The organism is Buchnera aphidicola (Cinara splendens), from assembly GCF_900698975.1.
GTDB lineage: Bacteria > Pseudomonadota > Gammaproteobacteria > Enterobacterales > Enterobacteriaceae > Buchnera_F > Buchnera_F aphidicola_AI.
Genome location: NZ_LR217722.1, coordinates 57,672 through 115,342 on the forward strand (window position 1 = coordinate 57,672; position 57,671 = coordinate 115,342).

The window sequence follows — 57,671 nt, forward strand, 5'->3', positions numbered from 1 at the left end:
TTTTAAATATTTGTAAAAAATTATTTAATAAAAATTTATAAAATTGTTATTAAGGATATCATAATGCAAGATGGTTTTGAAAAATTGAAAAATAATGACATAACACAAAAAATAAATTTTCTTGATACTAAAGATAAGATATCTACAACTGATACTGTAGATATTAATGGCAAAAACTTTAATCTGACAGATAATAAAAAAAAAATAATTGATGATCTTACATCATATAATTTATCTTTTATGTCGATTCCCGTTAATATTACTATAGAATTGAGTAAAAAAAAAATTACTATTAAAGATTTATTAAGATTATCTAGTGGATCCGTATTAGAGTTAGAAGATAAAGTAGATGAACCATTAAATATTTATGCTAATAAGTGTTTAATTGCTGTAGGAGAACTAGTAGTTCATAATGATAAATATGGTGTTCGTATAATCAAATTATTACAAAATTAATTATAACATAAACTTTTTAATCAAGTGGATAATTTATGAAATTATATAGTTATATTCAATCAAGTTTAACTGATGATATACTTCATGGAACAATAAATTATCTTTCTTACACAGATAAAATTGGTAATTTATGTATTTTTTTTTTCCTTTTCATGTTAGGTGTTTTTTTGTTAAAAAAAATTAAATTATTTTATTTTGCAAATACTTGTAGAAATAGAATGTATATAACGGATAAAATCTATTTGAGTCCTTCTCAATATCTTTGTATACTTCATGTTGAAAAATTTAGATTTTTATTAAGTATTACAGTAAACTCTATTCGTGTTATTCAGATATTACCAGATAGTAAAGAAATTGTTTTAAAAAAAAATAAACCTTGTTTAGGGTATATAAAACTGTTAAATATATTAAAATCTACATTCTTTTGGTTTAGGTGAGGTTATTATGTTATATAAAAATATAGTTTCTTTCTTATCTATTGCCCCAATTTTTTTAACTAAAGGTATTTTGAATAATACAATAAATAATATAATTAACTCTGGAGTTGATATATTGAACTTTTCTATTCAGTCTTCTATGATATTAACACTATTAAGTTTTATTCCAGCATGTCTATTAATGATGACCTGTTTTACGCGTATTATCCTTGTTTTTGGTTTTTTAAGAACTGCATTAGGAACTCCTTATTCTCCACCAAATCAAATATTAATTGGCTTGTCTTTATTTTTAACTTTATTTGTAATGTCTCCAGTACTAGATAAAATATATAAAAAAGCGATTATACCGTTTTATAAAAATGAGATTAATATAAGTGTAGCATTAACTAAAGCGATAAGACCATTACAACGTTTTATGATGAAACAAACGAGAAAATCTGATGTTGCTGTTTTTTTACGTTTAGCTAAAATTTCGCCAACAAAAAATATAGAAAATATACCTATACGAGTACTATTACCTGCTTTTGTTATTAGCGAGTTAAAAACAGCTTTTCTAATTGGCTTTACAGTTTTTTTGCCTTTCGTGATTATTGACTTGGTTGTAGCTAGTATTCTGATGTCTTTAGGTATGATGATGGTTCCACCATCTACAATTTCTTTACCTTTGAAACTAATATTATTTGTTTTATCAGATGGTTGGAAATTATTGATTATTTCGCTTTCAAAAAGTTTTTTTATTTAAAAATTTGTTCTTTTTTTTATTTATATGGATGTTATTATGGATCAAGAATTTTTAAGTACTTTGTTTCAAGATTCTATTAAATTTGCAGTATTATTATCTGCTCCATGTTTGCTATCTGCTTTATTTAGTGGCATATTAATTAACATTTTTCAAACATCTGTACAAATAAACGAACAAACACTGTCATTTATACCTAAAATAATTTCAGTTATTATTTCTTGCATATTTTTTGGACCTTGGATGTTACAACTAACTTTAACGTATATAAAAAATATTTTTCATATAATATCAAGTGTTAATTAATTATTATGATAAATCAATTACTTAATCATCATGTTTTTTATATGAGTAGTACACTATTACTAATAATGATTCGTATTTTTTTTATACTTATTTATTCTAATGTATTTCATTACACTGATACACATTTATCTATAAAAATTTTATTGATTTATTTGATAAGTTATTTATTAATGCCTTTTGTATCTACAAATAATATCAGTAATATACATCATATAGATTTTTTTATAGTAATATGTAATCAAATATTAATAGGAATGATAATAGGATGGTTGTTTCAGTGTGTATTTTCTTGTATAATTTTTATAGGAGAAATTATTAGTGCTCAAGTTGGTTTATCGTTTTCTGTTTTTTTTAATTTTGGGCACCACATTTATTCTTTAATTTTTTCACAATTATTAAGTATTTTTTTTTTATTTCTATTTTTTATAAATAATGGACATTTAAGGTTTATTGTTTTTATAATTAATAGTTTTAGTGTATTTCCGTTAAACGGTATTTCTATATATAGAAATATTTGTTTATCTATTATTAATTTTTCTAATTTAATTTTTATAAATGGAGTATATTGTGTTTTACCAATTTTGTTTTTTTTTTTGATTTTATATATAGCATGTATGCTATTGAATAGAATTTTACCTAATATATCATTATTTTCTTCTTTTTCGGTTATTGTTTTTATTTTTGGTTTAATTTTGTTTAAATATTTTATTTTTCGATTTTATTGGATTAGTACGATTTTAGTAAAAAATTTTTTTTATTATTTAAAAATATATATAATAGGATTATTACATCGTCGATGATTTTTATCATTAATATATATTTTTATTTTAAGTATTTTAATTATTATATATAAATTATTTTTATATTTTTTAAAAGTAAATATGAAAATATTAATATAATATAGTTTATTGGAGATCTGCAGTAGATCTCCGGTAAATACGTATAACATGTATTTTTATTACAAATATTTTAAAATTTTAGTTGATTTTTTTTTCTTCGTACATAACATGTTTTCCATAAATAGGATCATATTTTTTTAATTTCAATCTACTCGTTGTATTTCTTTTGTTTTTAGTCGTCGTGTAAAAGTGTTTACTTTTACTAGTAGACATTAGTTTTATTTTAATTCTATTAGATTTAGCCATATTTTTACCTATATAATATATTTTTTGTATATTTTTTCAATTCCAAATTTATTTATCATTCTTAATCCTTTTGCAGATATTCGTATTTTTATCTTTTTTTTTTCTTTTGGTAACCAAAATTTATGGTATTGTATATTAAGCGAAAATTTTCTTTTAGTTGCATTCATGGCATGAGAACGATTTTGTCCTAACATGGATTTTTTTTTAGTCACTTGGCATATTTTTGACATAATGGTTATTCCAAATAGTTACAATAATTATTGTTATGTGTTCAAATCAATATTTTATTTAAAATAAAAATATTAAAATTTTTATATATTGTATATTTTAATTTATTTTTTATGGTATCTTGCAACTGAACTATTAATTTCTTGATAAGCAAATTCAACATTTTTCCACCCTTGAATTTGCACAGATTTGTTTTTTTCTAGATTTTTGTAGTTATTAAAAAAATGAATGATTTGTTTTTTTAATAATTTTGATAGTTGATTAATATTATTAATTTCAATGTATTCTTGTGTAGTTTTTTTATGTGGAACTGCTAAGATTTTTGTATCTATTCCTTGCTCATCTTCCATACTTAATAATCCAATAGGTCTACAACGGATGATGGATTTTGGTTGTAGAGGATATGGAGTAGGAATTAAAATATCTAATGGATCACCATCTAACGATAAAGTTTGATTTATAAATCCATAATTACACGGATAAAACATAGCTGTAGGTATAAATCTGTCTACATATAGTGCGTTAAAAGATTTATGTAATTCATATTTTACAGGATTAGAATAAGCAGGAATCTCTATAATTCCATATATATCGTAAGGTATATTTTTTCCTGCTGGAATTTGAGAAAAATTTTTCATATTTTTACCATAATTATAAGAATAAATAATTATTTATATTAATTAAGAGATTAATAGAATGACTTTTTTATCAATTAAGCCTGTAAATAAATATATTTAGAAATTTTAATGTAATTAATGTTTTTTAAAGATATGTTAATATATATTGAATATTTTCAATATTTTTATTATTAAATTATTTTGTAAAATATATAGAGTAGATTTTAGTTTTGCAATAAAAATTATTGATATAATATATATCATGTAGATAATATATGAATTTTTATTAAGGATATATTAATGTTATTTTTTCATAATTTACAAAAAGATTTAAAATTTTTAATGCATAATATGCAACATGTTTTATTATTTTTAAAAAAAAAGTCTACTTTTGGTATTATTGAGATAAAAAAAACATACTGTATTTCTATATCTAGTAGATATGGTACTATAGATGATATTGAATCATCTAATTGTACGAATCATGTAGTTACAGTTTATAATAATTGTCGTCGGTCTTCTGTTTTTTCTAATGATATATCTATTTCAGGAATTTGTAAATCTATTGATAAATCAGTTGTTATGTCTAAATATATAGATGTTGATAAATATCTAATATTTCCAGATATAAATTTATTATATAAGAATAATAAAACAATCAGTACATTTTTTCCCAAGTTATTCAGTCTAAAGGAAATTAAGAATTTAGTCAATATTACTGATTTTTATGCTTTAAATTTTGATTCTAAAATTACTAGTACTGAAGGATCTGTTTTTGAATATTTTGTTGATTTAAAAATTTTAGGTAATAGTTGTGATTGGATTGGAACAAAAATGTCTACACGATATTACTTATCTAGTTGTGTTGTTGCCAGTAGTCAAGGTTGTATGGAAAGAGATTTTAGTTACACCACTGCAAGAGATTTTAAGGATTTAGACAAACCAGAGCAGATTGGAAAGAGTAGTGCTCAAAAAAGTATTGCAAAATTAAATTCAAAAAAAATTGCAACACAAATTTCTCCTATTATTATTAAATCAGATATTTCATATGAGTTATTTATTGATTTGAAGCGTGCTATTAATGGATATGCAGTATATAAAAAATCAACATTTTTATTAAATTATATGGATAAACAAATTTTTCCTACCTGGTTAAACGTCTTTGAAAATCCATTTTTAGATAAGGGTTTAGCATCTAATTTGTTTGATAATGAAGGTATAGCTACTATTTCTAGAAAAATTATTGATAATGGAGTGTTAAAAACTTGGTTATTAGATACATATTCAGCTAATCGTTTAAATATGCTAACTACTGGACATTCTGGAGGAATATATAATTGGTTGATATCAACTAAAAGAAAGGTTATTCAATCATTCAATCAAATTCTAGATTTAATGCATACAGGTTTTTTGGTAACAGAGTTATTTGGAGATGGTGTAAATATAGTAACTGGAGATTATTCTAGAGGTGCGTGTGGTTTTTGGATAGATCATGGAAAAATAAAATATCCAGTGCATGGTGTTACTATTTCTGGTAATTTGTTAAATATGTGGAATAACATGATAACTTTAGCAAATGATATTAATTCAAATAACTCAATTCAGTGTGCATCAATATTAATTGATAAAGTACAAATTTCAGGTTTTTGAGAAACAAATATGTATTTTTGCATGAAGTTGATTTATAAGCCGGGTTCTGTTAAAAACAGTCATTTATCTAGATTAATAATTTCTTATTAATTCAAAAGCAGTCTACCCGAAGTAATGTGCGGGTCGCACTCTTCTACTTGACCTTGCTCCTGGTGGAAGTTTACCGAGCCAAAATTGTTACCAATTTTGCGGTGCGCTTTTACCGCACCATTTCACCTGTACCTATTTTAAATATTTTAAAAATATTTAATATTTATATAATATTTTTATATTTGGTAGTTTTTTTTCTGTTGCACTGGTCGTAAGATCACTCTTCCCAGGTGTTACCTGGCACCATACCCTAAGGAGCCCGGACTTTCCTCTGTTAATTATGTAAGCTTAAACAGCGACTGTTCAATCAACTTCATGTAATTTTTTTTTGATAATAGTATTATATAAAATATTTTTATTAAATCCACATATTTTTGCAGTAATTTTTATTGCCGTACTTTTCTGCATGATTTTTTCTAGAATGTAAAATGTTTTAAATACTCTTTTTGATATAATATTAGATATTATAGGATTTGATCCATTAATAATAATAGTAATCTCTCCCTTTTTCCAATTTATTTCATTTTTAATTTTAGGTAACAATTTTTTAACAGTACCACGTTGAATATTTTCCCATGTTTTTGTCATTTCTTTAGCAATTGTAATTTTTCGATGTTCACCCATGATTTTTTTTATTAATTTCATAGTTTTTATTAATCTTTTTGGAGATTCGTATAAAATAATTGTTCTTTTTTCATGACATAAAGAAGATAATTTTTTTTTACACGCAATTTTTGTGTTAGGTAAAAAACCTTCATAACAAAATTGATGAGTTTTAAATCCTGATGCACTAAGAGCTGTAATAGCTGCACAGGCTCCAGGTAATGGTACTACACGAATTTTTTGATGATAAGATTCTTTTATTAACAAATATCCAGGATCATTAATAACAGGGGTTCCTGCTTTAGATACTAGTGCAACGTTATTACCAGATTTTAACATGCTTATATATTTTTTAGTTTTTTCGTTTTCGTTGCATGTATTTAATGATAATAAAATTTTTATGATTGAAAATTTTTTTAATAATATTGATGTATGTTTTATATTTTCTGTAATAATATAATCTACTTTTTTTAATATATTAATAGAACGATATGTAATATCTAGCAAATTTCCAATAGGTGTCGGTACAATGTACAATAAACCTGTTTTGTTTTTTTTTTATACATATTGGTATTTTTCTCTTGTTATATGTTTTTGATTTTTTTACATGCAACTGAGTATTATTTTTAAATAAAAATAAATATTATTTTTAGATTATAATTATTTATATTATAATTGTAATTTATTAATTATATTTTTATTATATAATAATATCATGATTTATTACAAATAAAAATTTTATTAATTGAATTATATATATTTTAATATTTTAAATAATTTATTTGAATAGTTAATTATACCTGTATTTTATATCATAATGATATAGATAGTTTTTTAATTTTTATTAAGTATATTTAAGGGTTTAACTATTGAAAAGAACAGTTATTACAGGTTTTGGAATTATTTCAAGTATTGGTACTACAGAACAAGATATTGTGAAATCTTTAAAAAATGGTATTTCTGGTATAGTTTTTTCTCAAAAAATGAAACAATTTGGTTTACACAGCACAGTTTGGGGTAATCTCTCTCTAGAGAGAATAAAAGAAATACCTTCTAGGTGGTTACGATTTATGAATCCTGCGACCATGTATTCTTATTTATCTTTTAAAGATGCTATTGAGGATAGTAATTTATATCCTGAAATATACATGAAAAATCCTAGAGTAGGTATTATTATAGGATCTGGAAGTGGACCTGCTCAATGTTATACACCTTTATTGAATAAACAAAAAAATAAAACTAGTAAAGTTAGTCCATATTTTGCTATTAAAAATATGCCATCTTCTATTTCTGCTTGTTTAGGAGCTCTTTTTAAAATTCACGGTGTTAGTTATTCTGTTAGTTCAGCATGTTCTACTTCCTCTCATTGTATTGGTCATGCATACGAATTGATTTCTTCTGGTAAACAAGATATGATTTTTGCGGGTGGAGGAGAAGAATTAAGTGTTGAATTAGCATGTCAATTTGATTCCATGAGAACTTTATCTACACATTTTAATAACACGCCTGAACGTTCTTCTAGAGCATTTGACAAAAATCGCGATGGATTTGTTATTTCGGGAGGTAGCGGTATTCTTGTTTTAGAGGAATTAAGTATTGCTTTATCAAGAAATGCTAAAATATATGCTGAAGTAGTCGGATATGGAGCTACTAGTGACGGTTATAGTATAGTACTTCCTTCAGGAGAAGGTTTTGTGCGTTGCATGGAATATGCTACACGAGATATTATTAATTCTGTTGATTATATTAATGCTCACGGTACTTCTACTAAAATTGGTGATAGTACAGAATTACATGCTATAAAAAAAGTTTTTAATATTTCAAAGGTAGATCCATATATATCATCAACTAAGTCTATTACAGGTCATTCTTTAGGTGCTTCAGGAGTTCAAGAAATTATTTATACTATATTAATGTTAAAACATAATTTTATTGCTCCTAGTATCAATATAGATGAGTTAGATTTATCTGCTAACGGCATGAATATAGTAAAAAATGTTATCAATGCTGTTATTAATGTTGCTATGTCTAATAGTTTTGGATTTGGTGGCACTAATGCTAGTTTAGTGATAAAAAAATATTGTTAAAATTTATTTTTTGTTTTATTTAAAAGTTTATTTTAATATTTCTTTATTTTATAATACTATTTTATAGTTTTAGTAAATTAAGACATTATTATGATATTATATAATTAATATATTTATATTACTTTTATGCACTATAAATTTTATTAAACTTTTATAATAATTATATTATTACTTATACTTGTATATATATTATTATTTTTATATGTTTATATTATGAGATTTTATATATGAATCAATTAGAATGTTTAAAAAGATACTCCACTGTAGTTGTAGATAGCGGAGATATTGAATGTATTGCTCAATATAGACCGCAAGATGCAACTACTAATCCAACATTAATTTTAAAAAGTGTTTTATCAAAAAAATATGAATCTATCGTTAATAAAGCGGTTCAATATGCTAAAGAGATAGGAGGATCACAATCACACCAATTAAAGAATGCTAGTGACATGGTTTCCGTAGGATTTGGTAAAGAAATTTTAAAATATATTCCAGGATATATATCTACAGAAATTGATGCAAGATTATCATTTAATACTAGTAAATGTGTTACAAGAGCTATTAAATTAATCGATTTATATCGAGAACAAAACATTGATACCTCGCGAGTTTTAATTAAACTAGCGGCTACATGGGAATGTATTCAGGCTGCTTATAAATTAAAAAAATTAGGTATTTTGTGTAATTTGACTCTTTTATTTTCTTTTGCGCAAGCTCGTGCGTGTGCTGATGCTGATGTTTTTTTGATTTCTCCTTTTGTTGGTAGAATTTATGATTGGTATCAAAAGAACAACATAGATAATCCATATTTTTCTGATTCTGATCCAGGAGTTTTAGCTGTAAAAAAAATTTTTTTTTACTATAAAAAATATATGTATAAAACTATTATTATGAGTGCTAGTTTCAGAAAAGTAGAACAGATTTTAGAATTATCAGGATGTGATCGTATTACGATATCTCCTGATTTGTTGAATGTGTTAAAAAATCAAACATGTAAATTTAATAGAAAATTAGATATTAATAAAATTTCTACTATTTCATCTAAGCCAATACCTTTATCAGAGTCTGAATTTAGATTCTTACATAATCAAGATGCCATGGCTGTAGAAAAATTATCTGAAGGCATTCGACAATTTAGTTATGATCAAATAGCATTAGAGAAATTTTTGTTAAGTGTTTTTTAATTTTCTTGTTTTTTATTAAAAAAATGATTTTTTGATATTTTTATATTTTAAAAAATATATCTTAAAAGGAATATACATGTTATCACGAAAAGAATTATCGAATGCAATACGAATTTTGAGTATTGATGCTATTCAAAAAGCACAATCTGGTCATCCTGGAGCTCCTATGGGAATGGCAGACATTGCTGAAGTTTTATGGCGTGATTTTTTAAAACACAATCCTAATAATCCCTTGTGGGAAAATAGAGATAGATTTGTGTTATCCAATGGTCATGCTTCTATGTTATTATATAGTTTATTACATTTATCAGGATATAATATTTCTATAGATGATTTAAAAAATTTTAGACAATGTTTTTCTAAAACACCTGGTCATCCAGAAATATATTGTACTCCAGGAGTAGAAGTTACTACTGGTCCTCTAGGACAAGGATTAGCTATGGGTATTGGTATGGCCCTTGCTGAAAAATTATTAGCACAATATTTTAATAGAGAAACATTTAATATTGTAGATCATTTTACATGGATTTTTGTTGGAGATGGGTGTCTTATGGAGGGTATTTCTCATGAGGCATGTTCATTAGCAGGTACTTTAAAGTTAGGTAAATTAATTGTATTTTATGATAAAAATGGTATCTCTATTGATGGTGAAACATCTGAATGGTTCACGGATAATACAAAAAAACGTTTTTTGTCATATAACTGGCATGTTATAGAAATAAACGGTCATGATTCAGAAGAAATTATTTACTCAATAAAAAATGCTAAAAAAAATACTATTCAGCCATCATTAATTATTTGTAATACAATTATTGGATTTGGCTCTCCTAATAAATCTGGCAAGTCAAGTGTACATGGAGCCCCTTTGGGAGATGAAGAGACTTCTTTAACTCGTACATATTTAAATTGGTCTTATGATCCTTTCTATATTCCTCAGCATATATATTCTGCTTGGAATGCTGTCAAATCAGGAAATTTGGCTGAAAAATCATGGAAAAATATATTAAAAAATTATTCCATAAAGTATCCAGAATTATATATAGAGTATAAACGTCGTATAAAACAAAAATTACCATATGATTTAAATGTTTTTTTGCAAAAATTTTTGTTAAAAATGAATAGTTTACCTAAAGATATTTCTACTCGTGAAGCTTCGCAAAAAACTCTAGAATATTTCGGTCCTTTTTTACCTGAATTAATAGGCGGTTCTGCTGATTTAGCTCCTAGTAATTTAACTATTTGGTCAGGATCTAGGTCTGTAAATAAAAATAATACTGGTAATTATATTCATTATGGTGTCAGAGAATTTGGTATGACAGCAATAGCTAACGGAATTTATCATCATGGTGGTTTTATTCCATATACGGGTACTTTTTTAGTTTTTGCAGATTATGCGCGTAGTGCAGTTCGCATGGCAGCTTTAATGAAAACACGACAAATTTTTGTTTATACTCATGATTCTATTGGTTTAGGAGAAGACGGACCAACCCATCAACCTATTGAACATATCGCTATGTTAAGAGGAATACCTAATTTAAGTGTGTGGAGACCTTGTGATTCTCTAGAAACAGCAACTGCTTGGTTTTATGGTTTAAATAGAAAAGAAGGTCCTACTGCTTTAATATTATCGCGTCAAAATATAACACAATTTACAAGAACAAAGAATCAAATAAAAAATATATTTAAAGGTGGATATATTTTAAGAGAATTTGGTGATAAAATTAGTATCATTATTATTTCTACTGGTTCAGAGATACCTTTGTCTATTGGTGTTGCTAAAAAAATGTATACTTTAGGTTATCATGTTAGGGTAGTATCTATGGTTTCTACGGATTGTTTTGATAATCAAGATACAATGTATCGTGAATCAGTATTACCTAAAAAAATTATACATCGAGTATCTATTGAGGCAGGAATTAGTACTTATTGGTATAAATATGTAGGAATAGAAGGTTTAAAAATAGGTATTGATAAGTTTGGAGAATCAGGACCAGGTACCCATGTATTTGATATATTTGGTTTTACAGTCAATAAAATAGTAGATCGAATTAAAGAGAATTTTTTTGTTTCATAAGATTAATTTTTTTATTTATTTTTGATACTTTTATATTGTTATGTTAATGATAATTTTTTTTTGAGAATTTTAAAATGTTTTATTATATAAAATCATATTAGGATATGGTATGTGTACCAAAGTACTTAATCTTGCTCAACAATTAATAAATATACCTTCGATTAGTCCGCGGGATCTTGGCTGTCAAGAAATATTAATACAGAGATTACAATCATATGGTTTTTTTATTGAAAAAATGAACTTTAATGATACGAATAATTTTTGGGCATGGAAAGGTTTTGGAAAATCTATTACCTTCTTGGGACATACAGATGTTGTACCTGCTGGAAATTTATTGAATTGGACAACTCCTCCTTTTGTGTCTACCATAAAAAATGGTGTGTTGTTTGGTAGAGGATCAGTAGATATGAAAGGTTCAATTGCCGCTATGTTAATAGCAGTAGAAAATTTCTTAAATAAGAATCCTAATCATAATGGTCGTATATCTTTTTTAATCACTTCTGATGAAGAATCAACAGGTAAAAATGGAATTAAGAAAGTTGCTGCAATATTAAAACAAAGAAATGAAAGAATTAATTATTGTTTAGTTGGAGAACCTACGAGCGAAAAAGTTTTAGGAGATTGTATAAAAAATGGTCGTCGAGGTTCTTTATCAGCTGAATTAAAAATATATGGTAAGCAAGGTCATGTAGCTTATCCTAATTTAGCCTATAACCCTATCCACTACTCTGCTTTGTTTTTAGCAGAACTATCTACTTTATCCTTTGACAAAGGAAATGATTTTTTTGAACCGACTAAACTTCAAATTTCAAAAATATTTTCAGGAAAAAATTATACTACTAACATGATACCAGGAGAATTGAACGTATTTTTTAACATACGGTTTAGTCCTTTAGTAGACGAAAAAACAATCATAAACATAATTAATAAATTACTTATTAAACATTCACTGCAACATTCTATTTCTTGGAAATGTTATGCTAAACCTTTTCTTTCTGTACCCAATAATTTATGCCGTATTTTAATGACTAGTATATACAATAATACTGGGATTACTCCTGTTATTAAAACAAATGGGGGCACTTCAGATGGTAGATTTCTTTTTGATTTATCTGATGAAATAGTAGAATTTGGTTTATTAAGTTCTACCATCCATCAAATAAATGAATGTGTAAATATTTTGGATTTATTACAATTACAAAATATTTATTATGATGTTTTAAATGCTTTGTTTTTATAATTTTTTATATTAAAACAATATATACATTATATATATTTTTGTAATTAAAGATTGTTATTTATTTTTACAAAATAATTTTATATAATTTATGCAATGATAAATATGAATTTTATCATTGCATAAATGCACATACAATATATTTTATATATAATAGTATTCTTTTATATGTTTATTGATATTTTAGTATCATATGTCATTTAAATTAAGTAAGATTTTTGTGGTATCAGTTTAATGATTTTGATATATTTTTTATGTTTATAAAAGTATTGATTGAATAGCTTTTTTTAAAATTTTTTTATTTTCCTGTAACAAGGTTGTCATAGGTAATCTTAATGAATTATATTCTATTAAACCAATATATTTAGCGGCCCATTTTATGGGTATAGGGTTTGTTTCTTGAAATAATAAATGATGTAAAATATTTAATCTAGAATTTATTTTTCTAGCATTTGTAAAATCGCCTTGTAAAGCTAGTTTGCACATCTTATACATATATTCTGCTGCAATATTAGCGGTTACAGAAATTACTCCTATTCCTCCTAATTGAATAAAATCTAATGCAGTTGCATCGTCTCCACTAATTAAAAGAAAATCATTTTTAACTAGTTGTTTAATCATACTGACTCTAGATAAATCTCCCGAAGCATCTTTTAATCCAATTATGTTTTTTAATTTCGATAATTGAGCAATTGTTTGTGGTAATAAGTCGCATCCTGTACGATTTGGTACATTATATAATATTTGAGGTAAATAGGTACTTTCTGAAATTGCTTTAAAGTGAAGGTATAATCCTTGCTGTGTAGGTCGATTATAATAAGGCGTAACATTTAAACATCCAGAAATACCTGATTTTTCAAGTTTTTTAGTTAATATGATGCTTTCTGCGGTAGCATTTGATCCTGTTCCGGCTATTATAGGTATTTTTTCATCTGCAAATTCTAAAGTATTCATAATAACATTTGTATGCTCATTTTTATTCAGTGTAGCCGATTCTCCTGTTGTGCCCACTGAAACTATTGCATTAGTTTTATTTTTAATATGATACTGAATTAATTTTTTTAAACTTTTTTTACAGATATTTCCTTTATCATCCATAGGTGTAATAAGAGCAACAATACTTCCTTTAAACATGTTATGATTCCTTGTTAAAACAAGAATATGTGTATTTTAATACGGTTATGATGATTGATTAACGTGAATAATATTTTTATATTTTAATTGTTAAAGAAAATAATATTTTAAAGTAATATATGGTACGAAAATATAAGTATTTTATACAAATAAGAATATTAAATATTTTTTATGATTTTTTTTGAGTTATTATTCATAATATCTTTTTAGACAAAAGTAGTAACAAAAATTGTAGTATTTTTGTATATATTAAATGATATATTTTGTCTAACTTTAATGTATATATTTTTTATCTGTTTTAAACATCATGCAATTATATAATTTTAATCAATAAAAGTATAATTTTATTATGGATAATTAGTATTTTTCTATTTTTTTATATCAATAAATCTTATTTACCACATTGAGCACGAAAGCGTAAAACATGATCCATTAATGTAATAGCAAGCATAGCTTCTGCAATAGGAACAGCTCGTATACCTACACAAGGATCATGTCTGCCTTTTGTTATAATAGAAGTTTCTTTTCCTTGGATATTAATAGTTTTTCCAGGTATTCTAATGCTTGATGTTGGCTTGAATGCTGCTTGAATTATGATTTTATCTCCGTTGCTAATTCCTCCTAAAATTCCTCCTGAATGGTTACTAGTAAATCCATTTGGTAAAATTTCGTCTCGATGCATATCTCCTGTTTGTTCAACTACTTGAATACCATCTCCTATTTCAACTGATTTAGCCGCATTGATACTCATGATAGCATGCGCAATGTCTGCATCTAATCGATCAAAAACAGGTTCTCCTAAACCAATGGGAACATTTTCGGCAATAATCATAATTTTAGCTCCAATAGAATTTCCAGATTTTTTTAATTCTTTCATATACTGGATTAGTTCATTTGTTTTTCGAGAATTACTACAAAAAAAAGAATTATTTTCTACTTCTTTCCATGAATCAAAAGGGCAATGAATAGGTCCTAATTGAGATAAATATCCTCGAATAATTATATTATACTTTAGTTTTAAATATTTTTTTGCAATTGCTCCTGCTGCTACACGAATAACTGTTTCTCGTGCAGATGATCTACCTCCTCCTCTATAATCTCTAATTCCGTATTTTTTATCATATGTAAAATCGGCATGGTTAGGACGATATATGTTCTTAATATCAGAATAATCTTGTGATCGAGTATCTGTATTTTTTATTGCTATTCCAATACTAGTTCCAGTTGTTTTTCCTTGGAAAATACCTGAAAAAATTTCAATTATGTCATTTTCTCGACGTTGTGTAGTAAAAGGAGAGAAACCCGGTCTTCTTCTATTTAGTTCGTACTGTATATCACTATTTTTTAAAGAAAATCCTGGAGGAACGCCGTCAATAATTCCAGCTAACATCGGTCCATGTGATTCTCCGCAAGTTGTAACTGTAAATAATTTTCCGATTGTGTTTCCAGCCATGTAAACCTCGTATTTTATAAAAGAAAATGGATTTTTTAATGTATATAATTGTTTTATAAAAATATTTTTTTAAAATAAATATATAACTAGTAATATTATGTATTGTGCGAGATAGTTAAATGATTTTTTTTAGGATTAATAATTATTAAAAGAAATTAATGTATAAACTATCATTTTTAAAAAACTATATATTTTATTTAATTATTATTAAATGATATCATTATTTTATATAATTATATAGATTTCAGTATCTATTAGTATAATTAAATATTATAGAAGGTATGGTTATGAAAAAAAATAATATAACTAATGTAAACGAAAAAGAAACTTTTTTATATTACATGAAAGGCGTAAAAAAAATTATACAAGATAAAATCTATCACGTAAATGTACAAGATGATAATAAATACAATTTATATATTAAAGATATTGTAACACAAGATGCACATAGTTATTATTTTAGACATGTAGTTGATGATGAAAATTCATGTTGTTCTGTAACCAATGATCCTATTTGTTTTGTTCGCAATATCAGCTATAATTTGGATCTTAAAAAATTAAAAAGAGGAGAATATCGACCTGAAATTACTTTGGATTTGCATGGTATGAATTTATATCAAGCGAAAAAAGAATTAGGAGTATTAATTGCAATTTGTCATCAAAAAAAATTTTTTTGCGCCAGTATACTTCACGGATATGGTAAAAAAATATTAAAAAAGAATATACCTTTTTGGTTATCAAAACATCCTGACGTACTGGCTTTTCATCAAGCTCCTAGATTTTTTGGACATGATGCTGCTATCTTAATTTTTATCAAGAATGATTGTGAATAGTAAATATGGAATTTATATTATGATTATTATATAATTATAAATATAAGTAAAATTATAAAACTTTTATGTTATATAATTTTATATATATTTTTATAAATTTGAAATTATATATTATATTTTTGATAATTTTATTTTTGCATAGACATTAAAACAATTATTTTTTATATGATAAAATACTTTTATAAATAAATGTAGTGGATTTTATAAATTTGTTAAGATTTGATTTTTATACAAAAAATTAACTTGTAAGTACAAGTACATATTTTGGATGTTAATTATATTATACCAAAATTAATAAATATTTTTTATATAAATAGATTTTTCTTTTTATTATAAATAATATTAATAACAAATAAGGTAATAAAATTGAATAAAAATCGTGTACGTTTAGCTATACAAAAATCTGGTAGATTAAGTTATGATTCGCATAAATTGCTAAAAAGTTGCGGTATAAAAATTAATTTACAAAAATCTAGCTTACTTGCTTTTGCTGAAAATATGCCAATTGATATTCTTCTGGTACGAGATGATGATATTCCAGGTTTAATTATGGATGGAGTAGTAGAATTAGGTATTATTGGTTCTAATGTTTTAGAAGAACAATCTTTAACTAGATTACTAGTTAAAGAATCTGTTCCATATACTATATTACATAAGTTAGATTTTGGTGTTTGTCGTCTTTCTGTATCAGTTCCATTAGACATGAAATATTCAGGAATATCTTGTTTACAGAATCTTCGTATTGCCACATCATATCCCAATTTATTAAAAAGGTATTTTGATAAACAAAATGTTTCTTTTAAGCCGTTTATTTTAAATGGTTCGGTAGAAGTAGCATATAATTCGGGATTAGCAGATGTAATATGTGATTTAGTATCTACTGGAGCTACTTTAGATGCAAATGGATTAAGAGAAGTAGAAACCGTTTATCATTCTTGCGCTTGTTTAATTTCTCAAAAAATAAAATCTTTAGTTCCGGAAAAAAAAATATTTATTAAAAAGCTTTTAAATCGCATTAAAGGGGTAATTAAAGCACGAGAATCTAAATATATTATGTTACATATTGAAAAAAATAAATTAAATGCAGTTACAAATTTATTACGGGGAGCAGAACGCCCTACTATTTTAGAATTGTTTGGGAACAAAAATAAAGTAGCTTTGCATATGGTAAGTAGTGAAAATATTTTTTGGGAAACTATGGAACAATTGAAGTTATTAGGAGCGAGTTCTATCCTAGTTCTTCCTATAGAAAAAATGATGGAATGAAATAATTATGTTAAATATAAGTAAAAATATTTTTTATTGGGATAATTTATCTGAAAAAGAGAAAAGTTCTTTGCTATTAAGACCTAAATTGCAAGTTAACAATAGTTTAAAATCCTCTGTTTCAGAGATTCTTGAAAATGTAAAAAAAAATGGTGATACTGCTTTACATACTTATAATCTACAGTTTGATAAAATTAAATTAGATTTTTTTTATGTTAAGAAAAAACAAATAAATACTGCTTCTTCTTTGGTTTCTAAATCATTTAAGGAAGCTGTATTAATAGCAGAAAAAAATATTAGAAAGTTTCATTCTAAACAAATTTTTGCTGATTTAGATGTATGTACGTATCCAGGAGTTCGATGTCAACATATTAGTAGACCAATAAATTCAGTAGGTTTGTATGTTCCGAAAGGTCTGTATCCATTAGTTTCTACTGTTTTAATGTTATCAATACCTGCTAAGTTAGCAGGATGTCCAAATATAGTTTTGTGTTCTCCTCCTCCTGTTAGTAATGAAATATTATATATTGCAAAGATATGTGGAATTAAACGAGTAATTCAATTAGGTGGAGCGCATGCAATTGCAGCCCTAGCTTTTGGGACTAAAAGTATACAAAAAGTTGATAAAATTTTTGGACCGGGAAATATTTTTGTAACAGAAGCTAAATTACAAGTTAGTCAATTAATAGATCCTTGTGTTTCGATTGATATGTTAGCGGGTCCTTCTGAAATGCTAATTATTGCTGATAAGTATTCTAATCCTGAATTTATTGCTTCTGATTTATTGGCTCAATTAGAACATGATAATAATTCTCAGGTAATGCTAGTTAGCACTAGTGAGAATTTAGCTAACCATGTAGTTTCAGAAATTAAAAAACAAATACCGTTTTTAATAAAAAAAAATATTATTTTACATTCGTGGAAAAATAGTAAAATTATTGTAACTACATCTATATTAAAGTGTTTTGAAATATCAAACTTATATTCTCCTGAACATTTAATATTACATATTAAAAATTCTAGAAATTTTCTATCGCATATAAAGAATGCTGGATCAGTTTTTTTAGGTTCATGGACACCAGGTGCTGCAGGTGATTATATTACTGGAGCCAATCATGTTTTACCTACATATGGATGTTCTAATACATATTCTTCTTTATGTGTTTCTGATTTTAAAAAAATAATTACAATTCAATCTATGACAAGGAAATCTCTGCAACAATTATCTGAAAGTATTATGGTTTTATCTGAAACAGAAGGTATGGATGCTCATGGTAAATCAGTAAGTGCTAGAATTAATTATTTAGACACCATTATTACAAAAAATGAGTCAATATAGTATGAAACGTCTAATTCCGCATCATATATATGCTTTACAACCGTATCAATCTGCACGTCGAATTGGTTTGACTGGTCGCGTTTATTTAAATGCTAATGAATCTCCTTGGAATAATATTATTAAATATCAACATACTAATTTGAACCGATATCCAGAATTTCAATCATCTGTTTTATTAAATAAATATGCTCAGTATTCTAATATATCTATTGATAATATATTGATTACTAGAGGAGCAGATGAAGGAATAGAATTATTGGTTCGTGCTTTTTGTATGCCAAAAAATGATAAAATTATGTTTTTTCCACCAACATATGATATGTATGCAGTAATAGCGAATATGTATAATATTAAAAAAAAAATAATTCCAATACTATCTAGTTTTCAACTAGACTTGATAAATATAAAAAAGCATATTAATGATGTTAAATTAATTTATATTTGTAATCCAAATAATCCTACTGGAAATTTTTTTTTAAAAAGTGATATTATTAGTATTCTTGATATTATTCCATTAAAAACTTTATTAATAATTGATGAAGCGTATATTGATTTTTCTGTTAAAAATAGTTTTGTTTCAAAAATACATAAGTATGCTAATTTAGTTATTTTAAGGACTTTATCCAAAGCTTTTGGTTTATCTGCCTTAAGATGTGGTTTTGTTTTGTCTAATTCTAATATTATTAATGTTCTTAAAAAAGTATCAGCTCCTTATCCCATTGCCACTCCTGTTTCAGATCTTGCTATACAATCTCTACAATTAGAGAATATTAAATATGTTCAAGAAAACATTTTGCAAGTTGTATTTAATAAAGATTTTTTAGTTAAAAAATTACAGTCTTTTTCATGTGTAGATTATGTATTTCCTAGTAAAACTAATTTTGTTCTTGTTAGATTTTTTAAGTCTGATATTATTTTTCAACATTTGTTGTTACATGGAATTGTAGTTCGTGATCAATCATATAAAACAGGTTTAAATAATTGTTTAAGAATATCTATCGGAACTATGAAGGAATGTCAAGACATAATTCAAGCTTTATGTATGTTGGAAGGAAAAAAACTATAAGATGAAAAAAAAATTTTTATTTATTGATCGTGATGGTACATTAATTCATGAACCTAAAAAAACACTACAAATTGATAGTTTTAGTAAATTTTTTTTAGAAAAAGATGTGATTGTTTCTTTATTACAATTAATAAAACTTGATTATAAATTAGTTTTAATTACTAACCAAGATGGTTTAGGTAGTGCTTCTTTTCCTTTAAATAAATTTAGTAAAATACATAATTTAATGTTAAGTATTTTTTCTTCACAAAAAATTTTTTTTGACAGTGTTTTGATTTGTCCGCATTTTTTTCGAGATAAATGTAATTGTCGTAAACCAAATACTACTTTATTAAAACACTGGATTAGTGATAATAAGTTTGATAAAAAAAATAGTTATGTTATTGGAGATAGGGATACAGATATTCAATTAGCTAATAATATGGGTATAAAGAGTTTTTTGTATAATTCTAGTCTTTTTTCATGGAAGAATATAGTTGATTGTTTACAACGTCCTAATCGGTTTTCAGAAATGTCACGAAATACTTTTGAAACAAAAATATTTATAAAAATTAGCCTGGATATTCCTATTGACAACTATATAAATACTGGTATTCACTTTTTAAATCATATGTTAGATCAATTTAGAATTCATAGCGGTATTTACATGTACATTGATGTTGTGGGAGATTTATGGATTGATGATCACCATACAATTGAAGACATTGGAATTACACTAGGATCTGCTTTAAGACATGCTTTGGGAAATAAAGTTGGGATTTCTAGGTATGGATTTACATTACCAATGGACGAAAGTATTTGTTCATGTGCTATCGATGTATCTGGTCGTTCTTTTTTAGAATTTTATGCTGTTTTTAATAATAAATATATTGGCGATTTAAATGCTTGTATGATAGAACATTTTTTTTATTCAATTAGTCAATCTATGAAAATTACTATTCATTTGCATGCTTGCGGTAAAAATGATCATCATTGCGCTGAAAGTTTATTTAAAGCGTTTGGTAGAACTTTGAAACAAGCTATTTGTTTGGATGGTTTTAGTTTACCTACTTCAAAAGGTGTTTTATAATGTCAATTGTAATTATTAATACCGGTTTTTCTAATTTATACTCTATTAGGAGTGCCATACGCAGGGTAGGATATACATCAAGTATTACTAATTCAATTCATGATATTAAAGTAGCTGATAAAATATTTTTGCCAGGTATAGGTACTGCTTCTTCTGCAATAAAAATGCTAACACAAAATCATTTATTATCATTTATAAAAAAGACAAATCAACCAATTTTAGGGATTTGTTTAGGTATGCAGTTGTTAGGAAAATATAGTTATGAAGGAAAAAAATGTATTTTATTAAATAAAATATCTAGTTCAATAAAAAAACTACCGAATAAACACTATTCTGTTCCACATATTGGTTGGAATACTGTACATTATACAAATTCTCATATTTTGTTTAAAAATATAGATAATAATACTCGATTTTATTTTTTACACAGTTATTATATGGATATTAATCCATATACTATTTCTACATCAATACACGGTCTTCAGTTTTGTTCTTCAGTTGCAGTACAAAATTTTTTTGGAGTACAATTTCATCCAGAAAAATCAGGATGTGCTGGAGAACAGTTAATTAAAAATTTTTTAGAGATATAATACATATGATTATTCCATCCTTAGATTTTATTAATGGTAGAATTGTACGACTATATCAAGGTAACTATAGTAATAAAACGTTATATGATATTGATATTTTCAAATATATAGACCAATGTATTAATGAAGGTTTAACACATATACATTTAGTAGATTTAGATGGATGTAATAATCCCAAAAATCGTCAGAAACATATTTTAAAAATTATTTCTTATTATCGTAATAAAATTACTTTTCAGGTAGGTGGAGGAATTCGTTTTATACGTGATGTAGAAGATTTATTAAACATGGGAGTTTCAAAAATCGTAATAGGCACTATTGCTATTGATAAACCTGATCAATTTAAAAAATGGCTATGTAAATATGGTAGTGATAAATTTATATTAGCTACAGATGTATATATCACCGATAATAATGACAGTAAACTTGCTATTCATGGCTGGAAAACTATTACTGATATTAACTTAGAAAGTATACTTGATAAGTTTATTCCTTATGGATTAAAGAATATTTTATGTACAGATATATCAAGAGATGGAACGTTTTTAGGTCCTAATGTAGTTTTATATAAAAATTTAAAAAAACAATTTCCAAATATAATGTTACAAGCTTCAGGAGGAATTAATTCTCTTTCAGATGTATGTCTTTTAAAAAAATGTAATGTAGATCATGTTATTGTTGGACGAGCTTTATTAGAGAAAAATTTTACTTTTTCGGAGGCTCAACAATGCTGGCAAAAAGAATAATAGCATGTTTGGATGTTAATAATGGACTGGTAGTAAAGGGTATTAAATTTAATAATCATGTAATTATTGGTAATATACTTGAACTAGCAAAATATTATTCACAAGAAGGAATCGATGAATTAGTTTTTTACGATATATCAGCTTCTCCCAGGAAAAAATTGCTAGACATTCAGTGGATTGCTCGTATTGCAGATGTTATTAATATTCCTTTTTCAGTAGCAGGTGGAATTTCTTCTGTAGAGGATGCGAGATTGATTTTATCTTTAGGAGCAGACAAAATATCTATTAATTCTCCAGCTTTACATAATCCTTCATTAATTAGCCGGTTAGCAGATTGTTTCGGGGTACAGTGTATTGTGGTTGGAATTGATTCGTGGTACGATAAAAATAGTAAAAAATATCATGTTTTTCAATACACCGGTCAACAAAGTAAATCTTGTTCTACATTGTGGCAGACTGTTGATTGGGTTCAGAAAGTACAACAATTAGGTGCAGGTGAGATTGTTTTGAACACCATGAATACAGATGGTATGAAAAATGGATATGATATTGTACAGTTACAGGGAATTCGAGATATTTGCTCAATACCGCTAATAGCGTCTGGTGGAGCTGGTAATATGTATGACTTTTTAAATGTATTTAATTATGCACATGTTGATGGAGCTTTAGCTGCTTCTATATTTCACGATAAAACAGTTTCCATTATAGATTTAAAAAATTTTCTATCTGATAAAGGAGTGATAATCAGAAAATGTTAACCTATGATGATATAAAAAACTTAAATTGGAAGAAGTCTAAAAATATGATACCTGCAATTGCTCAACATTATATTTCAGGAGAAATATTAATGTTTGGGTACATGAATCAATCTGCGTGTATGCATACTTTTAAAAATAAGTTATTTACTTTGTATTCTCGAAAAAAAAAACGTTTATGGGTTAAGGGAGAAACTTCTAAAAATTTTTTGTATGTAAAAAAATTAATAACCGATTGTGATCGTGATGTTATTTTAGTACAGGTTAAACCAGCAGGAAATACTTGTCATTTAAATAGATTCAGTTGCTTTAAATCTTCACAACCAATATATTCTTTTCTTTTAAAATTAGAAAATATTATTAAATTAAGAAAAAAAAATATTACTTATAAATCTTATGTGAATAATTTATTTTCTTCTGGTAAACATAGAATTGCCCAGAAAGTTGGTGAAGAATCAATTGAAGTAATTATAGCTTTTTTAGAAAAAAATTCTGTTGATGTTGTTAATGAATCATCTGATTTATTGTTTCATTTATTAATTTTGTTACAATATCTAGATATAGATTTTCAATTAATTATCAAAAATTTAAAGTGTAGGTCTAACAAATAATATTTAATATTTTTAAGCAATATTAACTATTTATAAAAAATTATGAATAAAATTTTTTATAAATTTACTTTTGAGGATATATATGTCTAATCATGATATTGGTGTTATTGGAATGGGGGTTATGGGAAAAAATTTAGCGTATAATATTGCTAGTACTGGATATACAGTGTCGGTATTTAATCGATCTAATAACATTATTATGAAATCTTTATTAGAAAAACCTATTAAAAAAGTGTTTCCGTATTTGTCTATAAAAGAATTTGTAAATTCTGTTCGTAAACCCCGATGCATCTTGCTAATGATTCAATCCGGACCTCCTGTAGACGAAATAATAAAAATTTTATTATCTTATATACAATCTGATGATATAATTATTGATGGTGGAAATTCATTTTATGTTGACACTATCAGAAGATTTAATTTTTTAAAACAAAAATCTATTCAATTTTTAGGTGTTGGAATATCAGGTGGTGAAGAAGGAGCTCTGTATGGTCCTTCGATTATGCCTGGAGGAAGTAGAGAAGCATATGATTTGGTAGCTCCAATTTTTGAAAATATTTCTGCTAAATATAAAAAAGAAGCATGTGTACAGTATATTGGTCCAGATGGATCTGGACATTACGTAAAAATGGTTCATAATGGTATTGAGTATAGTGACATGCAATTAATTGCAGAAACATATTCTTTGCTAAAAAATTTAATTGGTATGAATAATGTTGATATATCTAATATATTTAAGAAATGGAATAAGGGAGAATTATGTAGTTATTTGATAGAAATTACAGAAAAAATTTTGTGTAAAAAAGATATAGATGGAAATTTTATTTTAGATTCTATTTTAGATTCTGCTTCCAGTAAAGGTACAGGAACATGGACAGCTAAAAGTGCTTTAGAATTATATGCTCCTTGTTCTGTAATTGCAGAATCTGTTTTTTCTAGATATTTATCTATTATGAAAGTTAACAGGATGATTGCATCGACAATTTTGTTTGGACCTAAAATATCTTTAGATAGATCTTTTAACACAGAAGCATTTATTAGTGATCTTGGAAAAGCTTTGTATTTAGGAAAAATTATTTCATATGCACAAGGTTTCTTTTTAATGAAGATAGCTTCTCAGCATCATCATTGGAATTTACAATTTTATAATATTGCTAAAATTTTTCGTGCTGGATGTATTATTAGAGCAGATTTATTGAATAATATTGTAACATCATATAATGAAAATAATGATTTAATTGATTTATTATTTTCCCCTATCTTTCAGGAGATTAGCAATGCTTATCATGTATCTTTGCGCAATATCATTTCTGTAGCAGTACAGAATGGAATATCTATACCAGTTTTTTCCAGTGCGTTATCATATTACGATGGATATCGTACTGTAAATTCTTCTGCTAATTTAATACAGGCACAGAGAGATTATTTTGGATCTCATACATACCAAAGAATTGATCAATCTGGCACATTTCACACTAATTGGTCTTAGATTGTTAGTCTAATTATTATATAATTTATCATGCTATATTTTAGAAATATAAATATTAATTTTTATATTTTTTATTGTATATCAGTATAAAATTAGATTTTTTGTAAAGAAAGTTTATAGTTATTTAGTTTTAGAATGAATATGATATACAGTATGTATACAATTATATGTTTATGTCTATAGTTATAGGCATAAATTTTTTTAGAAATTACAGGGTTCTTCATTATTCTATAGTTTTTATATGATATTGATTTATCTTATTTTATCATTATGGTTATTTATGAAATCTTCTATTAATAAAATGTTAGTAACATGTGCTTTTCCATATGCTAATGGAGATATACATTTAGGACATTTATTAGAACAAATTCAAGCAGACATTTGGGTTCGATATTTTCGTATGAAAAATCGTTCAGTCATTTTTATTTGTTCAGATGATACACATGGTACAGCAATTATGTTACAAGCAAAAAAATTGCAGATTAGTCCTGATCAATTAATTAATGATGTACAAAAAAAACATAAAAAAGATTTTTTGCAGTTTTCTATAGTTCATGATAATTATTCATCTACCCATAGTAGAACTAATAAAAATTTTTGTATAAAAATATATAATCATTTATTAAAAAAAAATTTTATTAAAGAAAAGAAAATTATTCAATTATATGATACACATTTTCAGATGTTTTTATCGGATCGATTCATTAAAGGTACATGTCCACAATGTAAATCTAAAAATCAATATGGTGATAATTGTGATGTTTGTGGGTCTATTTATGATGCAACTGAATTATTAAATGCTACTTCCGAGTTATCGCATTCACCTTTGAAAAAAAAATCTTCTAATCATTTATTTTTTAAATTATCCTCTTTTTCAAGTTTTTTAAAAAAATGGATTAATTCTGATGTTTTGCAAGTATCTGTTTATAACAAAATTAATGAATGGTTGTCTGGTAATTTAAATTCTTGGAATATATCTAGAGATAAACCATATTTTGGTTTTTCAATTCCTAACCATACTGATAAGTTTTTTTATGTATGGATGGATGCTCCTATTGGATATATTAGTTGTTTTAAAGAATTATGTGATATGAATCAAGATATAAACTTTTATGATTATTGGTCAATAAATTCTAAACATGAACTGTACCATTTTATTGGTAAAGACATTATTTATTTTCATGCTTTGTTTTGGCCGGCCATATTGGAGGGATGTGGTTATAGAAAACCTACAAAAATATTTGCACATGGTTATTTGACATTTAAAGGATTAAAATTATCTAAGTCAAAAGGATCAATGATAACTGCCAGTAAGTGGTTATCCTATTTTGATTCTGATTCTTTGCGATATTATTTTTCCTCAAAATTATCTGATACGATTCAAGATATAGAAATGAATTTATATGATTATGCACGTAAAATCAACTCTGATATTGTAAATAGTATAATTAATTTAGCTTCGCGTAACGCTTCTTTTTTAGAAAAATATTTTTATAACATTTTATCTAACGATATAATTACATCAGCAGTATATAAAAAATTTATTAATTCTTCATTAGATATTGAGAAATTATTTGAACATAGAAAATTTTCTTTAGTAGTACAAAAGATTAGATATTTATCTGATTTAGCCAATAAATATATTACTGATAAAAAACCATGGATATTAATAAAAAACATACTTAATAAACAGAAAGTTCATAAAATTTGTTCTTTAGGGATTAATTTATTTAGAATATTGATTATTTTTTTAAAACCTATTATGCCTATTTTAGCTGATAATGTAGAATATTTTTTAAATACATCATTGATGTGGAAAAACATCCGCAAACCTCTTATGAACCATGAAATTAATAAATTTTCTTGTTTATATAAACGTATTAAAATGAGTAGTATTGATAATTTTTTGTCACAAATATAGTTAAAATTTAAAAAATATGATTAATCCATATAATTTTTATATATTTTAAAGAGTTAATAGACACATGTTGAATTGTAAATACTCCAATAGCAGCAATTAATTCATCATTATAAAACAATAAAGGTATTGTATTTCTTAACCAAGGAGGTATTTTATATTTTTGCCAGATTTTTTTTATGCTGATTTTTTTGTTTTTTTTATCACTTATGTAGTTTTTTTTGACATGGAAACGAATACTAACTAATACATTTTTTGGAGGATAAGGAATTTTATAAATATCTTGTTTGTGTTTTTGTTTTTTTTTCTTAAAAGGTATTAAGATTCCTAAATTTTGTGGTAATTTTAAAATTTTATTTATTTTTTTCCAATAAAGTATTTTATTTTTAATATTTTTATCAGGATAAATGTAATAAATTGTATTTTTGAATCGTCTTATTTCAGAATTATAAAAAATTATTTTTTTATTGTAATAGTTTTTATTATGAATAATTTCTTTATATATTCTATGTAATACATGATATGTAGATTGGTTAGTACTATTTTGATTAAACCACTGTTTTAAAATAGAATATTGAGCTTCTTTTGTAAGATTTTTAAAATTTAATAATGATAATGATCCATCAGAAAAAATGTTTTTTTTTAAAAAATATAAAATAAAAAAATTTAAAGATTTTTGATCTTTGGTAAGTATTTGCATACTTGTAGTACAATTTTTTAGAAAACTTGGCCATTTTTTATATATTTTTGATAGAATTTTTTTTCTTAAAAAATTTCTATCGTATTGTATAAGTTTATTAGATTGATCTTCTATCCATAGTAGATTTTTTTTTTTTGCCCAAGATATAATTTTTTTTTTTGGTGTAAAAATTAAAGGTCTTACTATTTTTATTCCATTATACACAGAACTGTATTTCATTCCTGATAAACCATTTATACTGCTTTTTCTTTTAAAAGATAAAAAAAGATTCTCACATTGATCATTGAGATTATGTGCTATTAATAAAATTTCTTTTAATAATATATGTTTTTTGAAAATTTCAAGTCTTTTTATTCTTGAATAACCCTCAATTCCATACTTGTTATGTTTTGGTATATGGATGTTATCTATAATTATGTGTATTTTTTTTTTTTTGCAAATATTTTCGCAATGTTTTTGTGAGTATAAAGAGTGTGAGTATAAATTATGATTTATATGTATAGCGCGGATTTTTATGTATTTAAAGTGTTTTTTATATTTTAATAGTTGATGTAATAATACGATAGAATCAACTCCTCCACTCAAAGCTAACAAAAAATGTTTTTGTTGGGGATATTTTAAGAATAATTTTTTTATAAACATATTTAATATCAACGTTATTTTACGTTCGAGTGGATTTGAACCACTAACTTCTACTATGTCATAGTAGCACTCTAACCATTGAGTTACGAACGTATATAATACATATTATAGTACATCAAATAAATGTGTAAAAAAATATACTAAATTATATAATAATTAAATATAATAATGATATCATAAATTGATACAATAATATATATATAAAATATATATAATTACATTGATTTTATAATTTTGAAACATTTCATAAATAATTTAGGTGAAAATATTTAAAATATTTTTTAGAATATGAATAAAAATAAACGTTTAATTATTTTAAAAAAGTTTGAACAATATTATTTAAACCCAACAATTAAATTGAAGTACAAAACATATTTTGAATTATTAATTTCTATTATTTTATCTGCTAAATCATCTGATGCACAAGTTAATAAAGTTACTAAAAAATTATTTTTGTATGTGCATAAACCATCAGATATTCTAGATTTAGGTTATGATCAGTTAAAAGTAATTATTCAATCAGTGGGATTATTTAATAAAAAAGCTTTAGCAATTATTAAAACTTGTCGAATTTTAAAGAATATATATAATGAAGATATACCTATGAATAAAGACAAATTATTGCTACTACCTGGAGTAGGGAGAAAAACTGCAAATTTATTTTTAAATATTGTTTTAAAAAAAAATTTTATTGCTGTAGATACACATGTTTTTAGAGTATCTAATCGTACTAATTTTGTGAATGGTATATCGTCTTATCATGTAGAAAATAAATTGTATCAGTGTGTTCCTATTAAATTTCAATCTCGTCTTCATAGTTGGTTTGGATCACATGGACGATATTTTTGTCGATCCTTATCTCCAAAATGTTCAATATGTATTATTAAGATATGGTGTGAATATCCTTATAAAATTATCAAATAATTAAATATTATAGAAAATGTATAGTATTACATACTATTATATGCTTTTATATAATAATTTATGAGTATGATTGTAATACGATATATGATTATTATTATTATGGCTTGATTTTTATTTTTTATATTTTGTATATAAATGATATTTATTATTAATATTCAATATTTTACAGGTTATTAGGATGATAAAAAAAAGTAATATTTTAGATTTTTTAAATGAAAAAGGTTTTTTTTCTCAAATTTTTAGTAAAGAAAATTTATATAAGCATATACAACAAAAAAATATTCGTTTATATTGTGGATTTGATCCTACTGCCAGTAGCCTACATATAGGTCATTTATTACCAATTTTATGTTTAAAATATTTTCAAGAATTTGGTCATACCCCTGTTATTTTAATTGGAGGTGCTACAGGTGTAGTAGGGGACCCAAGTTTTAGGACAAGTAAACGACCAAAATATTCTCGAGATTTTTTACAATTTAATCAGATGTGTTTAGAAAAACAGTTGTTGTTTTTTTTTAATAACAATAATTGTATTAATAATAAAGTTATTATATTAAATAATTATTCTTGGTTTAAGGATATTTCGGTATTGTTTTTTTTGAGAAAAATTGGTATACATTTTTCTGTTAATAATATGATTCATAAAGAATCAGTAAAGAAAAGGTTAATAAAAGAAAAAATTGGTATGTCTTTTACAGAATTTTCATATAGTTTATTGCAGGCATATGATTTTTCTTTTTTGTACAAAAAATATGGTGTTACTGTGCAAATCGGCGGATCAGATCAATGGGGAAACATTTTATCTGGTATAAGATTGGTTAAAAAGTTATATCAAAAAGAAGTATTTGGTATAACTAACCCATTGTTAACTACATTTAATGGGGAAAAAATTGGAAAAACAGGTAATCATACTATTTGGTTAGATTCTAGAAAAACTAGTCCATATAAGTTCTATCAATTTTGGATTAATGTTTCAGATAATGATATAAATAATTTTATTAATCTATTTACTTCTATTAATTTTAAAAAATTAAATATAATGTTTAGTAATACTAATGATATTAATAATTTAAGAAATAAAAAAATTTTTTTGGCAGAATTTCTAACTAAATTTGTGCATGGAAAAAACGCTTTAAAATCTGTTCAACGTATTACATATTTTTTGTTTGGTCAAGGGTCTAAACAGGATATTACAGAAAATGATTGTGAACAACTTATTCAAGATGGTATTCCGTCTATTATTTGTAATAATTATTTAGATTTACCACATGCTTTAGTTAAAGCAAATTTATCTACTTCTTTAAATCAAGCTCGTAATATGATACTTTCAGGTGCCATTCGTATAAATGGAAAAGTACAAAATAAAAAAGATTATTTTTTTGTTAAATTAGATTTTTTATTTGATAAATATACATTTTTATGTAGAGGAAAAAAAAATTATGTTTTGATTTTTTGGGAAATATGATTTTATATATTATAAAAATCTTTATAAAATTTAAGTTTCAATATTTTAGATATTAAAACTTTCTCCACAACCACATATAGTAGTGTGCTTGCTATTTTTAAAGGTAAAAGAAGAATTTAATTCTGTTTTAGAAAAATCTATTACAGTAGTATATAACTGTGATATTATTTTTTTAGGAATAAAAAACTTAATGGATTTTATTATATAAATATAATCTGAATTATTTATTTTTTTTTCTAATTTTAAGATATATTTAAATCCAGCGCATCCTGATTTTTTTAATTCTATTTTAATACCGTAACTATTTTTACTTTTTTTTAATAAAAATAATATTTGTTTTTTTGCTCGTTTAGTTAACTGAATCGGTACAATTGTTTTTGTATTTTTTCGTATTGTGATGTTCATTATTATGTTTTTTCCTGAAAGAATTTATTTTAAAAATTAATATAATTTTTATTTTTTTTTAAAATAAATTATGATTATATTATTTTTGTGTAAATATGTAAATAGTAATTTAAATTATGCATTTATAAATATTAAATAAAAAGTGTGTTAAATTATTTTTGATACAATAATTATTTTTTTAAATATATAGTTAAATAATTATTTATTTTTAAATAAATAGTGCATATGTTTTAAAAATTTTTTTGAATTTTTTTATTTATTTGGTAAATAGCTAATTATATTTTATAATAAATCTTTATTTAAAAGATAATAATATTTATTTAATTACATACCACTATTTTATAGTGAAATAATTATTTGTTTTTTTATGATATATACATACTAGTAATATTAAAAATTTATAATTTAAGACTATTTAGTTTTATTAATTTTTTATTACACGATTTGAATATGGTATTATATAGCTATTTGAAATACAATATTCTTATCAATAATTTTTATATATATGGTAACTCTTATTAATATATGTTATTTATAATATTTTATTTTTAAATATATTAAATTTATTAAATATATTTTATAAATATTACAATGAATTATTTATTAATATAAATCTGAATTTTTGTTAAATTATATCGAGAATAAGATGAAAAAAAAAAATGAATTAGTTAATGCAAAAAGTAATGGATTTCTAATTACTCCATTAGTTTTGTTTGATCGTTATTCTATCACACCAGATGTACATGATTTAATTCGATCTACACGTAATAATATAAAAAATATTCTATTAGGTAATGATAAACGCTTATTGGTAATTATAGGCCCGTGTTCTATTCACGATCCTGTTTCTGCTATTGAATATGCAAAAAAAATACAAATATTACGTAAAAAATATTCTAAATTTTTAGAAATAGTAATGAGAACATATTTTGAAAAACCACGAACTGTATTAGGTTGGACTGGTTTAATTTCTGATCCTAATTTAGATGGTAGTTTAAATGTAAATGAAGGTTTAGCCATAGCTAGGAAATTATTATTAGAAATTAATAAATTAGGTGTACCAACTGCTACAGAATTTTTAGATTCTACCGTTAGTCAGTTTATTTTCGATTTAATTAGTTGGGGTGCTATTGGAGCTCGTACTACAGAAAGTCAAGTTCATAGAGAATTAGCTTCTTATTTACCATGCCCTATAGGTTTTAAAAATGGAACAGATGGAAATATTTTAATTGCAGTAGATGCAATTCGTTCGGCTACTGCTAGTCACTTATTTTTATCTCCGAATCAACAAGGAAAAACTGTAATTTATCATACTACTGGAAATTCTTGTGCTCACATTATTATGCGTGGAGGAAGAGTACCTAACTATCATAAAGTAGATATTGAACATGCTATTAAAAAATTAAAAATGTTTAATCTTCCGGAACATTTAATAATAGATTTTAGCCATGCTAATTCTCTGAAAAAACATCAACAACAATTAGTAGTTTCAGATTCTGTTTCACGCCAAATTTATAATGGATCTACTGCTATATCAGGTGTTATGATTGAAAGTTTTTTAGAAGAAGGTTCTCAAAATTTGAGTGATATAAAAAATTTAAAATTTGGTCAATCCATAACAGATTCTTGTTTAGGCTGGGATGATAGTGTGTTATTAGTACAACAATTATTTAAATCTGTTGCAATTCGTTTTAAATAATTTTCCATGTATATGATATAGTATATTATAGATATTTTTCTGATTGTTTTTTTTAATTCACACAAAATATAGATATTATTTAGAATATTGTAGATTTACACAATATTTATTTTAAATAAATATATATTATTGATATAATATGAATTTTATAAGGATTGAATATGCCGATTGTTATATCGTGCAACGGAGTTGATAAAAGTTATACTAAGATAGTTACTGTAAAAAAAATTCTGGAAGATTTTTATCCTATACATACATCAAATTTTGTAGCAGGTTTAGTAAATAATAAATTAGTTACTTTAAATACAATTATATCTAAAAATTCAACAATTGTGATGATTGATGACAGTAATCAAAATTTTCTGTCTCAAGTAAAAAGGTCTTGTATTCAATTGTTAAACCGTGTATTAAAAGATATATGGTTAGACGTTAAAATAGCTAATTCATGTATAAATGAATTTGGATTTCACTGTGACATTGATATGTCATATGTACTAAAAAAAAAGGATTTACATGAAATTTCTAAACGAATGTTAAAAAAAATTTCTACTGCTTATAAAATATTTGTTAAACGTGTTGATATATCATATTTTTTAGATTTTTTACAAAAAAATAATGAAACTTATCAGATTGATATTATTCGTAAAAAATACAGTAGTAAAAATACTATTGATGTTTGTTATCATGAAGATTATTGTGAATTTTATGATCATGCTCAAGTTTCTAATATTAAGTTTTGTGAACATTTTCTTTTACAAGATGTATCAGGAGCTTATTGGAATAGTAATAAAAATAATAAAATGTTACAAAGAATTCATGTAATAATTTGTACATCAAAATATCAATTATTAAAGTTTTTATCTATTTCAAAAGAAATAAAAAAAAGAGATCACCGTAAAATTGCAAAATTATTAGATTTATATCATATTCAAAAAGAATCACCGGGTATGATATTTTGGCATAAAAATGGATATGTTATTTTTAGACAATTAGAACAGTTTATTCGTGATCACTTATCTAAACATCATTATGAAGAAGTTAAAAGCCCTGTTATTATTGATAAATCTTTATGGGAAAAAAGCGGTCATTGGAAATATTATAATACATCTATTTTTATAACTAAATCTGAAAATAGAGAATATTGTATTAAGCCTATGAATTGTCCAGCTCATGTTCAAATTTTTAAAAGTAAATTGCAGTCTTATAAAGATTTACCGATACGTATCTCTGAATTTGGAAGTTGTCATAGACAAGAATCATCTGGTTCATTACATGGATTAATGCGAGTACGTGGATTTACTCAAGATGATGCTCATATTTTTTGTACTCCAGAACAAATAAAAAAAGAGTTAAATGATTGTATTCATTTATTACTTAATTTGTATAATACTTTTGGTTTTAAAAAAATTTTTATAAAATTTTCTACTCGCCCTATAAAAAGGATTGGTAGTGAAAAAATGTGGAATCAAGCAGAAGAAGATTTAGAATATGTGCTAAAAAAAAATAATTTATCATTTCAATATCAAAGAGGAGAAGGAGCTTTTTATGGCCCTAAAATTGAAATATCTTTAGAAGATAATTTACAAAGAATATGGCAATGTGGAACTATTCAATTAGATTTTTATTTAGCGCGACAGTTAAATGCTTATTATATTGACAAAAATAATGTAAAAAAAAACCCCATTATTATTCATAGGGCTTTATTAGGTTCGATAGAAAGATTTATAGGTATTTTACTTGAAGAATTTAAAGGAAAATTACCGATATGGTTGTGTCCTATTCAAGTGAATGTAATTAGTGTTTCTATATTACATTCATTATATGTACAAAAAATAGTGCAAAAATTATTATTACATGATATTCGAGTTATTTTTGATATAACTAATACTAGCGTTGGATTTAAAATTCGTTCTTCTATTGTGCAAAATATACCATATATTTTAATATGTGGAGATAAAGAAATACAAAATAAGTATATTACAATAAGAAATAGATTTAGTAATAAACAATACAAATCTACAATTGATATTTTTATTAACAATATTACAAATAATATTAAAAATCGTAATCTTCAGGATTTTATAATGGAGGGTTAGAGTATTAAAGTCGGAAAAAAAAATCAATTATCTCGTTCGTATCGCGTTAATTATGAAATTCGTTCTATTGAAGTGCGATTAACGGGTTTACAGGGCGAATCATTAGGGATTGTTAGTGTTCATCAAGCGCTGGAAAAAGCTAAAATAGATGGTTTTGATTTAGTTGAGATCAGTCCAAATTCTAAGCCTCCTGTATGTCGTATTATGAATTATGGTAAATTCTTATACGAAAAAAACAAAGCTTTAAAAAAACAAAAAAAAAAACAAAGGATTGTTCAAATAAAAGAAATAAAATTTCGTCCCAATACTGATGAAGGTGATTATCAAGTTAAATTAAGAAATTTAATACGATTTTTAAAGGATGGTAATAAAATAAAGATTACCTTGAGATTTAGAGGTAGAGAGATGACTCATAAGGATATTGGTATAAATATGTTAAATCGTTTAAAAAATGATTTATCTACTCTAACTTATGTTGAATCTTTTCCTACCAGAATTGAAGGTCGACAAATGATCATGATGTTATCTCCAAAAAGATAAATTATATTGCTAATTGGTATATATTTTTATTAAAAATATATTTTTATTTTGGAATTTTTATGCCTAAACTTAAAACATTGCGTAGCGCTGCTAAAAGATTTAAAAAAACTGCTTCAGGTCAATTTAAACGTAAACAAGCAAATTTACGTCATATTTTAACTAAAAAAAGTACTAACAAAAAGCGTAATCTTCGTAAAAAAATTGTTCTTTCTTCATCGGATTATGCAAGGGTTACTAATTTTCTTCCTTATTTATAATTCTAAAAGAGTGATTTTTACAGATTATATGTATATAGGAGATTTTTGATGGCACGTGTTAAAAGAGGTGTTATTGCACACGCTCGTCATAAAAAAATAATTAATTTAGCAAAAGGATATTATGGAGCACGTTCCCGGGTGTATCGTGTTGCAAAACAAGCAGTTATTAAAGCTGGACAATATGCTTATAGGGATAGGCGTAATAAAAAAAGAAATTTTCGTAAATTATGGATTATTAGAATTAATGCAGCTGCACAGAATTATAATTTATCATACAGTAAATTTATTCATGGATTAAAAATATCTTCCGTGAATATTAATCGAAAAATGTTAGCAGAAACAGCAATATATGATAAAGTTGCATTTGAAGCATTAATAAAATGTTCAAAAAGTTCTATACATTTATAATAAATTAATAAAAAATTTTATAAAATTATCAGAGGGAGAATCATTAATCTCCCTGTGTACATTAAAAATTTTTATTTTTTGTATGTATTTTATACAATAAATATATTGGTATACACGTGAAACTACAACAAGAAATATATAAATCGATACAAAAAATCTTATATCATGCTATGTACGAAATAAAAAAAATAGATGATATTACATCACTTAACAATTTTAAATCAAAATATTTAGGAAAAAATAGTGTTTTATATTTTTATCTTTCTAAATTAATTACTCTGGAAGTTTCAGAACGCATACAGTGTAGTGTTTTTTTGAATAGTTGTAAAAAAAAAATTCAAGATAAAATTAATTATAAAAAAAAGAAGTTACAGGATAATCAATTAAATCAACAAAAAAACAAACATTTTTTAGATTGTACTTTGCCGGGTAGAAAAATTGAAAAAGGTAATTTACATCCTCTTACTATTATTATTAATGAGATCAAAAAATTTTTTAATTATTTGGGTTTTAAAACATTTTATGGTCCAGAAATAGAGAGTACATATTATAACTTCGATGCTTTAAATATACCAAATGATCATCCAACTAAAAGTATGAATGATACTTTTTGGTTTGATATAAATCATGTATTACGAACACAGACATCTAGTGTACAAATTAGAATTTTAGAGAAATATTCTATTCCTATACGTGCAATTGTTCCTGGAAAAGTATATCGTCGTGATTATGACCACACGCATACACCTATGTTTCATCAGGTCGAAGGTTTAATTGTGGATACTTCAATTTCTTTTTCACACTTAAAATGGATTTTAGAGAATTTTATTATTAAAATTTTAAATAAAAATGTAAAGGTACGTTTTCGCAATTCATATTTTCCCTTTACTTGTCCTTCAGCTGAAATGGATATTCAAGATAAATATGGAAGATGGTTAGAAATACTAGGATGTGGTATGGTTCATCCAAATGTTTTAAAATACTGTAATATTGATAGTAATACGTATTTAGCCTGTGCTTTTGGTATTGGTGTAGAAAGAATAGCTATGTTAAAATATTCAGTTTCTGATATTCGTTGTTTTTTTGAAAACGATATACGATTTTTAAAACAATTTTATAATAGTGAGAAATATTAATGAAGTTTGGAGAAGAATGGTTATATAATTGGATTGATCCGTCTGTTTCAAGTACACGGATATGTGAGCAATTAACAAATTTTGGTTGTGAAGCGGAATGTATTCCTCATAAACAGATTTATGTAAAGAATACCATTATTGGTCAAATTATTTGCAAACAATTGTGTTCTACTAATAAAACATTAATAAGATATACAGTACGTATACATTATGATAAAAAAATTTATATTGTCTTTAAAGATAAAAAATATTTATTAGTAGGGTCTAAAATATCAATTATTTTACCTAACTTGATTTTAAAAGAAAATAAACATTTTATATCATCAAATATTAAAAAAGATAGATTAGATTGTACTTTTGGTTCGTATCATTTATTAGGAATAGAACAAAATAATCACGATATTGTTATTTTTACAGATAATGCTTTAATTGGATTAAATTATAATTACTATATGCGTATAAATAAATATATAATGAAATTTTTTATTCCATTTAATAGAGTAGATTTGCGTTCTATTTGGGGTTTATCTCGTGAAATAGCTTTGTTAAATAACTTGCCTATACCTAAATTGAAATATCAAGATGTATTATTACGTTCTCATTCTTGTAAAAATAGCATAGATGTTACTGTTAAGCATGATTATATACAATATATTTTTTGTGAAATACACTCTGTACAGGTCTGTTCTATTTTGCCAATTTACATTCAAGAAAGATTAAGACATGCAAGTATGCTTACAGATAATATAATTATAAACATTATTAATTATATATTTATTGAAACGGGTCATTGGTTTCATATATTTGATTTAGATAAATTAAATAATAAATTAAATAATAAATTAAATATATATAGTTTAGAAAAAAAAGAATTTATTAGTAATATTCATGATCAAAAAATTTGTTTACAAGAAGGTACTGTTGTTTTATCAGATTCTAAAAATATTTTATCTTTTGAAGATATGGAATATTCTAGATATTGTAAAGTTAGTCGTTATACAAAAAATTTATTTTTAGGGTCTATATGTTTTGATCCTATATTTATACAACAACGATGTTTATTAGTACCTTCGATTGATAGACAACTCGAATACTCTAAGTATAACATATATCCTTCTTTGCAAAAAAATATTTTTCAGTATGCACAAAAATTAATAACAAGTATATGTAGAGCAAAATCTTCTGTTTTTAAAGAGTATCATATGAAAAATTGTATTAATAAGTCTACTGTATTGTTATTAAAACTTGAAAGGTTAAATAAAATTACTGGAATTTCTTTTTTTAAAGAAGATGTACTATCTATTTTAAAGATTTGTCGTTTTTCTTTTCATGAAGAGAAAAATATTTTTTATGTTATACCGCCTTTTTGGCGTACTGATATTAAAATTGCTGAAGATGTGGTTAGTGAAATTATTCGAGTTTATGGTTATAAAAAAATTGTATCCAAACCACCTACAGAATATATGAATGTTATGTTGAATAAACATAAGAACATCTCATTATCACGAATTAAATTATTTCTGATAGATCGTGGATATTTTGAAATTATTTCATATAGTTTTATAAATCCTATGACACATAAATATTTTCTTTCAGACAATAATACTATTAAAATATGCAATCCTATTTCTAATGATATGTCAGAAATGAGGTCATCAATATGGATTAATTTATTGAATTGTATTTCCTACAATCAAAAACGTCAACAAGAATCTATTCGTATTTTTGAAACTGGATTATGTTTTTTTGCGAGTAAAAATAATTGTGCTTCTATAATTCAACACGAATATTTATCTGCTGCAATAAGCGGTTTTGTTAGTCGTCGTGAATGGTACTTAAAAAATAGAAAAGTTGATTTCTATGATTTGAAAGGTGATATTGAATCTATTTTAAATATTTGTGGTAAATTAAATCATGTAGAATTTATTTCAGAAAAATATATTGGGTTATGTTCTAGACAAAGCGCAGGAATTTATTTATATGGTCAGTTAGTTGGTAGAATTGGTGTTTTAGATGCTTCTCTTCATCGAATTTTTGATTTAAAGGATTCAGTTGTTTTATTTGAAATTATGTGGGAAAAAATTAATAGCTATTCAGTTATTAAGAAAAAATCTATATCTTTATTACCAAACAGCAAAAGAGATATTTCTATTATAGTATCTGATACTATTTTAAGTAAAGATATTTTAAATATATGTCACGATAGTATTAGTATCCATACTTCAGATATATATATATATGACATATATACTGGATCAAATATTCCTTTTAAAAAAAAGAGTGTATCTATTTGTTTTATTTTTCAAAGTACTGATATCATGTTACATGAATCAAAAATTAACTCTAATATTTTAAAGTGTATAGAGGAATTAAAAAATAAACTAGGAGCAGTTTTAAGAAATTAAATTTTTATTATTATAAATAATACATAAATTTTAGATTATTTATTTAAAAACAATTAAGTACATCAAATATAAGAAATATGATAGAAATTTTTGTACAAAGATAAGTGAATATTTAAAGAGTAAGTAAAAAATGGTTTAATTTTATAAATTTCATTTGAAAAATAAAAAATAATAATTAAAAAGAATTTTAAAAAATGACAAAAATTTTACTTCCGATAAAAGAATAGTTTTTAAATCTTTTTTAAAATTTTAATATGATAGAAAATTTTTATAATGTATTGTTTATTAATATATTTATATATTTTATATGTACTAAATGTGATATTTTTTATTAAAAATTTCTATAAAATTAAAACAATTGTTTGATTTTTTGGATTTTTATTTAATTTTAAGTATCATTTTTTTTGAAAATAGATATTTATATAAATAATTTTAGATTTTTTTTAGTAAGAAATTTTATTATATAGTAAATGTACAAGTCTATATTTTTATATAGTGAATATTAGTATTTTTATATATATTATAGCTAGCGCTAGATAGCGTGCATAATTTTTTTTGTAATTATAATACCTAAATTATACACGTAATTTCAGAATTTTTTATATTTTTTTTATATATTGAAATTTAGTATATAAAAATTTTTTGTATGTATATAAAATATTTTATAGTCATTTTTTATATATATGATTTTTTTTATAAATTAGAAAAATTAGTAATATATAAAAATATTTCTTGTATATTCTGTAGTATAAAAATACGATGTGAACGTATTTCTATATTTAAATCATATACAAAAGATTTTTGAAAAAATATTTCTATAGGTTTACATAATTTTTTAATACATTTTAATACATATAAATAATTTATGTGTTTATTTTTATAGAGTATTATTTTTATGGATTGAATATGCTTAATTAATTGGTTTTCATGTTTTAAAAAATTTTTAGTACAATTTAAGTAATGTGAATTCAGTTTTATGAGTTTTGTTTTTTTTGGTATTTTAGAAATAATGTTGTTAATTCTTTTATAGGTATTAAGAATTTTTTCAAAGTTATATTTTTTTTTGAAATCGGTAAGCGCATTGATTCGTGCGTTAATATCACAAAGATTAGATAATTGTAACGATAAAACTGATAAAATTATTTTTTTTTTATGTTTTGTTGTATATAATGATATGTATTTAGAATATATAAAATTCAAAATTAATATTTTTATTTTTTTTGTGTTTTGTATATGAGGGTATAAATTAATAGATTTTTTAATTATTTTTAAAAGATTAATATTTATTTTTTTTTCAATTATAATCCGAATAATTCCTATAGCTGCTCTACGTAAAGCAAATGGGTCTTTTTTGTTGGTGGGTTTTTTTCCTATACTGAAAATTCCAATAATAGTATCTATTTTATCTGCAATACTTAATACACAAGATATTTTTTGAGTTGGTATATTGGATTGTGAAAAACTTGGTAAATAATGTTCTTTAATGGCAAGTGCTACTTTTTTATTTTCTTGGTGGTATAAAGAGTAATACATACCAATAGTTCCTTGAAGAGCAGAAAATTCTGTTACAATATTAGTAGTTAGATCGCACTTGGAAAGAATAGCAGCTCTTTGTGTTAATAAAATATTAGTTTTAATTTTATGAGCGATATATTGACTTAATTTACTTATTCTTAAAGTTTTTTCATATAGTGATCCTAATTTTTTATGAAAAGATATGTTTTTTAATAATGTTAATCTTTTTGCAAATGTTATTTTTTGATCTGTATTAATAAAAAAATTTACGTTACTTAATTTTGAATGTAATATTTGCTCATTTTCTTGAACTATTTTTTTATAATTTAAAGTATCAACGTTGCTAATAAAAATAAAATTATTCGTTATAATATTTGTTGTTTTGTTATATAGTGGAAAATATTTTTGATTATTTTCCATAGTATATACTAACATTTCTTCAGGTATTTTTAAGTATTTTTTTTTAAATTTAGCTAAATGTGCTACCGGCCATTCTACTGAAGCTGTAACTTCTTCTAGTAATTTTTCATTTATATTTATTGAATTTTTAGATTTTTTAGATAAATATTGTATTTGATTAAATATTTTTTTTTTTCTTTCTTCATGATCAATAAGAATATATTTTTTTTTAAATAATTCAGTTGTATATTGATTTGCATGAGTAAAAATTATTTTTTCAGGCATCATTAAAAAATGTCCATGAGAAATATTTTTATAAGTAATGCCTGGTATATTTAATGAAATATTTTTGTCATCCAACAATATCATAATATTACGTATTGGACGAGAAAATCGTATAGAAGTAGTATTCCATATCATAGATTTTTTAAAAGGTATTTTTTTTATTGTATAAGAAATGATATATATTAAAGTTTTTTTTAATGAAACTGTTTTCTTTGAATTAGAATATGTAAGATGTTTAGTTTTTTTAATGCATTGATTTTCAGTCTTTTGTATAGGTATTCTATGTTTTTTTGATGACAGTATTGCTATGGGAGTAATTTTATTGTTGGAATTAAATGATTCTTGTGCAGAAGGATTTGTTTTTCTTATATGTGTATATTTGTTGGAACATAATAAAGAAAAAATTTTTACAGTTATTTTTTTAGAAGTATAGTATAAAAATATAGATTCGTATCTAATTTTACTTTTTTGAAGTTCTTTTTGTATAGTTACATAAAAAAATTGGGCTATAGTAGTTAGCTCTTTACTAGGTAAATCTTCTGTTTGTATTTCTATTAATAATATTTTTTTTTTCATTTTTTACTCTTTACTTTGATTATAAATATATTGTATAGCAATTTTTTTTATTTGTTTTCGTATATTCAAAATATGTTCAGTTCGATCTGTTGTAGATAATATTTTTTTACAATCTAATAAATTAAAATAATGAATAGCATGTAACATTTGTTCATATGCTGGAATGGACAATGGAATAGTGAGATTTATGAGTCTATTTGCTTCTTGTATATGTAGTGTAAATAATTGTAATATTTGTTGTGTATCAGAAAATTCAAAATTATATGATGAATTTTCTTGCTCTTGATGTAAAAATATATCTGAATATTTTATTTTAGTTGCATTTCTAGTATCCCATAAAATATCATAGATATTATCTATATTTTGTAGGTGCATAGAAATTCTTTCTAAACCATACGTAACTTCAACTGTTGGTTGATTACAATTAATACCACCCATTTGTTGAAAGTATGTAATTTGAGTAATTTCCATCCCATTTAACCATACTTCCCACCCTAAACCAGAAGCTCCGAGTGTAGGATTTTCCCAATTATCTTCCATAAATCTAATATCGTTATTCTTGATATCTATTCCAATTTTTTTTAAAGATGATAAATATAGTTGTTGAATATTTTTTGGAGCAGGTTTCATAATTACTTGAAATTGAAAATAATGTTGTAATCGATTAGGATGGTTGGTATACCGTCCATCTAATGGTCTTCTAGAAGGTTGTAAGTAGGCTATTAAAGAAGGTTTTTTTTTAAGAATGTTAAAAAAAGTATGATGATGGAATGTAGCCGCTCCTATAGAGATATCTAATGGTTGTAGAATAATACAGTTATGTTTACGCCAAAATTTTTGTAGTATATGAATTGTTTGATAAAACGTATTGTAATGAATAGACATAATTTTTCTTTTTTTAATAGTTTTAGAAATATGTACAATATATATTGTAATATTATTTTGATAACATTTTTATGTTATTTTGATCATAGTGTTTATATACAAATGTGATGTTTATTGTATAAATATTAAAAGATCAATAATGTTTTTTATCACTTGTATAAGCAAAATACAATCAAGATTATAAGTATTTTATGATATTTATATATTAATTATAATCAAACTAGTATTCTGATACTAGATTTATTTTTTATTAGATATCAATTTTAAATAGGAATGATTAATTATATATGAAATATATAGGTGCACATGTAAGTACTAAAGGGGGTTTAGAAAATTCTGTATTACGAGCATATCAATTAGGAGCAACAGCTTTTTCTATTTTTGTATATAATCCATTGCGATGGATAAATCCTCCCTTACAGAGAAATATTATATATAATTTTAGAGAATCTTGTAAAATATATCATTATTCTCCCTCGCAAATTTTGCCGCATAGTAGTTATTTAATTAATTTAGGTCATCCTCAAAAAGAATTGAATAGAAAATCGTGTGAAACTTTTATTAAGGAAATTAAATGTTGTTATGAATTAGGTTTAACAATGATTAATATTCATCCTGGTAGTCATTTATATCAGATTACAGAAAAACAATGTTTAGAAAATGTTTCTAATTCCATAAATTTTGTATTGAGTAAAACACGTAAAATCATTATTGTTTTAGAAAATACTGCTGGTCAAGGAAGTAATATTGGGTATTGTTTCGAACATTTATCATTTATTATTAATAAAATTGAAGATAAATCTCGTATTGGTATATGTTTAGATACTTGTCATTTATTTGCTTCAGGATATCAATTAAATGATAAAAATAATTTTTTAAAAACATTTAAAAAATTTGATAGTTTAATTGGTTTTCAATATTTATTAGGAATTCATATTAATGATTCTCAAGGAATTTTTAATAGTCGATTGGATCGTCATCATAATTTAGGATATGGAAAAATAAAAAAGAATGTTTTTTCATGGATCGTTCAAATCATTGAATTTAAAAAAATTCCAATGATTTTAGAAACTAAAGATACAAGTATGCAGAAAAATGAAATTTGTTGGTTAAAAAAACAGTCTATATTGAATTCTAGAAAAATTTTAAACGTATAAAATATTATCTTATGTTATATTGATATTTAAATAATATGATTTATTAATTGGATTTTTTTACTGTTTGGAGTTGTTCACATGATAACATTACACGCAATTTTTCGTGATAAACGAGGTACTAGCAATAGCCGCTATATACGTAAAATATATCGTCGTGTTCCAGGAGTAATATATGGTAAAAAAAAATTAAATCAAGAACTATGGATTTCTTTAGAACATGATTTAATTTTTAATTTACAAAAAAATATTGAATTTTGTTCACAAACGATTGCAATTATTTTAGAAAAGAAAAAATTTTTCGTTATTGTCAAAGATATTCAATATCATGCTTTTAAATCCATGTTATTACACATAGATTTTTTTTGTGTTGACATAGAAAATAAGATAATAATTTAATATTTTTATATGTTTAATTTTTATAAAATAAAACTATTGTAGTATATGACATTTAATAATTTATTTTTTTAATATTATGTATCGGCACGTTTTTATATTAATACAATTTATAGAATTGTTTTTTATGAAATTTTTCGTGCCGATTATTTTTATCTTAATTTTAATTTTTGAAGTTCAAATTATTTTATTTATCAAACTCTTATAATAATATAAAAATATTTTTTTAAAAATTAAATTTTTATATTTTGTTTTAAATATATATACAATAATAGTTAAATATTACAAAATTTTTAACTATAATTAACATTTTTATGTAGATGTATTTATGAAGAGTATATTAAAATTATATTTTAAATATTAATTTTTGAATGCACAGCGTATTTTATTAAATTTGATAATAGGAATATGTAAAAATATAATTTAAATATTTATAATTTTAATAAAATAAGTTTTTAATAAATTAAAAATTGTTAATACTTTAATAATAAAAATATACATATTTACATTTTTTAAAAATTAGATAAATTTAATTAAGAAAAATTTTTTATCTAAATAACTAATAGTATTATGTATATATATTTGATTATATATCAAATAAACAATAGTTTTCTGATAGTTAAACATTACCGTGACATTTTTTTTGCTATGTTAGTTAATTATTATAAATAATTTTAAAAAATAAAGTAACTTTGATATAAAATATCTAACATTTTTTATATATATAAATATAAATTAATTTAAAAATTATTTTTAATAAAGATACTATTTTTGGTATAGTATTTTCAATATATTATGTTGATGTATAATATGTAAATATTGTTATTATTTTAATAAATCTGAATTTTATCTATAAATAAGATTGTTTTAAGATAAGTATTTTTTATATCAAAATATAATTTTATAAAATAATGTGATATAGGTGAATGTACATAAAAATATATATAAATGTTTGGTTGATCTTTTTGAGATATATGATAAATATTATTATTAATAATATGATTAGTTAGTTTTTTTACTTATCATTATATTTAATGGTACCATGCGAAGGTATTTTATAAATAACGTTTTTCTTGTGGATGATTCTATAAATTTAACAATAATCAATTAATTTTTAATTACATAGAGATAGTGAAAAAATTTAATGTGGTAAATATATGAATAGATTTATGTATAAAAAACACATTCCTGTAAAAAGATTTGGTCAAAATTTTTTAAAAAATGAAATTATTATAAAAAAAATTGTACAAAGTATGAATTTAAATAGTTTCGATAATGTTATAGAAATTGGTCCTGGTTTAGGTGCATTAACATTTCCTATATGTGAAATTGTAGATAAAATTACTGTACTTGAAATAGATGAAAATATAATATTTTTTTTGTTATGTCATCAGTATAATAAAAAAATGAATATTATTTTAACTGATGTTATGAAATTTGATTTTCGATATTTTTTTTCTTTGAAAAAAGATGTTTTGTACAGATTAGTAGGTAATTTGCCTTATAATATTTCCGTTTGTTTTTTTTTGAAAATGATTTTGTATAATGTACATATTTATGATATGCATTTTATGTTTCAAAAAGAAGTAGCGTATCGATTATTAGCTAATCCTGGAAGTAAAGAGTATGGAAAATTAAGTGTTATAGCTCAATTTTTTTATAGAATTACGCTTATTACCCCAGTAGATAAATTTAATTTTTTTCCTAAACCAAAAATAAATTCTGTTTTTTTGCGATTTATTCCATATAATAAGAAATATGATGACTATAGTATAAAACAGAATTTTTTTGCTTTAGAATTGATTACTCGCGCTGCTTTTCAACATCGACGTAAATTATTAAAGAGTAATTTATCAAATATGTTTTCTGAAAAACTTTTATTAAAGTTAGATATCCATTCATTTTTTCGTGCTGAAAATGTTTCTGTATATCAGTATTCATTATTAGTAAGAAATTTTTTAGAATCACATATTTGATTATACATATTATACATATAATAAATAAAATATTTTTTTGTGAAATAGTCTTTTTATAAATTTTTATTTTATAAATGCATGTAGATACTTTTATTGTAATGGTATTTATATGACTTTTTTATATCTGTATATTTATACTAGATTATATTCTGTAATAGCGGATTATGTTTTTATAAAAGTAGAGTTTATTTAATTACATAGTTATATAACTATGTATCTATATAATTTTATAGTTATATAGTTATATAGTTATATAATAATTTTATTAAGAGTGTTTTATTTGAATAATATTAGTTTTTATATTAAATATTTTATTTTATATTAAAAAATAAAATATAATTATCAATTTTTTTTTTAGATTTTAATATAAAACAATTTATATAATTTTAATTATATTTATGTAAATAAAGATATTTATATAAATATTTAATAACAATTATAGTTTTAACTAAAATTTATTGTGATGTATGTCCTGTAAACACAGTATTTCTTTTTCCCCAATGTATTTTAGTGCGGAGATAGTAGCAAATGCTCCATTTAACGTAGAATCATAATGTATTTTATATTTTAGAGCCATATTGCGTATTTTGCGTGTTTCTATATTTTTTTTGTTATCTATAGCAGTATTTATAATATATATATATTTTTTATTTTTTATGAAATCTTGAATGTTTGGTCGTCCTTCGTAGATCTTATTAACTAATTTTGCTTTAATTCCTGTAGATTTTAATTTTAAATATGTACCTCTCGTTGCTTCTATATTGAATTTTAGTTTTCTTAATTGTACGGCAATATCTATAATAGAATTCTTATCTTTTTTTTGTACAGATAATAGTATTATTCCCTTTTTTTTTAAGTGTATAGATATTCCTAACATAGCTTTATAGAAAGCTAACGCAAAGTTTTTTCCTAAGCCCATCACTTCTCCGGTAGATCGCATTTCTGGTCCTAACATAGGATTAGTTTCTGGAAATTTATTAAATGGTAAAACAACTTCTTTTACAGAATAATGTTTTAGTTTAATTCTTTCGATGTATTTTTGTTGTGATAAAGTGTTTCCACAAATTACACGCATCGCTATTTTAGCCAAGGGAATACCTAGAGCTTTTGAAACAAAAGGAATGGTTCGTGAAGCTCTTGGGTTTACTTCTAAAATAAATATTTTTTTGTTTTTAACGGCAAATTGAATATTGATTAATCCAAGTACTTTTAATTCAATAGCTAAAATTTTCGTTTGTTTTTCTATTTCTTTTTCAGTTTTTTTATCTAGAGTATAAACAGGTAGAGTACATGCTGAATCTCCAGAGTGTATTCCTGCTTGTTCTATATGTTCCATAATTCCTGCTACAAAAACTTTTTTTCTGTCGCAAATTGCATCTACATCTATTTCAGTGGCATCATCTAAATATTGATCTAACAAAATTGTTTGTTTTTTTGATTTTTTATCGCGATTTTGAAAATATTCAATGAGATGGTTATTGCTATAGATTATTTCCATTTCTCGACCACCTAGAACATATGAAGGGCGAACAATAATTGGATATCCTATTTTATTAGATTTTTTTAGTGCGTCCTGTATATTATTAGAAGTGTAATTTTTAGGTTGTTTTAATTTTAATCGATTGATAATTTTTTGAAATTTTTTTCTATTTTCAGCTATATCAATATATTTTGGCTGGGTACCTAATATTTTTATTTTTTCTTTTTGAAGTTTTTTAGCTAATTTTAAGGGTGTTTGACCGCCATATTGAATAATAATACCCATGGGTTTTTCTATGCGTATAATTTCTAAAATTTCTTCTAATCCAATAGGTTCAAAATATAATCTATCAGAGATATCATAATCAGTAGATACAGTTTCTGGATTACAATTGATCATAATTGTTTCATAATTATCTTTTTTTAGTATTTGAGATGCATGAACACAACAATAATCAAATTCAATTCCTTGACCAATTCGATTAGGACCGCTACCTAATATAATTATTTTTTTTGGATTTTTTGTAGGTAGTGATTCACATTCATCTTCCCAAGTAGAATACATATATGCTGTTTCCGTAGAAAATTCAGCTGCACAAGTATCTATGCGTTTATATGTAGGATGGAGTTGTAATTCATATCTTTTCTGACGTACATCACTTTCCTGTACATTTATTAACTGAGAAATTCGTAAATCTGAAAAACCTTTAGATTTTAAATATTTTAGATTTATATAATTTAAATCAGATAATTTTTTCTGTACAGTGTTTTTTTCTACTAAAATTAAATCTTGTATATTATTTAAAAACCAAGGATCTATATGTGTAAGTTGGTATATTTTTTTTACACTCCATTTTAAGCGAAATGCTTCTCCTATATACCATAATCTTTCTGGACCGGCTTCTTGAAGTTCATGATATATTTTTTTTTTTAATAAAACAAGATTATTTATTTTATTTGCTTTGATATTAATATCAAATCCTGTAGATCCAATCTCTAAACTTCTCATTGCTTTTTGTAATGATTCTTGGAATGTTCGGCCAATAGCCATAACTTCTCCGATAGATTTCATTTGAGTAGTTAGTCTATCATTACATTCATGGAATTTTTTAAAATCAAATCTAGGTATTTTAGTTACAACATAGTCTATAGATGGTTCAAAAGCAGCTGGAGTATTATTTCCTGTAATATTATTTTTAAGTTCATCCAAAGTATATCCTATAGATAGCTTAGTAGAAATTCGTGCTATAGGAAAACCAGTAGCTTTAGAAGCTAAAGCTGATGACCGAGATACTCTAGGATTCATTTCAATAACTATCATTTTTCCGTTTTTTGGATTTATTGCGAATTGAACATTAGATCCTCCACTAGTTACTCCAATTTTTTTTAATATCATAATTGCAGCATTACGCATATTTTGATATTCTTTATCGCTTAATGTTTGAGCTGGAGCAATAGTTATAGAGTCTCCTGTATGTATCCCCATCGGATCTATATTTTCAATAGTACATACGACAATAAAATTACCAGACATATCTCTGATTACTTCTAGTTCATATTCTTTCCAGCCTATTAATGATTCATCAATTAACAATTCAGATATTGGAGATATTTCTAGACCAAGCATGCAGATATTTTTAAATTCTTCATAATTATATGCAATGCCACCACCACTACCTCCCATGGTAAATGAAGGTCGAATGATACAAGGAAAACCGATAGACTCAATTACTTTATTTGCTTCTTCAAAATTATGTGCAATACCACATTTTGCTGTATTTAAGTTAATAGCTTTCATAGATTTTTCAAAAGAAGACCTATTTTCTGCTTTTTGAATAGACTTAATAGTAACTCCGATTAATTCTACTTTATATTTTTTTAGTATCCCTTTTTTGTGTAATTTTAAAACACAATTTAAAGCAGTTTGTCCACCCATGGTAGGTAAAATGGCATCAGGTTTTTCTTTTTTTATAATTTCAGTAATAATCTTTACGTCAATAGGTTCAATATATGTTCTATCAGATATATCAGGATCAGTCATAATAGTTGCTGGATTTGAGTTTATTAGTATGACTCTATACCCTTCTTCTTTTAGAGCTGTACAAGCTTGAACTCCAGAATAATCAAATTCGCATGCTTGTCCAATTATAATAGGTCCTGAACCTATAATTAAAATAGAATGTATATCATTTCTTTTAGGCATTTTTGAGTTCCTGATTTTGCATGTTTTTAATGAATTTATCAAATAATGTATGAGTATCATGGGTACCCGGAGTAGATTCAGGATGTCCTTGAAAACTAAAAGATGGATGATTTTTTACAGTAATACCTTGAATAGTGTTATCAAATAAAGATACGTACGTAACAGTTATATGTTCTGGTATTGAGAATTTATCAATGGTGAAGTTGTGATTTTGTGTAGTTATAAAAACTTTTTTGGTATATATATTTTGAATTGGATGATTAGATCCATGGTGCCCAAATTTCATTTTGGTGATTTTTGCTCCTAATGACAAAGCTAATATTTGATGTCCTAGACAAATTCCAAAAATAGGAATTGGTAAATTTAGTAATTTTTTTGTTTCTTTAATAGCTGTAGTATACAATCTAGGGTCTCCGGGACCATTAGATAATAATATTCCTGATGGTCTTAAGGAAACTACTTTTTCTACAGAAGTAGTTGGTGATATTAGTGTAATTTTACAGTTTTTTTCATATAAAATATTTAATATACTAGTTTTAACTCCAAAATCATATACAACAACATGAAATTTTTTTTTTTGATATATATTATGTATTGATTTCTTTGGTATCCATTCTTGAATATTTTTTACTCCAATTGATATATTTTTTTTGTTTTTTTTTATTTTTTTATAATGTAGAATTTTTTTGATAGCTTTTTTTTTATTCATATATAGTTCTGATTGTATACATCCATATTGCGAACCATTTTTTCGTAAAATATGAGTAAGTTTTCTAGTATCAATATTTGATATTGCAATAATTTTTTTTTTTTTTATATATTCTGATAAATTTTGTGTGCTACGAAAATTGCTACTTATTGATGATATTGACTTAGTTATAATTCCTTTAGCAAAAATTCTTTTAGATTCTTCATCGTGTTTGTTAGTTCCAATATTGCCGATGTGAGGATTAGTAAATGATATTATTTGGCCGTAATATGAAGGATCTGTTATGATTTCTTGATATCCAGTCATAGCAGTATTAAAAACTATTTCTCCAATTGTTTCACCTTCAATACCTTCAGAAATTCCGTAAAAAATAGTTCCATTTTCTAAAATCAAGTGTGCTAATTTTTTCATAAATTTTTCCTGATATACATTTTATAGATATGTAAAGAAATATTCGTTTTTTAGTAACTGATATTTTATATTTATATTGTATATTATTATGAAATAATAATACTTTTGATAATATTATTTATGTTATATAAACCTTTCTTTTTATCATGTATCCAAATAGCTGCCTGTATAGCTCCCTTTGCAAAAACAGAACGATGAGTAGCTGTATGGTTAATGGAAATTTTTTCATATTTATTTGCAAATAATACCGTATGTTCTCCTATCGTATTACCTTCTCTAATCACTGAAAAACCAATTTTGTTTTTCTTTCTTATCCCCACATGTCCGTATCTTGAAAATATAGCTGATTCAGAAAATTTCCAATTCATAGATTTAGAAATAATTTTTCCTAATTGTAATGCAGTTCCTGACGGAGCATCTATTTTATTCCTATGATGAGATTCTATAATTTCTATATCAGTAGTTTTTCCTAATATTTTAGATATGTATTGTATTATTGTATGCATTATATTGATACCAATACTAAAATTAGGTGAATATAATATTGGAATTATTTTAGATGCTTTTTTTATAGTTTTCATCTGTATAGAAGTAAATCCAGTAGTACCAATAATTATTTTTTTTTTATTTTTAACACAATACTCTACTATTTTTAGTGTTACATTTGGTTTACTAAAATCAATTATTGTATCAAATGGTAAAGTATGTTTATTTTTCTTTAGTTTTTTTAAAGTAGTAAAAAAAATTTTTTTATCTAAATATTTTTCTTTGTTATAACTAGCACATGTATTTATGTTTTTTTCTTTAATTAATGCGTAGATTAATCTGATATTTTTTTGCTTTATTGTTTCTTTAATTAACATTTTTCCCATTCTACCTAATGCTCCAGATATAACTATACTAGTATTTATGTTTTTCATTTTTATATCTTACCTTTATTAATACAATAAATAATGATTTTTAAAAAATATACTGTATGTGTGTAAATAATTTGTTTTAGAATTCTGTTTTTGTATAAACAAAAAATCTACGTTTATTATTACATAACATTGTTTTTTATATAAATAAATATTCATCGACATGATAAGAATATGTAAAATGAATATTTTTGAAATAGAATTTCATGTTAAATAACTTCTGTAGATATATTTTTTAAAATATATTTTTATAGATTCATTTTTTTAGTTTTTTATAAAAAAATATGTTGATTTTCTTTTTTATTAATATTTTCTAGACATCTATAACAAGGGTTCATAATATTTTTGATAAATCTGTTTTTCTTTGAATAATGCCAACATCTTGGACATTTTATTTTATTGCTTTTTTTTATCGTAATCTTTAAATTTTTTATAGAATTACTTTTATAAGCTATTTTAGGTGCATGAGAATATCTACATAATTGCGTCTCAGATACTAAAAATATAAATTTTAATTCGGTGTTAAAAGATAACAGTATTTTAAACAAATTTTTATCTACATATAAAATTAATATTATTTCAAGTGAATTGCATATATACTTAGTTGCTTTTTCTTGTTCTATAAATTTATTAACTTCATTTCTTATAGTAAATATTTTTTTCCAAAAAAAAGTGTTATGATGAATTTTTTTTAAAGGAAGTTGTATTTTTTTAAACCATGTTTCTGTAAATATAGATATTTTTGTATTCTCTTTAAAATAATTCCACGCTTCTTCTGCTGTAAATGACAATATTGGAGCAATCCATCGTATAAGATAATGTAAAATATAAAATATAGCTGTTTGCCCACTTCTTCTTGCTATACTGTCACTATATGTAGTGTATAATCTATCTTTAATTAATTCTAAATAACAAGATCCTAGTTTGACAGAACAAAAATTGATAATTTTTTGTACTACGTCATGAAAGTGATAAATTGAATAATTTTTAATAATTTTTTTTTGGTAACTATATGTTGTTTTTAAAATCCATTGATCTAATAACAATAGATTTTTATTGTTTACGATATGGATAGATGAGTTAAAATCAAAAAGATTAGAAAATAAAAATCGTATTGTATTTCTAATTCTTCTATAATGTTCAGATATTTGTTGTAAGATTTTATGAGATATAGATATATCGTTAGTGTAATTTGTATATGCTGTCCATAATCTTAAAATATCTGCTCCCCATTTTTGGATAATATCTTTTGGTTTTTGGTTATTTTTCAAAGACTTAGACATTTTTTGACCATATTCATTAATAACAAATCCATGAGTTAAAACGGTTTTATATGGAGCATTATTTTGTACGATTACTGATGTAATTAAAGATGACATAAACCAACCACGGTGTTGATCTGATCCTTCTAAATATAAGTCAGCTATATGATTAGATGCTTGATAAGTGTTGTTTTTATATATTTTTAATTGATGGCTTGCTCCAGATTCAAACCATACATCAAGTACATCATTAATTTTTTCGTACATATCAGCATTTTCTTTTAACCATGTTTGTGTTGTAGACTGCCACCATATAATATAACCATATAATTGAATTTTTTTTTCTATTTTTTTCATAATACGTATTGTATCAGGATGTAATTGTCCTGTTTTTTTATGTATAAATAATGGAATTGGAATACCCCAAGTTCTTTGTCTCGAAATACACCAATCAGGTCTATTTTTTAACATTTTTTTCATCTTGGTTTTTCCCCATTTTGGAATCCAATTGACCTGTTTAATTTTTTTTAATATTTTATTTTTTAATGTGAGATTAGATATTTTAATAAACCATTGCGGTGTAGCTCTATAAATAACTGGTTTTTTGTGACGCCAACAATGCGGATAAGAATGTTCAATAATTTCGGAAAAAAAAATTTTTCTTTTATTTTCTAATAATTTTAAAATTATATTTTCTGCTTTAAAGATATGAAGATTATTTAATATGCTAAATAAAGGAGTGTTATATAAACCACGTGCATTAACAGTTTGATTAGGTTTTATGTTGTATTTTTTACATGCAACAAAATCTTCATATCCATGATCTGGAGACATATGTACAGCTCCAGTACCTAATTCATTAGATACGTGACTAGATAGTATTATAGGAACGACAATATTTAAAAAAGGGTGTATACAGTTTAAATTTTTTAGATTTTTTCCTTTTATGTAACCCTTTATTTTCCAATTTTGTATGTTATTTATTTTGAATAAACGTATTGCTGATTTTTCTTCACAAAGATAATATTTTTTTTTTATTTTTATTAGTTGATAGTATAAATTTGGATTAATGGCAATAGCTTGACATGTTGGAAGTGTCCATGGTGTAGTAGTAAAAATAATTATTGAAATATTAGTGCATTTTTTTTTTTTTTTACTTTTTTCTGTAAAGAATTTATTTTTTAAGAAAGTTTTATCTTGTATGCTAAACAAAACGTAAATAGAACATGAATTTTTTGTTTGATATTCTATTTCAGCTTCAGCAAGTGAAGACTGACATTGAAAACACCAATAAATAGGTTTTAGATCTCTATATATATATCCTTTTTTAATAATTTGAGATAGAACATGTATTGTGTTTGCTTGATTGTGATAATCCATCGTTAAGTTTATATTTTTCCAATCAGCTAAGACTCCCAATCTCATAAAATCTTTTTTCTGTCTATAAACTTGTTTTAACACATATTTATGACATTCTATACGAAATTTTTTTTTGTTTTCTTCAATCGATTTTTTTTTAAATATTTGTTCGACTTTTTGCTCAATAGGTAGTCCATGACAATCCCAGCAAGGAACATATGGAGCAAAAAATCCTGACATACGTTTGGATTTTAAAATGATATCCTTTAATATTTTATTAACAGCATGACCAATATGAATATCTCCGTTAGCATATGGTGGTCCATCATATAAAAAAAAACATTTATTTTTTTTATTTCTTGAGTTTATATGATCATATAATTTATTTTTTTTCCATTTTTTAAGTATTTTTGTTTCTTTTACAGATAAGTTTGCTTGCATAGAAAATTTTGTTTGAGGTAAGTTTAAAGATGTTTTTATTTTTTTCATGTATAATTTCCAGCAATTATTAATTTGAATTTGTTTACAATACATAAATATATTAATATTGTTGATATGTTTTTTTTAGTGGTTTTTTAAAATAAACATTTTGTAAAAATTAATGTTTATTAACGATATAAATTAAGTATAGTAATAATTAAAACTATGTATTATATACAGTATTTTGATATTTATTATTTAATAAATAAAATTTTTTATGTTTTTTATGTGTTAAATTAGCATGTATAAAGGTACATTTTATACTTCTTAGTTGATATTATTGATTGTAAAATATATAGTAATATTATATTACCATGAATCATCTAATTTATTGTATATAATAGTGTTATATGTAAATATATAATATAGATTTAAATAATATATATTTATTCAGTGATATTAATATAGTTTATTTAAAATTGTTAAAATTAGCATATATACTATTTATTTTTAATATTTTTATTTCAGGAGTTATAATTATTTTGGCAAATATAAAATCATCTAAAAAAAATGCTGTTCTTTCAGAAAAACGTAGAAAATGTAATGCGAGTAAGCGGTCTATTATTAAAACATTTATGAAAAAAGTATATTTTTTTATTAAAGAAAAAGAAAAGAAAAAAGCTTATAAAGAATTTTGTGTATTTCAATCTATTGTTGATAAATATGCTATTAAAGGAATTATACATACGAATAAAGCCGCTAGATATAAATCTATATTAATTAAAAATATTAAACAAATTTAATATATTTTATATTAAATTATGTAATTTTATAACACAAGTATTGCATCTATTATATTGCTACATAGATAGCAATACCCTCTTTTTTTTATTGAGTTAGATTTTCAAAAAATCTTTTTACACTATCAAAAAATCTTTTAGACTTAGGGCTATTATTTTCTCCTTTAAAATCACCAAAACTTTTTCCTAATTGATGTAATAGATTTTTTTGAAATTTATTTAGATTTACTGGTGTCTCTACTATTATTTTACATAATAAATCTCCTGGATATCTTTTTCTTACTGACTTAACTCCCTTTCCTCGTATTCGAAGTAATTTACCGGATTGTGTTTCAGAGGGTATTTTAAGTTTTAATCTACCCTGTAAAGTAGGTACTTCTATTTCTCCTCCCAAAGAAGCAGTAACAAAATTAATAGGTACTTCACAATGTAAATGATTGTCTTCTCTAGTAAAGATTGGATGTTTTTTTACATTTATTTGTATATACAAATCTCCTGACTGAGCTCCATATTGACCAGATTCTCCTTCATTATTTAATCGAATACGATCATTAGTATCTACTCCAGAAGGAATTTTAACGGATAATTTTTTAGATACTTTAATTCGACCTTGTCCATAGCATATTTTGCATGGATTTTTTATGACTGTTCCTGTACCATGACAGGTTGGACAAGTTTGCTGAACACTAAAAAATCCTTTTCTCATATGTATTTGTCCATGTCCATGACAATACGTGCATGTCTGAGATTTTTTTCCATGTGCTGTTCCTTTTCCAGAACATGAATGGCATGTACTTAATGTAGGAATTTTTATTTCTTTTGTAGTTCCCTGAACAGCTTCTTCTAACGTAAGATTAATGTTATATTGTAAATCTGATCCTTTTTCTGTGTTTTTCTTTCTGTTATTTCCGAATATATCACCAAAAACATCACCGAATATATCATTTAAATCAGATGTAGAAGTAGTAAAACTACTATGAAAATCTCCATTATTTCCATTTTGTTCAAATGCTGAATGCCCGTATTGATCATAAGCAGTTCTTTTCTTTTTATCACTTAAAACTTCATATGCTTGTTTTATTTTTTTGAACTGTTCTTCAGCAGTTTTATTTCCTTGGTTACGATC

The 57,671-nt window shown here is 24.2% G+C and carries 49 protein-coding genes, 1 tRNA gene and 1 other RNA gene (1 of these 51 only partly in view); 34 read left to right on the plus strand and 17 right to left on the minus strand.

All coding sequences use genetic code 11. The annotated features are described in order from the left end of the window. Nucleotides 1-63 precede the first annotated feature (63 nt). The 5 genes from fliN to BUCISPPA3004_RS00280 are packed head-to-tail and all read left to right on the plus strand — an operon-like array spanning nt 64 to nt 2,738. Entirely contained in the window at nt 64-456 is a 393-nt protein-coding gene (gene fliN, locus BUCISPPA3004_RS00260) for a flagellar motor switch protein FliN (protein WP_154048755.1), read from the plus strand. 35 nt (nt 457-491) lie between these two features. Then, nucleotides 492-893: a hypothetical protein gene (locus BUCISPPA3004_RS00265; RefSeq protein WP_154048756.1), complete on the plus strand. Its 402-nt coding sequence runs from the start codon at nt 492-494 to the stop codon at nt 891-893. Nucleotides 894-900: 7 nt separating this feature from the next. Next, the gene (gene fliP / locus BUCISPPA3004_RS00270) at nt 901-1,635 is read left to right on the plus strand and encodes a flagellar type III secretion system pore protein FliP (RefSeq protein ID WP_154048757.1); all 735 of its coding nucleotides are present in this window, start codon (nt 901-903) and stop codon (nt 1,633-1,635) included. 36 nt (nt 1,636-1,671) lie between these two features. After that, nucleotides 1,672-1,938, plus strand: coding sequence for a flagellar biosynthesis protein FliQ (fliQ, locus tag BUCISPPA3004_RS00275; RefSeq protein ID WP_154048758.1), 267 nt, complete (start codon nt 1,672-1,674; stop codon nt 1,936-1,938). A 41-nt stretch (nt 1,939-1,979) separates the two neighbouring features. After that, entirely contained in the window at nt 1,980-2,738 is a 759-nt protein-coding gene (locus BUCISPPA3004_RS00280; RefSeq protein WP_269471935.1) for a flagellar biosynthetic protein FliR, read from the plus strand. A 177-nt stretch (nt 2,739-2,915) separates the two neighbouring features. Here BUCISPPA3004_RS00280 and rpmG read toward each other — a convergent pair whose 3' ends face one another. The 3 genes from rpmG to ppa all read right to left on the minus strand — a co-directional run bounded on the left by rpmG (nt 2,916) and on the right by ppa (nt 3,949). Beyond that, a complete protein-coding gene (rpmG, locus tag BUCISPPA3004_RS00285; protein ID WP_154048760.1) occupies nt 2,916-3,083 on the minus strand; it encodes a 50S ribosomal protein L33 in 168 nt (55 codons plus the stop codon). 8 nt (nt 3,084-3,091) lie between these two features. Further along, a complete protein-coding gene (rpmB, locus tag BUCISPPA3004_RS00290) occupies nt 3,092-3,313 on the minus strand; it encodes a 50S ribosomal protein L28 (protein WP_154048761.1) in 222 nt (73 codons plus the stop codon). A 102-nt stretch (nt 3,314-3,415) separates the two neighbouring features. Then, nucleotides 3,416-3,949 (minus strand): inorganic diphosphatase, encoded by a 534-nt coding sequence (ppa, locus tag BUCISPPA3004_RS00295; RefSeq protein WP_154048762.1) that lies wholly within the window; start codon nt 3,947-3,949, stop codon nt 3,416-3,418. 279 nt (nt 3,950-4,228) lie between these two features. Between ppa and BUCISPPA3004_RS00300 the strand changes: the two genes are divergently transcribed. Further along, a complete protein-coding gene (locus BUCISPPA3004_RS00300) occupies nt 4,229-5,578 on the plus strand; it encodes a metallopeptidase TldD-related protein (protein WP_154048763.1) in 1,350 nt (449 codons plus the stop codon). Between the two features lie 19 nt (nt 5,579-5,597). Here BUCISPPA3004_RS00300 and rnpB read toward each other — a convergent pair. Next, nucleotides 5,598-5,983, minus strand: an RNA gene (gene rnpB, locus BUCISPPA3004_RS00305) — RNase P RNA component class A. Further along, nucleotides 5,972-6,808, minus strand: a complete 837-nt coding sequence (gene rsmI / locus BUCISPPA3004_RS00310) for a 16S rRNA (cytidine(1402)-2'-O)-methyltransferase (RefSeq protein ID WP_154048764.1) — start codon at nt 6,806-6,808, stop codon at nt 5,972-5,974. Before rsmI ends, rnpB begins: the two co-directional genes overlap by 12 nt. A gap of 332 nt (nt 6,809-7,140) precedes the next feature. Between rsmI and BUCISPPA3004_RS00315 the strand changes: the two genes are divergently transcribed. The 4 genes from BUCISPPA3004_RS00315 (at nt 7,141) to dapE (ending at nt 12,856) form a co-directional block, all read left to right on the plus strand. After that, entirely contained in the window at nt 7,141-8,358 is a 1,218-nt protein-coding gene (locus tag BUCISPPA3004_RS00315; protein ID WP_154048765.1) for a beta-ketoacyl synthase N-terminal-like domain-containing protein, read from the plus strand. A gap of 227 nt (nt 8,359-8,585) precedes the next feature. Then, nucleotides 8,586-9,542, plus strand: a complete 957-nt coding sequence (gene tal, locus BUCISPPA3004_RS00320; protein WP_154048766.1) for a transaldolase — start codon at nt 8,586-8,588, stop codon at nt 9,540-9,542. Between the two features lie 76 nt (nt 9,543-9,618). Continuing rightward, the gene (gene tkt, locus BUCISPPA3004_RS00325; protein WP_154048767.1) at nt 9,619-11,616 is read left to right on the plus strand and encodes a transketolase; all 1,998 of its coding nucleotides are present in this window, start codon (nt 9,619-9,621) and stop codon (nt 11,614-11,616) included. A 109-nt stretch (nt 11,617-11,725) separates the two neighbouring features. Next, nucleotides 11,726-12,856 carry a succinyl-diaminopimelate desuccinylase gene (gene dapE / locus BUCISPPA3004_RS00330; RefSeq protein ID WP_154048768.1) on the plus strand — a complete coding sequence of 377 codons (1,131 nt, stop codon included), beginning with the start codon at nt 11,726-11,728 and terminating at the stop codon, nt 12,854-12,856. Between the two features lie 255 nt (nt 12,857-13,111). Here dapE and dapA read toward each other — a convergent pair whose 3' ends face one another. Continuing rightward, nucleotides 13,112-13,987, minus strand: coding sequence for a 4-hydroxy-tetrahydrodipicolinate synthase (gene dapA, locus BUCISPPA3004_RS00335; RefSeq protein WP_154048769.1), 876 nt, complete (start codon nt 13,985-13,987; stop codon nt 13,112-13,114). Nucleotides 13,988-14,378: 391 nt separating this feature from the next. Further along, nucleotides 14,379-15,440: a chorismate synthase gene (gene aroC, locus BUCISPPA3004_RS00340; RefSeq protein WP_154048770.1), complete on the minus strand. Its 1,062-nt coding sequence runs from the start codon at nt 15,438-15,440 to the stop codon at nt 14,379-14,381. A 287-nt stretch (nt 15,441-15,727) separates the two neighbouring features. Here aroC and smrB point away from each other — a divergent pair, with 287 nt between their 5' ends. From smrB to metG, 11 genes are all read left to right on the plus strand, one after another. Beyond that, nucleotides 15,728-16,273 (plus strand): endonuclease SmrB, encoded by a 546-nt coding sequence (gene smrB, locus BUCISPPA3004_RS00345; RefSeq protein WP_154048771.1) that lies wholly within the window; start codon nt 15,728-15,730, stop codon nt 16,271-16,273. 366 nt (nt 16,274-16,639) lie between these two features. After that, on the plus strand, nt 16,640-17,539 hold the full coding sequence (gene hisG / locus BUCISPPA3004_RS00350; protein WP_154048772.1) for an ATP phosphoribosyltransferase: 900 nt from the start codon (nt 16,640-16,642) through the stop codon (nt 17,537-17,539). Between the two features lie 7 nt (nt 17,540-17,546). Beyond that, the gene (hisD, locus tag BUCISPPA3004_RS00355) at nt 17,547-18,878 is read left to right on the plus strand and encodes a histidinol dehydrogenase (RefSeq protein WP_154048773.1); all 1,332 of its coding nucleotides are present in this window, start codon (nt 17,547-17,549) and stop codon (nt 18,876-18,878) included. Nucleotide 18,879: 1 nt separating this feature from the next. Then, nucleotides 18,880-19,944, plus strand: coding sequence for a histidinol-phosphate transaminase (gene hisC / locus BUCISPPA3004_RS00360; protein WP_154048774.1), 1,065 nt, complete (start codon nt 18,880-18,882; stop codon nt 19,942-19,944). A 1-nt stretch (nt 19,945) separates the two neighbouring features. Continuing rightward, nucleotides 19,946-21,013 (plus strand): bifunctional histidinol-phosphatase/imidazoleglycerol-phosphate dehydratase HisB, encoded by a 1,068-nt coding sequence (hisB, locus tag BUCISPPA3004_RS00365; protein WP_154048775.1) that lies wholly within the window; start codon nt 19,946-19,948, stop codon nt 21,011-21,013. Beyond that, the gene (hisH, locus tag BUCISPPA3004_RS00370; protein ID WP_154048776.1) at nt 21,013-21,603 is read left to right on the plus strand and encodes an imidazole glycerol phosphate synthase subunit HisH; all 591 of its coding nucleotides are present in this window, start codon (nt 21,013-21,015) and stop codon (nt 21,601-21,603) included. Before hisB ends, hisH begins: the two co-directional genes overlap by 1 nt. A 5-nt stretch (nt 21,604-21,608) precedes the next feature. Beyond that, nucleotides 21,609-22,349, plus strand: coding sequence for a 1-(5-phosphoribosyl)-5-[(5-phosphoribosylamino)methylideneamino] imidazole-4-carboxamide isomerase (locus BUCISPPA3004_RS00375; RefSeq protein ID WP_154048777.1), 741 nt, complete (start codon nt 21,609-21,611; stop codon nt 22,347-22,349). Continuing rightward, the gene (gene hisF, locus BUCISPPA3004_RS00380) at nt 22,331-23,107 is read left to right on the plus strand and encodes an imidazole glycerol phosphate synthase subunit HisF (protein WP_154048778.1); all 777 of its coding nucleotides are present in this window, start codon (nt 22,331-22,333) and stop codon (nt 23,105-23,107) included. Before BUCISPPA3004_RS00375 ends, hisF begins: the two co-directional genes overlap by 19 nt. After that, nucleotides 23,101-23,715, plus strand: a complete 615-nt coding sequence (hisIE, locus tag BUCISPPA3004_RS00385; protein ID WP_154048779.1) for a bifunctional phosphoribosyl-AMP cyclohydrolase/phosphoribosyl-ATP diphosphatase HisIE — start codon at nt 23,101-23,103, stop codon at nt 23,713-23,715. The genes hisF and hisIE overlap by 7 nt, the downstream gene beginning before the upstream one ends. Before the next feature lie 82 nt (nt 23,716-23,797). After that, nucleotides 23,798-25,204, plus strand: coding sequence for an NADP-dependent phosphogluconate dehydrogenase (gene gndA / locus BUCISPPA3004_RS00390; protein WP_154048780.1), 1,407 nt, complete (start codon nt 23,798-23,800; stop codon nt 25,202-25,204). A 280-nt stretch (nt 25,205-25,484) separates the two neighbouring features. After that, a complete protein-coding gene (gene metG, locus BUCISPPA3004_RS00395) occupies nt 25,485-27,125 on the plus strand; it encodes a methionine--tRNA ligase (protein WP_154048781.1) in 1,641 nt (546 codons plus the stop codon). A gap of 7 nt (nt 27,126-27,132) precedes the next feature. Here the strand turns inward: metG and tilS are convergent, their stop codons facing one another. Then, nucleotides 27,133-28,464, minus strand: coding sequence for a tRNA lysidine(34) synthetase TilS (gene tilS / locus BUCISPPA3004_RS00400; protein ID WP_154048782.1), 1,332 nt, complete (start codon nt 28,462-28,464; stop codon nt 27,133-27,135). Between the two features lie 20 nt (nt 28,465-28,484). After that, a tRNA-Val gene (locus BUCISPPA3004_RS00405) sits at nt 28,485-28,557 on the minus strand. Between the two features lie 195 nt (nt 28,558-28,752). Between BUCISPPA3004_RS00405 and BUCISPPA3004_RS00410 the strand changes: the two genes are divergently transcribed. Together BUCISPPA3004_RS00410 and tyrS are read left to right on the plus strand one after the other, a co-directional pair. Further along, the gene (locus tag BUCISPPA3004_RS00410; protein ID WP_154048783.1) at nt 28,753-29,388 is read left to right on the plus strand and encodes an endonuclease III domain-containing protein; all 636 of its coding nucleotides are present in this window, start codon (nt 28,753-28,755) and stop codon (nt 29,386-29,388) included. Nucleotides 29,389-29,566: 178 nt separating this feature from the next. After that, the gene (gene tyrS / locus BUCISPPA3004_RS00415; RefSeq protein ID WP_154048784.1) at nt 29,567-30,853 is read left to right on the plus strand and encodes a tyrosine--tRNA ligase; all 1,287 of its coding nucleotides are present in this window, start codon (nt 29,567-29,569) and stop codon (nt 30,851-30,853) included. A gap of 45 nt (nt 30,854-30,898) precedes the next feature. Here the strand turns inward: tyrS and BUCISPPA3004_RS00420 are convergent, their stop codons facing one another. Continuing rightward, entirely contained in the window at nt 30,899-31,258 is a 360-nt protein-coding gene (locus BUCISPPA3004_RS00420; protein ID WP_154048785.1) for a HesB/IscA family protein, read from the minus strand. Between the two features lie 646 nt (nt 31,259-31,904). Between BUCISPPA3004_RS00420 and BUCISPPA3004_RS00425 the strand changes: the two genes are divergently transcribed. The 7 genes from BUCISPPA3004_RS00425 to pheT all read left to right on the plus strand — a co-directional run bounded on the left by BUCISPPA3004_RS00425 (nt 31,905) and on the right by pheT (nt 39,799). Further along, nucleotides 31,905-32,957, plus strand: a complete 1,053-nt coding sequence (locus BUCISPPA3004_RS00425) for a 3-deoxy-7-phosphoheptulonate synthase (protein ID WP_154048786.1) — start codon at nt 31,905-31,907, stop codon at nt 32,955-32,957. 161 nt (nt 32,958-33,118) lie between these two features. Further along, nucleotides 33,119-35,053, plus strand: coding sequence for a threonine--tRNA ligase (gene thrS / locus BUCISPPA3004_RS00430; RefSeq protein ID WP_232036866.1), 1,935 nt, complete (start codon nt 33,119-33,121; stop codon nt 35,051-35,053). 3 nt (nt 35,054-35,056) lie between these two features. Then, nucleotides 35,057-35,593, plus strand: coding sequence for a translation initiation factor IF-3 (gene infC, locus BUCISPPA3004_RS00435; RefSeq protein ID WP_154048787.1), 537 nt, complete (start codon nt 35,057-35,059; stop codon nt 35,591-35,593). Nucleotides 35,594-35,652: 59 nt separating this feature from the next. Beyond that, a complete protein-coding gene (gene rpmI, locus BUCISPPA3004_RS00440) occupies nt 35,653-35,850 on the plus strand; it encodes a 50S ribosomal protein L35 (RefSeq protein ID WP_154048788.1) in 198 nt (65 codons plus the stop codon). A 48-nt stretch (nt 35,851-35,898) separates the two neighbouring features. Continuing rightward, nucleotides 35,899-36,258 carry a 50S ribosomal protein L20 gene (gene rplT, locus BUCISPPA3004_RS00445; protein WP_154048789.1) on the plus strand — a complete coding sequence of 120 codons (360 nt, stop codon included), beginning with the start codon at nt 35,899-35,901 and terminating at the stop codon, nt 36,256-36,258. A 170-nt stretch (nt 36,259-36,428) separates the two neighbouring features. Then, nucleotides 36,429-37,394: a phenylalanine--tRNA ligase subunit alpha gene (gene pheS / locus BUCISPPA3004_RS00450; protein ID WP_154049066.1), complete on the plus strand. Its 966-nt coding sequence runs from the start codon at nt 36,429-36,431 to the stop codon at nt 37,392-37,394. Then, a complete protein-coding gene (pheT, locus tag BUCISPPA3004_RS00455; protein WP_154048790.1) occupies nt 37,394-39,799 on the plus strand; it encodes a phenylalanine--tRNA ligase subunit beta in 2,406 nt (801 codons plus the stop codon). Before pheS ends, pheT begins: the two co-directional genes overlap by 1 nt. A gap of 693 nt (nt 39,800-40,492) precedes the next feature. On the opposite strand, the gene glyS is transcribed toward pheT, so the two are convergent. Together glyS and BUCISPPA3004_RS00465 are read right to left on the minus strand one after the other, a co-directional pair. After that, nucleotides 40,493-42,574: a glycine--tRNA ligase subunit beta gene (glyS, locus tag BUCISPPA3004_RS00460; RefSeq protein WP_154048791.1), complete on the minus strand. Its 2,082-nt coding sequence runs from the start codon at nt 42,572-42,574 to the stop codon at nt 40,493-40,495. A gap of 3 nt (nt 42,575-42,577) precedes the next feature. Then, a complete protein-coding gene (locus BUCISPPA3004_RS00465; RefSeq protein WP_420021852.1) occupies nt 42,578-43,462 on the minus strand; it encodes a glycine--tRNA ligase subunit alpha in 885 nt (294 codons plus the stop codon). Nucleotides 43,463-43,746: 284 nt separating this feature from the next. Between BUCISPPA3004_RS00465 and nfo the strand changes: the two genes are divergently transcribed. The 3 genes from nfo to rsmA all read left to right on the plus strand — a co-directional run bounded on the left by nfo (nt 43,747) and on the right by rsmA (nt 46,985). Further along, the gene (nfo, locus tag BUCISPPA3004_RS00470) at nt 43,747-44,616 is read left to right on the plus strand and encodes a deoxyribonuclease IV (protein ID WP_154048793.1); all 870 of its coding nucleotides are present in this window, start codon (nt 43,747-43,749) and stop codon (nt 44,614-44,616) included. 78 nt (nt 44,617-44,694) lie between these two features. Beyond that, on the plus strand, nt 44,695-45,012 hold the full coding sequence (gene rplY, locus BUCISPPA3004_RS00475; RefSeq protein ID WP_154048794.1) for a 50S ribosomal protein L25: 318 nt from the start codon (nt 44,695-44,697) through the stop codon (nt 45,010-45,012). A gap of 1,154 nt (nt 45,013-46,166) precedes the next feature. Further along, nucleotides 46,167-46,985, plus strand: coding sequence for a 16S rRNA (adenine(1518)-N(6)/adenine(1519)-N(6))-dimethyltransferase RsmA (rsmA, locus tag BUCISPPA3004_RS00480; protein ID WP_232036867.1), 819 nt, complete (start codon nt 46,167-46,169; stop codon nt 46,983-46,985). A gap of 448 nt (nt 46,986-47,433) precedes the next feature. On the opposite strand, the gene carB is transcribed toward rsmA, so the two are convergent. The 4 genes from carB to ileS form a co-directional block, all read right to left on the minus strand. Further along, complete coding sequence (gene carB / locus BUCISPPA3004_RS00485; RefSeq protein WP_154048795.1) at nt 47,434-50,667, minus strand: carbamoyl-phosphate synthase large subunit; 3,234 nt, start codon at nt 50,665-50,667, stop codon at nt 47,434-47,436. After that, complete coding sequence (carA, locus tag BUCISPPA3004_RS00490; RefSeq protein WP_154048796.1) at nt 50,660-51,787, minus strand: glutamine-hydrolyzing carbamoyl-phosphate synthase small subunit; 1,128 nt, start codon at nt 51,785-51,787, stop codon at nt 50,660-50,662. Before carA ends, carB begins: the two co-directional genes overlap by 8 nt. An 86-nt stretch (nt 51,788-51,873) precedes the next feature. Further along, nucleotides 51,874-52,707, minus strand: a complete 834-nt coding sequence (gene dapB, locus BUCISPPA3004_RS00495) for a 4-hydroxy-tetrahydrodipicolinate reductase (protein ID WP_154048797.1) — start codon at nt 52,705-52,707, stop codon at nt 51,874-51,876. Between the two features lie 269 nt (nt 52,708-52,976). Continuing rightward, nucleotides 52,977-55,814, minus strand: coding sequence for an isoleucine--tRNA ligase (gene ileS / locus BUCISPPA3004_RS00500; RefSeq protein ID WP_154048798.1), 2,838 nt, complete (start codon nt 55,812-55,814; stop codon nt 52,977-52,979). 473 nt (nt 55,815-56,287) lie between these two features. Here ileS and rpsT point away from each other — a divergent pair, with 473 nt between their 5' ends. Beyond that, nucleotides 56,288-56,548: a 30S ribosomal protein S20 gene (gene rpsT / locus BUCISPPA3004_RS00505; RefSeq protein ID WP_154048799.1), complete on the plus strand. Its 261-nt coding sequence runs from the start codon at nt 56,288-56,290 to the stop codon at nt 56,546-56,548. An 85-nt stretch (nt 56,549-56,633) separates the two neighbouring features. Here rpsT and dnaJ read toward each other — a convergent pair whose 3' ends face one another. Continuing rightward, nucleotides 56,634-57,671, minus strand: partial view of a molecular chaperone DnaJ gene (gene dnaJ / locus BUCISPPA3004_RS00510; RefSeq protein WP_154048800.1) — the 3' portion only. It continues 102 nt past the right edge of the window; only the last 1,038 of its 1,140 coding nucleotides appear in the window; its start codon lies beyond the right edge, outside the window; the stop codon is at nt 56,634-56,636.

Coding starts and splice junctions, on each gene's coding strand:
- fliN (WP_154048755.1), top strand. CDS start 64: ATGCAAGATGGTTTTGAAAAATTGAAAAATAATGACATAACACAAAAA.
- BUCISPPA3004_RS00265 (WP_154048756.1), top strand. CDS start 492: ATGAAATTATATAGTTATATTCAATCAAGTTTAACTGATGATATACTT.
- fliP (WP_154048757.1), top strand. CDS start 901: ATGTTATATAAAAATATAGTTTCTTTCTTATCTATTGCCCCAATTTTT.
- fliQ (WP_154048758.1), top strand. CDS start 1,672: ATGGATCAAGAATTTTTAAGTACTTTGTTTCAAGATTCTATTAAATTT.
- BUCISPPA3004_RS00280 (WP_269471935.1), top strand. CDS start 1,980: ATGAGTAGTACACTATTACTAATAATGATTCGTATTTTTTTTATACTT.
- rpmG (WP_154048760.1), bottom strand. CDS start 3,083: ATGGCTAAATCTAATAGAATTAAAATAAAACTAATGTCTACTAGTAAA.
- rpmB (WP_154048761.1), bottom strand. CDS start 3,313: ATGTCAAAAATATGCCAAGTGACTAAAAAAAAATCCATGTTAGGACAA.
- ppa (WP_154048762.1), bottom strand. CDS start 3,949: ATGAAAAATTTTTCTCAAATTCCAGCAGGAAAAAATATACCTTACGAT.
- BUCISPPA3004_RS00300 (WP_154048763.1), top strand. CDS start 4,229: ATGTTATTTTTTCATAATTTACAAAAAGATTTAAAATTTTTAATGCAT.
- tal (WP_154048766.1), top strand. CDS start 8,586: ATGAATCAATTAGAATGTTTAAAAAGATACTCCACTGTAGTTGTAGAT.
- tkt (WP_154048767.1), top strand. CDS start 9,619: ATGTTATCACGAAAAGAATTATCGAATGCAATACGAATTTTGAGTATT.
- dapE (WP_154048768.1), top strand. CDS start 11,726: ATGTGTACCAAAGTACTTAATCTTGCTCAACAATTAATAAATATACCT.
- dapA (WP_154048769.1), bottom strand. CDS start 13,987: ATGTTTAAAGGAAGTATTGTTGCTCTTATTACACCTATGGATGATAAA.
- aroC (WP_154048770.1), bottom strand. CDS start 15,440: ATGGCTGGAAACACAATCGGAAAATTATTTACAGTTACAACTTGCGGA.
- smrB (WP_154048771.1), top strand. CDS start 15,728: ATGAAAAAAAATAATATAACTAATGTAAACGAAAAAGAAACTTTTTTA.
- hisD (WP_154048773.1), top strand. CDS start 17,547: ATGTTAAATATAAGTAAAAATATTTTTTATTGGGATAATTTATCTGAA.
- hisC (WP_154048774.1), top strand. CDS start 18,880: ATGAAACGTCTAATTCCGCATCATATATATGCTTTACAACCGTATCAA.
- hisB (WP_154048775.1), top strand. CDS start 19,946: ATGAAAAAAAAATTTTTATTTATTGATCGTGATGGTACATTAATTCAT.
- hisH (WP_154048776.1), top strand. CDS start 21,013: ATGTCAATTGTAATTATTAATACCGGTTTTTCTAATTTATACTCTATT.
- BUCISPPA3004_RS00375 (WP_154048777.1), top strand. CDS start 21,609: ATGATTATTCCATCCTTAGATTTTATTAATGGTAGAATTGTACGACTA.
- hisF (WP_154048778.1), top strand. CDS start 22,331: ATGCTGGCAAAAAGAATAATAGCATGTTTGGATGTTAATAATGGACTG.
- hisIE (WP_154048779.1), top strand. CDS start 23,101: ATGTTAACCTATGATGATATAAAAAACTTAAATTGGAAGAAGTCTAAA.
- gndA (WP_154048780.1), top strand. CDS start 23,798: ATGTCTAATCATGATATTGGTGTTATTGGAATGGGGGTTATGGGAAAA.
- metG (WP_154048781.1), top strand. CDS start 25,485: ATGAAATCTTCTATTAATAAAATGTTAGTAACATGTGCTTTTCCATAT.
- tilS (WP_154048782.1), bottom strand. CDS start 28,464: ATGTTTATAAAAAAATTATTCTTAAAATATCCCCAACAAAAACATTTT.
- BUCISPPA3004_RS00410 (WP_154048783.1), top strand. CDS start 28,753: ATGAATAAAAATAAACGTTTAATTATTTTAAAAAAGTTTGAACAATAT.
- tyrS (WP_154048784.1), top strand. CDS start 29,567: ATGATAAAAAAAAGTAATATTTTAGATTTTTTAAATGAAAAAGGTTTT.
- BUCISPPA3004_RS00420 (WP_154048785.1), bottom strand. CDS start 31,258: ATGAACATCACAATACGAAAAAATACAAAAACAATTGTACCGATTCAG.
- BUCISPPA3004_RS00425 (WP_154048786.1), top strand. CDS start 31,905: ATGAAAAAAAAAAATGAATTAGTTAATGCAAAAAGTAATGGATTTCTA.
- thrS (WP_232036866.1), top strand. CDS start 33,119: ATGCCGATTGTTATATCGTGCAACGGAGTTGATAAAAGTTATACTAAG.
- rpmI (WP_154048788.1), top strand. CDS start 35,653: ATGCCTAAACTTAAAACATTGCGTAGCGCTGCTAAAAGATTTAAAAAA.
- rplT (WP_154048789.1), top strand. CDS start 35,899: ATGGCACGTGTTAAAAGAGGTGTTATTGCACACGCTCGTCATAAAAAA.
- pheS (WP_154049066.1), top strand. CDS start 36,429: ATGTACGAAATAAAAAAAATAGATGATATTACATCACTTAACAATTTT.
- pheT (WP_154048790.1), top strand. CDS start 37,394: ATGAAGTTTGGAGAAGAATGGTTATATAATTGGATTGATCCGTCTGTT.
- glyS (WP_154048791.1), bottom strand. CDS start 42,574: ATGAAAAAAAAAATATTATTAATAGAAATACAAACAGAAGATTTACCT.
- nfo (WP_154048793.1), top strand. CDS start 43,747: ATGAAATATATAGGTGCACATGTAAGTACTAAAGGGGGTTTAGAAAAT.
- rplY (WP_154048794.1), top strand. CDS start 44,695: ATGATAACATTACACGCAATTTTTCGTGATAAACGAGGTACTAGCAAT.
- rsmA (WP_232036867.1), top strand. CDS start 46,167: ATGAATAGATTTATGTATAAAAAACACATTCCTGTAAAAAGATTTGGT.
- carB (WP_154048795.1), bottom strand. CDS start 50,667: ATGCCTAAAAGAAATGATATACATTCTATTTTAATTATAGGTTCAGGA.
- carA (WP_154048796.1), bottom strand. CDS start 51,787: ATGAAAAAATTAGCACACTTGATTTTAGAAAATGGAACTATTTTTTAC.
- dapB (WP_154048797.1), bottom strand. CDS start 52,707: ATGAAAAACATAAATACTAGTATAGTTATATCTGGAGCATTAGGTAGA.
- ileS (WP_154048798.1), bottom strand. CDS start 55,814: ATGAAAAAAATAAAAACATCTTTAAACTTACCTCAAACAAAATTTTCT.